Origin of the sequence: Stenotrophomonas sp. GD03958 (genome assembly GCF_029839005.1) — a bacterium.
Classification (GTDB): domain Bacteria; phylum Pseudomonadota; class Gammaproteobacteria; order Xanthomonadales; family Xanthomonadaceae; genus Stenotrophomonas; species Stenotrophomonas hibiscicola.
On sequence record NZ_JAOBZT010000026.1, the window covers coordinates 1 to 54,216 of the forward strand.

General features: G+C 66.9%; 44 protein-coding genes and 1 riboswitch. Of the genes, 28 read left to right on the plus strand and 16 right to left on the minus strand.

From position 1 onward, the window contains the following. Positions 1-147 precede the first annotated feature (147 nt). Both N5C25_RS09945 and tsaB read left to right on the plus strand, forming a co-directional pair. A complete protein-coding gene (locus tag N5C25_RS09945) occupies positions 148-2,196 on the plus strand; it encodes an ATP-dependent DNA helicase (protein ID WP_019660101.1) in 2,049 nt (682 codons plus the stop codon). 9 nt (positions 2,197-2,205) lie between these two features. Then, positions 2,206-2,919, plus strand: a complete 714-nt coding sequence (gene tsaB, locus N5C25_RS09950; protein ID WP_262212626.1) for a tRNA (adenosine(37)-N6)-threonylcarbamoyltransferase complex dimerization subunit type 1 TsaB — start codon at positions 2,206-2,208, stop codon at positions 2,917-2,919. A 493-nt stretch (positions 2,920-3,412) separates the two neighbouring features. Here tsaB and N5C25_RS09955 read toward each other — a convergent pair whose 3' ends face one another. Next, positions 3,413-4,297, minus strand: coding sequence for an energy transducer TonB (locus N5C25_RS09955; protein ID WP_058981798.1), 885 nt, complete (start codon positions 4,295-4,297; stop codon positions 3,413-3,415). Next, the gene (gshB, locus tag N5C25_RS09960) at positions 4,297-5,244 is read right to left on the minus strand and encodes a glutathione synthase (RefSeq protein WP_262212627.1); all 948 of its coding nucleotides are present in this window, start codon (positions 5,242-5,244) and stop codon (positions 4,297-4,299) included. Before gshB ends, N5C25_RS09955 begins: the two co-directional genes overlap by 1 nt. A gap of 240 nt (positions 5,245-5,484) precedes the next feature. Between gshB and pilG the strand changes: the two genes are divergently transcribed. The 7 genes from pilG (at position 5,485) to N5C25_RS09995 (ending at position 17,444) form a co-directional block, all read left to right on the plus strand. Continuing rightward, positions 5,485-5,886, plus strand: coding sequence for a twitching motility response regulator PilG (pilG, locus tag N5C25_RS09965; protein WP_005418455.1), 402 nt, complete (start codon positions 5,485-5,487; stop codon positions 5,884-5,886). 18 nt (positions 5,887-5,904) lie between these two features. Next, complete coding sequence (locus N5C25_RS09970; RefSeq protein WP_005410717.1) at positions 5,905-6,267, plus strand: response regulator; 363 nt, start codon at positions 5,905-5,907, stop codon at positions 6,265-6,267. Continuing rightward, positions 6,267-6,797 carry a chemotaxis protein CheW gene (locus N5C25_RS09975; RefSeq protein WP_019660097.1) on the plus strand — a complete coding sequence of 177 codons (531 nt, stop codon included), beginning with the start codon at positions 6,267-6,269 and terminating at the stop codon, positions 6,795-6,797. The genes N5C25_RS09970 and N5C25_RS09975 overlap by 1 nt, the downstream gene beginning before the upstream one ends. A gap of 41 nt (positions 6,798-6,838) precedes the next feature. After that, positions 6,839-8,875, plus strand: a complete 2,037-nt coding sequence (locus N5C25_RS09980) for a methyl-accepting chemotaxis protein (RefSeq protein ID WP_262212629.1) — start codon at positions 6,839-6,841, stop codon at positions 8,873-8,875. A gap of 100 nt (positions 8,876-8,975) precedes the next feature. Next, positions 8,976-15,656, plus strand: coding sequence for an Hpt domain-containing protein (locus tag N5C25_RS09985; RefSeq protein WP_262212630.1), 6,681 nt, complete (start codon positions 8,976-8,978; stop codon positions 15,654-15,656). After that, positions 15,643-16,983 carry a chemotaxis protein CheB gene (locus tag N5C25_RS09990; RefSeq protein WP_262212631.1) on the plus strand — a complete coding sequence of 447 codons (1,341 nt, stop codon included), beginning with the start codon at positions 15,643-15,645 and terminating at the stop codon, positions 16,981-16,983. The genes N5C25_RS09985 and N5C25_RS09990 overlap by 14 nt, the downstream gene beginning before the upstream one ends. Next, a complete protein-coding gene (locus N5C25_RS09995; RefSeq protein ID WP_058981793.1) occupies positions 16,980-17,444 on the plus strand; it encodes a chemotaxis protein CheW in 465 nt (154 codons plus the stop codon). The genes N5C25_RS09990 and N5C25_RS09995 overlap by 4 nt, the downstream gene beginning before the upstream one ends. A gap of 102 nt (positions 17,445-17,546) precedes the next feature. Here the strand turns inward: N5C25_RS09995 and N5C25_RS10000 are convergent, their stop codons facing one another. Together N5C25_RS10000 and bioA are read right to left on the minus strand one after the other, a co-directional pair. After that, positions 17,547-18,284, minus strand: a complete 738-nt coding sequence (locus N5C25_RS10000) for a 16S rRNA (uracil(1498)-N(3))-methyltransferase (protein WP_005414248.1) — start codon at positions 18,282-18,284, stop codon at positions 17,547-17,549. Continuing rightward, positions 18,275-19,666, minus strand: a complete 1,392-nt coding sequence (bioA, locus tag N5C25_RS10005; protein ID WP_279936889.1) for an adenosylmethionine--8-amino-7-oxononanoate transaminase — start codon at positions 19,664-19,666, stop codon at positions 18,275-18,277. The genes N5C25_RS10000 and bioA overlap by 10 nt, the downstream gene beginning before the upstream one ends. Before the next feature lie 77 nt (positions 19,667-19,743). Between bioA and nudE the strand changes: the two genes are divergently transcribed. The 10 genes from nudE (at position 19,744) to N5C25_RS10055 (ending at position 27,179) form a co-directional block, all read left to right on the plus strand. Continuing rightward, entirely contained in the window at positions 19,744-20,307 is a 564-nt protein-coding gene (gene nudE, locus N5C25_RS10010; protein ID WP_019660090.1) for an ADP compounds hydrolase NudE, read from the plus strand. Then, positions 20,304-21,107: a 3'(2'),5'-bisphosphate nucleotidase CysQ gene (gene cysQ, locus N5C25_RS10015; protein ID WP_058981787.1), complete on the plus strand. Its 804-nt coding sequence runs from the start codon at positions 20,304-20,306 to the stop codon at positions 21,105-21,107. Before nudE ends, cysQ begins: the two co-directional genes overlap by 4 nt. 13 nt (positions 21,108-21,120) lie before the next feature. Continuing rightward, a complete protein-coding gene (gene mazG, locus N5C25_RS10020) occupies positions 21,121-21,960 on the plus strand; it encodes a nucleoside triphosphate pyrophosphohydrolase (protein ID WP_021203305.1) in 840 nt (279 codons plus the stop codon). After that, positions 21,957-22,286 carry a YnfA family protein gene (locus N5C25_RS10025; RefSeq protein ID WP_010482716.1) on the plus strand — a complete coding sequence of 110 codons (330 nt, stop codon included), beginning with the start codon at positions 21,957-21,959 and terminating at the stop codon, positions 22,284-22,286. Before mazG ends, N5C25_RS10025 begins: the two co-directional genes overlap by 4 nt. A 125-nt stretch (positions 22,287-22,411) precedes the next feature. Beyond that, the gene (locus tag N5C25_RS10030) at positions 22,412-22,714 is read left to right on the plus strand and encodes a DUF962 domain-containing protein (RefSeq protein WP_134732454.1); all 303 of its coding nucleotides are present in this window, start codon (positions 22,412-22,414) and stop codon (positions 22,712-22,714) included. A 66-nt stretch (positions 22,715-22,780) separates the two neighbouring features. Next, on the plus strand, positions 22,781-23,740 hold the full coding sequence (locus tag N5C25_RS10035) for an SPFH domain-containing protein (protein WP_019660086.1): 960 nt from the start codon (positions 22,781-22,783) through the stop codon (positions 23,738-23,740). 1 nt (position 23,741) lies between these two features. Next, complete coding sequence (locus N5C25_RS10040; RefSeq protein WP_262212632.1) at positions 23,742-24,185, plus strand: NfeD family protein; 444 nt, start codon at positions 23,742-23,744, stop codon at positions 24,183-24,185. 122 nt (positions 24,186-24,307) lie between these two features. Continuing rightward, positions 24,308-25,420: a glycine cleavage system aminomethyltransferase GcvT gene (gcvT, locus tag N5C25_RS10045; protein ID WP_164145266.1), complete on the plus strand. Its 1,113-nt coding sequence runs from the start codon at positions 24,308-24,310 to the stop codon at positions 25,418-25,420. 94 nt (positions 25,421-25,514) lie between these two features. Beyond that, positions 25,515-25,910, plus strand: coding sequence for a glycine cleavage system protein GcvH (gene gcvH, locus N5C25_RS10050; RefSeq protein WP_019660083.1), 396 nt, complete (start codon positions 25,515-25,517; stop codon positions 25,908-25,910). Between the two features lie 774 nt (positions 25,911-26,684). Continuing rightward, positions 26,685-27,179 (plus strand): hypothetical protein, encoded by a 495-nt coding sequence (locus N5C25_RS10055; protein WP_049469766.1) that lies wholly within the window; start codon positions 26,685-26,687, stop codon positions 27,177-27,179. Between the two features lie 239 nt (positions 27,180-27,418). On the opposite strand, the gene N5C25_RS10060 is transcribed toward N5C25_RS10055, so the two are convergent. Then, positions 27,419-28,822, minus strand: coding sequence for a serine hydrolase domain-containing protein (locus tag N5C25_RS10060; RefSeq protein WP_019660081.1), 1,404 nt, complete (start codon positions 28,820-28,822; stop codon positions 27,419-27,421). 284 nt (positions 28,823-29,106) lie between these two features. Here N5C25_RS10060 and N5C25_RS10065 point away from each other — a divergent pair, with 284 nt between their 5' ends. Further along, entirely contained in the window at positions 29,107-30,435 is a 1,329-nt protein-coding gene (locus N5C25_RS10065) for an MFS transporter (RefSeq protein WP_251102485.1), read from the plus strand. A 30-nt stretch (positions 30,436-30,465) separates the two neighbouring features. Next, positions 30,466-30,816, plus strand: coding sequence for a DUF1304 domain-containing protein (locus tag N5C25_RS10070; protein ID WP_262212634.1), 351 nt, complete (start codon positions 30,466-30,468; stop codon positions 30,814-30,816). Between the two features lie 495 nt (positions 30,817-31,311). Here N5C25_RS10070 and N5C25_RS10075 read toward each other — a convergent pair whose 3' ends face one another. The 3 genes from N5C25_RS10075 to N5C25_RS10085 all read right to left on the minus strand — a co-directional run bounded on the left by N5C25_RS10075 (position 31,312) and on the right by N5C25_RS10085 (position 35,247). After that, positions 31,312-31,779, minus strand: coding sequence for a hotdog fold domain-containing protein (locus tag N5C25_RS10075; protein WP_188250384.1), 468 nt, complete (start codon positions 31,777-31,779; stop codon positions 31,312-31,314). A gap of 76 nt (positions 31,780-31,855) precedes the next feature. Further along, positions 31,856-34,333, minus strand: a complete 2,478-nt coding sequence (locus N5C25_RS10080) for an acyl-CoA dehydrogenase (protein ID WP_019660077.1) — start codon at positions 34,331-34,333, stop codon at positions 31,856-31,858. Further along, positions 34,330-35,247 carry an alpha/beta hydrolase gene (locus N5C25_RS10085; protein WP_021204705.1) on the minus strand — a complete coding sequence of 306 codons (918 nt, stop codon included), beginning with the start codon at positions 35,245-35,247 and terminating at the stop codon, positions 34,330-34,332. The genes N5C25_RS10080 and N5C25_RS10085 overlap by 4 nt, the downstream gene beginning before the upstream one ends. 140 nt (positions 35,248-35,387) lie before the next feature. Between N5C25_RS10085 and N5C25_RS10090 the strand changes: the two genes are divergently transcribed. Further along, positions 35,388-35,990 carry a TetR/AcrR family transcriptional regulator gene (locus N5C25_RS10090; protein ID WP_005418411.1) on the plus strand — a complete coding sequence of 201 codons (603 nt, stop codon included), beginning with the start codon at positions 35,388-35,390 and terminating at the stop codon, positions 35,988-35,990. A gap of 139 nt (positions 35,991-36,129) precedes the next feature. On the opposite strand, the gene N5C25_RS10095 is transcribed toward N5C25_RS10090, so the two are convergent. The 3 genes from N5C25_RS10095 to N5C25_RS10105 form a co-directional block, all read right to left on the minus strand. Continuing rightward, the gene (locus N5C25_RS10095) at positions 36,130-38,892 is read right to left on the minus strand and encodes a TonB-dependent receptor (protein WP_058981124.1); all 2,763 of its coding nucleotides are present in this window, start codon (positions 38,890-38,892) and stop codon (positions 36,130-36,132) included. A 385-nt stretch (positions 38,893-39,277) separates the two neighbouring features. Then, positions 39,278-40,126, minus strand: a complete 849-nt coding sequence (locus N5C25_RS10100) for a hypothetical protein (RefSeq protein ID WP_262212636.1) — start codon at positions 40,124-40,126, stop codon at positions 39,278-39,280. A 116-nt stretch (positions 40,127-40,242) separates the two neighbouring features. Further along, positions 40,243-41,136: an Hsp33 family molecular chaperone HslO gene (locus tag N5C25_RS10105; RefSeq protein WP_021204702.1), complete on the minus strand. Its 894-nt coding sequence runs from the start codon at positions 41,134-41,136 to the stop codon at positions 40,243-40,245. Between the two features lie 77 nt (positions 41,137-41,213). On the opposite strand from N5C25_RS10105, the gene mtgA reads away from it, so the two are divergent. Genes mtgA through N5C25_RS10120 form a run of 3 tightly spaced genes read left to right on the plus strand, consistent with a single transcriptional unit; the run spans position 41,214 to position 43,420 of the window. Continuing rightward, complete coding sequence (mtgA, locus tag N5C25_RS10110) at positions 41,214-41,963, plus strand: monofunctional biosynthetic peptidoglycan transglycosylase (RefSeq protein WP_058981128.1); 750 nt, start codon at positions 41,214-41,216, stop codon at positions 41,961-41,963. Between the two features lie 46 nt (positions 41,964-42,009). Next, a complete protein-coding gene (locus N5C25_RS10115; RefSeq protein WP_058981130.1) occupies positions 42,010-43,029 on the plus strand; it encodes a glycosyltransferase family 2 protein in 1,020 nt (339 codons plus the stop codon). Next, a complete protein-coding gene (locus N5C25_RS10120; protein WP_251102486.1) occupies positions 42,989-43,420 on the plus strand; it encodes a CBS domain-containing protein in 432 nt (143 codons plus the stop codon). Before N5C25_RS10115 ends, N5C25_RS10120 begins: the two co-directional genes overlap by 41 nt. 487 nt (positions 43,421-43,907) lie before the next feature. Here the strand turns inward: N5C25_RS10120 and N5C25_RS10125 are convergent, their stop codons facing one another. The 4 genes from N5C25_RS10125 to N5C25_RS10140 form a co-directional block, all read right to left on the minus strand. After that, positions 43,908-45,881 carry an AsmA family protein gene (locus tag N5C25_RS10125; protein ID WP_251102487.1) on the minus strand — a complete coding sequence of 658 codons (1,974 nt, stop codon included), beginning with the start codon at positions 45,879-45,881 and terminating at the stop codon, positions 43,908-43,910. Between the two features lie 83 nt (positions 45,882-45,964). Then, complete coding sequence (locus N5C25_RS10130) at positions 45,965-46,603, minus strand: hemolysin III family protein (RefSeq protein WP_019660068.1); 639 nt, start codon at positions 46,601-46,603, stop codon at positions 45,965-45,967. Between the two features lie 152 nt (positions 46,604-46,755). Then, entirely contained in the window at positions 46,756-48,360 is a 1,605-nt protein-coding gene (locus tag N5C25_RS10135) for a peptide chain release factor 3 (protein ID WP_019660067.1), read from the minus strand. 66 nt (positions 48,361-48,426) lie between these two features. Beyond that, positions 48,427-49,311 (minus strand): M23 family metallopeptidase, encoded by an 885-nt coding sequence (locus tag N5C25_RS10140; protein WP_279936890.1) that lies wholly within the window; start codon positions 49,309-49,311, stop codon positions 48,427-48,429. A 147-nt stretch (positions 49,312-49,458) separates the two neighbouring features. Further along, positions 49,459-49,577: riboswitch (SAM riboswitch) on the plus strand. 77 nt (positions 49,578-49,654) lie between these two features. Here N5C25_RS10140 and N5C25_RS10145 point away from each other — a divergent pair. Genes N5C25_RS10145 through N5C25_RS10155 form a run of 3 tightly spaced genes read left to right on the plus strand, consistent with a single transcriptional unit; the run spans position 49,655 to position 52,982 of the window. Next, positions 49,655-50,686, plus strand: coding sequence for a homoserine O-succinyltransferase (locus N5C25_RS10145; protein ID WP_019660065.1), 1,032 nt, complete (start codon positions 49,655-49,657; stop codon positions 50,684-50,686). Next, positions 50,683-51,918, plus strand: a complete 1,236-nt coding sequence (locus tag N5C25_RS10150; protein WP_279936891.1) for an O-succinylhomoserine (thiol)-lyase — start codon at positions 50,683-50,685, stop codon at positions 51,916-51,918. Before N5C25_RS10145 ends, N5C25_RS10150 begins: the two co-directional genes overlap by 4 nt. Continuing rightward, the gene (locus N5C25_RS10155) at positions 51,915-52,982 is read left to right on the plus strand and encodes a homoserine dehydrogenase (RefSeq protein ID WP_279936892.1); all 1,068 of its coding nucleotides are present in this window, start codon (positions 51,915-51,917) and stop codon (positions 52,980-52,982) included. Before N5C25_RS10150 ends, N5C25_RS10155 begins: the two co-directional genes overlap by 4 nt. A 107-nt stretch (positions 52,983-53,089) precedes the next feature. On the opposite strand, the gene N5C25_RS10160 is transcribed toward N5C25_RS10155, so the two are convergent. Further along, positions 53,090-54,085: an alpha/beta hydrolase gene (locus N5C25_RS10160; protein WP_279936893.1), complete on the minus strand. Its 996-nt coding sequence runs from the start codon at positions 54,083-54,085 to the stop codon at positions 53,090-53,092. Between the last annotated feature and the right edge of the window lie 131 nt (positions 54,086-54,216).

Below are 54,216 nucleotides of genomic sequence, written 5' to 3' on the forward strand. Positions count from 1 at the left end.
AGGACGGGTTCACGGCGTCCCCGCAAACCCGCAGTCCCCCGCCAACCCTCAGTACAACCCAGAGCCATGACAACGCTGTTGCCGTTGCTCTGGCTCTGGCTTGAAACGGGTGCCGGGCAGCGCCCGGCCGGGTATCCTTTCCCTCTGATGTCCGACCTTGTCCATGCCAGCCGCGAAGCCCTCAGCGACGGCGGCGCGCTCGCCTCGCATCTGGACGCCTTCGTCCCGCGCCCGGCCCAGCTGCGCCTGACCGAAGCCATCGCCGATGCGCTGCAGCAGCGTGACCTGCTGCTGGCCGAGGCCGGTACCGGCACCGGCAAGACGTTCGCCTACCTGGTGCCGGTGCTGCTGTCCGGGTTGCGCACCATCATCTCCACCGGCACCCGCGCGCTGCAGGACCAGCTCTACCACCGCGACCTGCCGCGTGTGCGCCAGGCACTCGGTGTCGGCCTGCGCAGTGCGCTGCTGAAGGGACGTTCGAATTACCTGTGCCGCTACCGCCTGCAGCAGGCGCGGGGCGAGCCGCGCTTCTCAAGCCCAGAACAGGCGGCGCAGTTCCAGCGCATCCTGGCCTGGTCGGGACGCTCGGAGTTCGGCGACATCGCCGAACTGGACGGTTTGGCCGATGATTCGCCGCTGCTGCCGATGGTCACCTCCACCGTCGATAACTGTCTGGGCACCGACTGCCCGTTCTGGGAAGACTGCTTCGTGGTGCGTGCGCGGCAACGTGCGCAGGCGGCAGACGTAGTGGTGGTCAACCATCACCTGCTGCTGGCCGACCTGGCATTGAAGCAGGATGGCTTCGGTGAGCTGCTGCCGGGGGCGCAGGCCTTCGTCATCGACGAAGCGCATCAGTTGCCTGAACTGGCCGCGCAGTTCTTCGGCGAAGGCTTCGGCATGCGCCCGTGGCAGGAGCTGGGCCGCGACTGCCTGGCCGAAGCGCGCGGCGTCGGGGGGGCGCAGTCGGCGCTGCAGGAACCGGTCGACCACTTGCAGCAGGCGCTGCTGGCGTTGCGTTCGGCGATGGAGGGGCTGCCGCCGCGCGGCACGCAGTGGCGTGCGCTGACGATGCCGCAGGTGCGTGATGGCTTCGATACGGTGATGGCTGGCCTGGTGACGCTGGAGCAGGCGCTGCAGCCGCTGCGCGAAGCCGCGGCGGGCCTGGATGCCTGCCATGCGCGGGCGCGCGAGGCGGTCTCGCGGCTCGGTCGCTGGCTGGGCGATGACGAACCTGCCCTCGACTTCGATACTGATCCTGCGGACACCGGCAATGCCACCGATGTGCTCTGGTATGAGCTCACCCCGCGTGGTTTCCGCTGCCAGCGCACGCCGATGGACGTGTCCGGTCCATTGCGCGAGCACCGTGAGCGCAGTCGCGCGGCATGGATCTTCACCTCGGCGACGCTGACCGTGGGCGGTGGTTTCGATCACATCGCCACCCGCCTCGGGCTGGACGACCCGCAGACGCTGGTCCAGCCGAGTCCGTTCAATTGGCCCGAGCAGGCGCTGTGTTACCTGCCTGAAGGCCTGCCCGATCCGGCCGCACGTGGTTTCGGAACCGCGCTGATCCAGACCCTGCGGCCGGTGCTGCAGGCCTCGCAGGGCAGGGCGTTCCTGCTGTTCGCTTCGCATCGCGCCCTGCGTGAGGCCGCCGAGGCACTGCGCGATGGGCCATGGCCGTTGTTCGTGCAGGGTGAGGCGCCGCGTGCGACGCTGCTGCAGCGCTTCCGTGAATCGGGCAATGGGGTGCTGCTGGGCTCGGCCAGTTTCCGCGAGGGCGTGGACGTGGTCGGCGAAGCGCTGAGCGTGGTGATGATCGACAAGCTGCCGTTCGCGGCACCGGACGACCCGGTCTACGAGGCACGCCTAGAGGCGATCCGCAGCCAGGGCGGCAATCCGTTCCGCGACGAACAGTTGCCGCAGGCGGTGATCGCCCTGAAGCAGGGCGTTGGCCGCCTGATCCGCAGCGAAAGCGACCGGGGCGTGCTGGTCCTGTGCGATCCGCGCCTGCTCAACCGTGGCTATGGCCGGGTCTTTCTTGAGTCGCTGCCGCCGTTCCGGCGCACCCGCAGCCTGGCCGATGTGCAGGCCTTCTTTACGCCACAATGGGCGCCCGTGGCCGATGATGCCGTTCCGACCGCCGCCGCCGCGGCGGGCCCGGAGCCGGCGCCCGGTGTCACGTTCCCCCTGTTCTGACCTGATCCGATGAAACTGCTCGCCTTTGAAACCGCCACCGAAGCCTGTTCCGTTGCCCTGCATGTCGATGGACAGGTACTGGAACGTTTCGAGATCGCCCCGCGCCGGCATGCCGAACTGAGCCTACCGTGGGCCGAGGCGCTGCTGGCCGAAGCCGGCATCAGCCGCCGCCAGCTGGACGGTATCGCGCTCAGCCGCGGTCCGGGTGCGTTCACCGGCGTGCGCCTGGCGATCGCCATCGCGCAGGGCATCGCACTGGCGCTGGATCGTCCGTTGCTGCCGGTCTCGACGCTGCAGGTGCTGGCGCTGCGGGCACCGGCGGAAGAAACGCAGATCCTGTCGGCGATCGACGCACGGATGGGAGAGTTGTACGTTGCGCGCTTCGGGCGTGTGGACGGCCTGCCGGTGGCACGCGATGCCGAACGCGTGTGCGCACCCGCTGCGGTAGCGCTGTCGGAAGGGCTGTCGGCCTACGGTGTCGGTACCGGGTTCGCCGCAGCCGAGGGTGCGCTGGTCGCGCAGCTCGGTACAGGTTTGCGCGGATTCGACGCCACGGCATTGCCGCGTGCGTCGGACGTGCTCGCACTGGCGGTGCCGGCGTTCGCCCGCGGCGAAGCCATTGCACCGGAGAAGGTCGAGCCGGCCTACCTGCGCGACAACGTGGCACTGACCCTGGTCGAGCAGCAGGCCGCGCGCGAGGCGAAGGCGAAGGCCAACGGCTGAGCCCCTCGTGGCGGAGTTGGTCGCGTAGATCAAAAGCCGTGGTTTGGCCGGGCGGGTGGGCTGCGCAGGGGGCGCTGCAAGTACGTCCCTGTAAGCTCGGTCGCCGCATCCATGCGGCTCACGCTCCTGCGCAGCCCACCCGCCCGGCCTCTGACAGTTTCCGTGCACGTCCGCCACAGAAGATCAAAAAAAGAAAAGTCAAAATCAAAAGCGGGTCGCTTCGCTTGCATCCACGCGTGGCGTGGATGTGTATCGACCAAGGTCGACACCTACCAAAGCAGTGGTGCGCCGCGATCTATCAGAGGCGGGGCGGTGTCGGGCGGCGGGGTATCCGCGGCATGGATGCCGCGGCTAAGCCTACACGGACGTACTTGCGGCGTCCCCGCCGCCCGACACCGCCTCGCCACGCTTCAGTACACCAACCGCCGCTGTTGCTGTTGCCGTTGCTCTAGCCTTTCAGCGGGTCCCGGGCCGCAGGCCCGGGCAACAAACCCTACCGGTCGTCGCGCAGTTCGCCGCCGGGCAGGAACACCCACGTGCGGGTGACCTGCAGGATGTCGATCTCATCCTCGGTCTTCGGCAACGGCGGGAACGGCTGCGCCAGCTTCACCACCCGCAGTGCCGCCTCATCCAGCAGTGGCGTTCCGCTCGACCGCAGGATCCGGCTGCTCTCCACGCTGCCATCGCGGCGCACGCCCACGCTGATCACCACCTGGCCGCCCAGCCGGCGCTGCCGGGCCTCGTCCGGGTAATTCAGGTTGCCCACGCGCTCGGCGCGGTCAACCCAGGCCCGCAGGTAATTGGCATAGGCATACTCGCGCGTGCTGGCCGACACGAACTTGCGGTTCGGGCGCTTGGCGTACTGCGCCGAGCGCAGATGCACTTCTGCGGCCAGTCGGGCCATTTCCACATCGCGCTGTTCGCGCGCACTCAGCGGGGCGTCCGGTTCGGGCTGATCCGGCGTGGGGCGGGACTGGGCCTGCGCGACCGCCTCTTCGCCATTGCGGCTGCTGACCACCCGTGCCTGTGGCGGCGGGACCGGCGCGGCCGATTGCTGCTGCTGTGGGACCGGGCTCAAACCGGGCTGCGCCTGCGGCACGATGCCGGCCTGGTTGTCGCGCGGACGCTGTGCGCGGTCGTGTTCGCCACCGCCATCCTGGTTGGCTGCGGCAAGAAAATCGGCCTGCTTCGGCGTCAGCACGGTGCGGGTCTGGCTGAAGATCACTTCCAGCGTGGGCACCAGCGGTGCATCGCCTTTCACGGCGAAGCCCACGCCCAGGATCAGCAGCGCGTGAACCAGCACCGACAGCGCGATGGTCGCCCCCAGCCGTTGCGCTTCGCGTGGTGGCGGGGGCAGGACGGCAGGTGCGGTTGCCATCAGCGCAGGCCGGCCTCAAGCGCGTCGAACAGGGTGCCGGCGATGTTCAGGCCGAACTGTGCGTCCAGTTCGCGTACACAGGTCGGGCTGGTCACGTTGACCTCGGTCAGGTAATCGCCGATCACGTCCAGGCCGACGAAGCGCATGCCGCGACGCTTCATCTCCGGGCCGACCTGGGCCGCGATCCAGCGGTCGCGCTCGCTCAGCGGACGGCCTTCGCCGCGGCCACCGGCAGCCAGGTTGCCCCGGAACTCGTCGCCCTGCGGGATGCGCGCCAGGCAGTAGTCGACCGGTTCGCCATCGACCAGCAGGATGCGCTTGTCGCCGGCCGTGATGTCGGGAATGAACTTCTGGGCCAGTGCCAGTTTGCGGCCGCCGTCGGTCAGGGTTTCCAGGATCACGTTCAGGTTCGGATCGCCCTGGCCGCTGCGGAAGATCGAGCGGCCGCCCATGCCGTCCAGCGGCTTCAGCACGGCCTGGCCATGCTCCAGCGCGAAGGCCTTCAAGGCCTTGGCGTCGCGGCTGACCAGGGTCGGCGGGCAGCACTGCGGGAACAGCAGCGCGGCCAGCTTCTCGTTGTAGTCGCGCAGCCCCTGCGGATTGTTGACCACGCAGGCACCGGCGGCCGCAGCCACGTCCAGCACCTGGGTGTCGTAGATGTACTCGGCGTCGACCGGCGGATCCTTGCGCATCAGCACAATCTGGCCGGGGCCGAGTTCGGTACGGCTGAATGCGCCCAGCTCATACCAGCCAGCCGGGTCGTCGCGCACCTGCAGCGGCGCGGTCTGGGCCACCGCTACGCCACCCTCCAGGGCCAGGCCGCCCGGGCGCACGTAGTGCAGGGCATGGCCGCGGCGCTGGGCTTCCAGCAGCATGGCAAAGGTGGTGTCCTTGGCGATCTTGATGTGGGCGATGGGATCCATCACCACGATGACGTTCAACGGCATGGGCGCACCTGTCAGGCAAGGCGTTGATGGTAGCGGCAACGCCGGTCGCGCGCCTCCCTGCCATACTGCAACGCAGCGTCCGCCCGGCGCTCGCGCACTCATTGCGAAACCCGTCACGTTCAGGAGGCTGCCATGCCCCGCGCCATGGGGCGGCCTTGAAGCGGGCGCGGAAAGTGCGATATAGATACGCTTTCGTAGCGGCCCCCGCCAGAGATCGGGCCGTGCGCTTGGGGATAGGCAATGACTGAAAACACGACTGCGGGCGGGGAACTCGCAGGACTCCGGGTGATGGTCATCGATGATTCGAAGACCATCCGCAGGACTGCGGAAACACTGCTCAAGCGGGAAGGCTGCGAGGTGGTCACCGCCACCGACGGCTTTGAAGCGCTTGCGAAGATCGCAGATCAGCAACCGCAGATCATCTTCGTCGACATCATGATGCCGCGCCTGGACGGGTACCAGACCTGTGCGCTGATCAAGGGCAACCAGCTGTTCAAGGCGACCCCGGTCATCATGCTCTCGTCCAAGGATGGCCTGTTCGACAAGGCGCGGGGACGCATCGTCGGCTCGGAGCAATACCTGACCAAGCCATTCACGCGTGAAGAACTGCTGGGTGCCATCCGCACATACGTCAACGCCTGACCAGGGGGGAAAGGCACAATGGCTCGTATCGTTCTGATCGAGGATTCACCGACCGACCGCGCGGTGTTCACCCAGTGGCTGCGCCGTGCCGGCCACGAGGTGCTGGAAGCGGACAACGCCGAGGATGGACTGCAGCTGGTCCGCGACCAGGTGCCGCAACTGGTGCTGATGGACGTGGTCCTGCCCGGCATGAGCGGCTTCCAGGCCACCCGCGCGATGGCCCGTGACGCAGCGATCAAGCACATCCCGGTGATCATCGTCAGCACCAAGGCGATGGAAACCGACAAGGCCTGGGGCCTGCGCCAGGGCGCGGCCGATTACATCGTCAAGCCGCCTCGCGAGGATGAACTGATCGCGCGGATCAACGAACTGGTGGCCTGATGCGCTCGCCTTTCGACATCCTCGAAGCCTATGAACGCCGCAGCCTGGCCCACGCGGTGCAGCTGCCCGAACGGCAGTTCGCCCAGGACCTCTGGCGTGGCGTGGGCTACCGCGTCGGCCAGCGCCGGCTGGTGTCCGATTTCCGCGAAGTGGTGGAGATCGTGCCGATGCCGCCGGTGACCCCGGTGCCATGCGCGCAGCCCTGGCTGCTCGGCGTGGGCAATCTGCGCGGCAACCTGTTCCCGGTGGTCGACCTGAAGTACTTCCTGGAAGGCGTGCGTACCGTGCAGCAGGAAGGCCAGCGCGTGCTGATCATGCGCCAGGCCGGTGGCGACGTCGCACTGACCATCGATGAACTGTTCGGCCAGCGCAGCTTCGAACTGGACCAGCAGATCGAGGCCGGCATGCTGGCCGAAGGGCGCTACGGCCATTTCGTCGATCGCGCCTTCCATGCCGACGGCCACGACTGGGGCGTATTCTCGCTTTCGCTGCTGTCGCGCACCCCTGAATTCCGGCAAGCCGCGGCCTGAGGCCGGGCATCGCCCCCTGCATTGAAGATCGAGGTTGAACGATGAGTACTGCTTCGGACGCCACCAAGACCGGCAAGCTGCGGCTGGGCGGCAGCAACCTCTGGCTGTTCCTGCTGCTGGCATCGATGATCCTGTTCGGCGTCAACACCGGCGTCGCTACCTGGCAGGGCAGTCGCCTGGCCGATGCCGGTTCCAAGGCGGCCGACCTGCAGGTGCTGTCGCAGCAGTTGGCCAACCAGGGCCGTGACGCGGTGGGCGGCAACGCGCAGGCGTTCACTGCCTTCAAGGCCACCCGCAACGCGATCGAACAGAATGTGTCGACCCTGCAGGGCCGCTATGGCAAGGAGCCGGGCGTGTCCGGCGCGATCGCCACGCTGGGCGAGACCTGGGCGCCGCTGGGCAAGCAGGCCGGGCAGCTGGTGGCCAGTGAACCGGCGGTGCTGGCCCTGGCCGGCAACGCCAACAACTTCACCGGCGCCGTGCCGGGGCTGCAGGCCCAGCTGAACGAGCTGGTGCGTGCGATGTCCGCTGCCGGCGCGCCCTCGTCGCAGGTGTACAGCGCACTGCAGCAGGTCGTGGTGGCCGGCTCCATGGCCCGCCGCGTAACCGAAATGCGCGCCGGTGGCAGCGGCGCTGCTACGGCCGGCGATGCGCTGGCGCGTGACATCACCGTGTTCTCGCAGGTGCTCGACGGCCTGCGCAATGGCAACGAGGAACTGGGCATCACCGCCGTGCGCGGTGCCGCTGCCGTGGCCGCGCTGGAACAGTCGCAGCAGAAGTGGGAAGCGATGAAGCAGGACGCTGACGCGATCCTGGCCAGCTCGCGCCAGCTGTTCGCGGCGCAGTCCGCCGCCACCGCGCTGGGCCAGGGTTCGGCCCACATGCTGGATGACAGCCGCAAGCTGTTCGACGCGTTCTCCTCGTTCGGCTCGGTGTCTGACACCCGCCTGTTCCCGAACTTCTGGATCGGTGTGGTCTCCGGTGCGCTGTCGCTGATCGCGATCATCGGCTTCGTTTCCACCAACGTGCGCACCCGCTCGCGCGAGCAGGAACTGCGCTACCAGACCCAGGTGGAATTCAACAGCCGCAACCAGCAGGCGATCATGCGGCTGCTGGACGAAATCTCCTCGCTGGGTGAGGGCGACCTGACGGTGAAGGCCTCGGTGACCGAGGACATGACCGGTGCCATCGCCGACGCGATCAACTACGCCGTCGACGAGCTGCGCCACCTGGTGACCACCATCAATGACACCTCGGCCAAGGTCGCGCTGTCCACCCAGGAGACCCAGGCCACCGCCATGCAGCTGGCAGAGGCGGCCGGCCACCAGGCCAACCAGATCACCTCGGCGTCGGACCGCATCGGCGAAATCGCGGCAAGCATCGAACAGGTGTCGCGCAACTCGGCCGAGTCGGCCGACGTGGCACAGCGCTCGGTGGTGATTGCCGCCGAAGGTGCCGGTGTGGTGCGCGAGACCATCCAGGGCATGGACCAGATCCGTGACCAGATCCAGGAAACCTCCAAGCGCATCAAGCGCCTGGGTGAGTCGTCGCAGGAAATCGGCTCGATCGTGGAACTGATCAACGACATTTCCGAACAGACCAACATCCTGGCGTTGAACGCAGCGGTCCAGGCGGCCTCGGCCGGTGAAGCGGGTCGCGGTTTCGCGGTCGTGGCCGACGAAGTGCAGCGCCTGGCAGAACGTACCTCCGGCGCGACCCGACGCATCGAGAACCTGGTGCAGGCCATTCAGGCCGACACCAACGAAGCGGTCACCTCGATGGAACAGACCACCGCCGAAGTGGTGTCCGGTGCACGCCTGGCCGAGGATGCCGGCACCGCGCTGACCGAGATCGAGCGCGTGTCCAATGCACTGAACACCCTCATCAAGAACATCTCCATCGCCGCCCAGCAGCAGTCGGCTGCGGCCTCGGACATCACCCGCACCATGGGCGTGATCCGGCAGATCACCGGCCAGACCTCGCAGGGTGCGGGGCAGACCGCCGAATCGATCGGCCACCTCGCGCAGCTGGCGGCGGACCTGCGCCGTTCGGTCGCCGACTTCAAGCTGCCGGCGTGACGCGGGCAGGGCGGCGAGCAAGGAACCAGTCGATGAAGCATTTCCATTTCCCACGCCAGAACTCGCGCGGCCACCGCGCGGCGGCGAACGGAGCGCGTCCATGAGCAGTCTGCGCGATGCGATGAGCCACGCAGCGCTGGGCTGGGTCAAGCCCGAGCTGGACGAGACCCTGCGCCAGGTGCGCAACGAGGTCGAGTACTACGCCGAAGACCCGAGCGATGCCAGCCGCATGCGCATCTGCGCCGGCTACCTGCACCAGGTGCAGGGCACCCTGCGCATGGTCGAGCTGTATGCACCGGCGATGGTGGCCGAGGAACTGGAACAACTGGCCAATGCCATCGGGGCCGACGGCGTGGCCGATCGGGATGAAGCCTGCGCGACCCTGATGCGTGGCAGCGTGCTGCTGCCCGATTATCTGGAGCGCCTGCAGAACGGGCATCGCGATATTCCGATCGTGCTGATGCCGCTGCTCAACGAGATCCGTGCCGCGCGTGGCGAAGAAGGCGTGCATGACAGCGTGCTGCTGGCATTCGCACCGGACAGCGTCACCGCCACCGAGGCCGAGCTGGACCATGCCCGCGGCAGCCTGAGCGGGCGCAACCGCGAGTTGCTGGACACGGTCGGCAGTGCGGTGAAGGAAGAACTGCTGCGCATCAAGGATGCGCTGGACCTGCACCTGCGCACCGGCGGTGCTCCGGAACAGCTGCAGACCCAGGCCAACGAGCTCGGCGCGGTGGCCGATACGCTGGGCATGATGGGCCTGGGCGTGGCCCGCAGCGTGGTCGTGCAGCAGCGTGACGCACTGCGTGGGGTGGTGGAAGGGCGCCAGCAGATCGATGAGAACCTGCTGCTGGATATCGCCGGGGCACTGCTCTACGTGGACGCCTCGCTGGACGACCAGGTCGCCCATCTGGGCGCTGGCGGCAGTGGCGAGGACGATCCGAGCGCGGTTGAGAACCGCCGCACGGTGGAGGTGCTGGCGCATGAAGCCATCGCCAACTTCGCCGCCGCCCGCGAGCATTTCGTCGCGTTCATCGAAACCAGCTGGAACCATGCCGAGCTGCAGGATGTGCCGCGCCTGCTGGGTGATGTATCCGGTGCGCTGCGCATGCTCGATCTGGGCACCGCCGCAGACTACCTGCGTGGCGTACAGCAGTACATCGAGGCCGAGCTGATCGGTCGCCAGCGCGTGCCCAGTGGCCGCCAGCTGGACACCCTGGCCGATGCCATGGCCAGCCTGGAGTACTACCTGGAAGCCCTGCGCGACCGCCGTCCGGGCCGCGAGGACATCCTCGACATCACCCGCAGCAGCCTTGAAGCGCTGCGCTATTGGCCGCTGCCGGACCGCAACGCGGTGGAACCGGTTGCCGCCGCGCCGGTTCCGTTCGCATCGCTGCTGGTGGACCGGGAGCCGGTCGCGCTGCAGGCCGAGCCTTTGCAGCCGGAGCGCATCGAGATTCAGGTTCAGCCAGCCGCGCCCGCCGCCGGCACTGTGCCGGTGCCCTTGCCGGACTTCACCTTTGATCCACCACCGGCCACGCCTGCACCGGAGGTGCTGGACAACCGCCTGATGTTCGGTGCGCTGGGGAACCTTGCATCCACACCGCTGTCGCTGCATGACGACCGCGAGGCGGCGCTGGTCTTCGCCGCCTCCAGCGCGCCTGCGCCCGAGGTGCCGCAGTGGGATCTCGCGCCGTTCCATCCGGACGCCGATCCGGCCGCGAGTGCCGAAGACGAACGCAGCCCGACCTTCGCCAGTTTCGATCCGGTCAGCTTCGAACGCGCCGAAACCGGAATGGAATCGGTGCCGCAATGGACGCTGTCGGAGGCGACACCACCGGTATCGGCTGATGTGGCAGTGGCGGATGTCGAGCACGACGTCGACGCGTCGGTACCCTTTGACACCACTGGCTTTGCAGCGCCGGTGTTCGACCCGGTGGCTGCCGAGCACGATGTGGTTGCTGCCCGTGACGACGTGGTGTTCCGTTTCGACGCCGATGCGCTGGATAACGCCGACGACGTGCTGTCGCTGCACGCCATGGAGACGCTGTCGCTGGACGACGACGCCGGACTGCATCCGTCGCTGGAGACCGTCGATGACGCCACGCCCCAGCCGTTGGACGAAAGCCCCGTGGTTGCCGAAGTCGACGCCGTTGCGGCGGATGTGCCGGAGCACGCGGCCGCGCCGATGGCCGAGGTGCTGACGCCGGCCTCCGATGCACCGGCACCGGCGGTGTCGGTGATTGATATCGACACCATCGCACCGATCGATTTCAGCGAAGCCGACGCACAGTTCTTTGCCGAGCTGAGCGCCGCGGCGGCCGACTTCAATCCGCAGGCCATGGCGGCTCCGCCCGCTGCGGACATCCCGGTCGTGGCTGGGACCGAGGCCGGCTTCGAGGCCGGCTTCGACGACGATGCCGAGAACATCGACGAGGACATCCGCGAGGTGTTCCTGGAAGAGTTCGACGACGAACTGGCCAACCTTGGCACGCTGCTGCCGGCATGGCGCACGCAGCTGGACAACATGGACCGGCTGCGGCCGATCCGCCGCATCTTCCACACCCTCAAGGGCAGTGGCCGACTGGTCGGCGCGCGCACCCTGGGGGAGTTCGCCTGGAAGATCGAGGGCATGCTCAACCGCGTGCTCGATGGCAGCCGGCCGGCCACGCCGGCCGTGCTGGCAATGGTCGACAATGCGCACGCCGCACTGCCGCAGTTGAATGCCGCGCTGCGCCATGGCCAGCGCATCAGCGTGGACCTGCAGGCAATGCAGGCCATCGCCGACCGGGTCGGCGCCGGCGAGGAGACCTTCTACGTGCCGTTGCCGGCTGCGGCCGCACCGGCGGCGACACTGGCCGAGTCCGAAGGCGAAGACGAAATCAGCCGCCTGCTGGACGCCGAGGCCGCTGCGTCGGCGCAGGCCGAAGACGCCGGGACCCCGGCCAACATCGACAGCGTGCTGCGCGAGATCCTCGAGGCCGAGGTCGAAGTCCACCAGGCGACCCTGCAGGAGTGGCTGCGCTCGGCACAGCAGGCACCGCAGCCGGTCAGCGACGCACTGCTGCGTGCGGTTCACACCATGAACGGCGCCTTCGCGATGACCGAAGTGCCGGAAATCACCGCCGTTACCGGCGGCGCCGAGTCCTACATCAAGCGGGCTCTGGCCGCCGATGTGGTACCTGGCGACGAGGGGGTCGCCGCGCTGGACGCAGCTGCGCAGGCGATCACCGCGACCATGGAGGCGCTGCAGGCCGAACACCCGCGCATTGCGCCGCAGGATGCGCTGGTGCAGCGGCTGCAGGCATTGGCTGGCGAGCTGCCGGAAGCGCGCTGGCCGCTGTTCGCGTCGGAAGACGAGGATGAAGAGGGCACCGAACCGGCGCCAGATGTCGAGCAGGCATCCGAAGCCGAAGCGCCGCTGGCCGGCCTGGACGCGCTGGACGAAACCAGCATGCCCGTTGCTTCCGATGCGGCTCCTGATCTCATTGCCGAGCCGCTTGCCGGAGATGCGCTGGAACCGGTTCCATCTGCGCCCGACCTCAGGACGCCGGACGTCGCCGCCGACAGCGGCCTGGAAGTCGGCGAGTTGACCGCCAGCGACGATCTTTCGCGTTACTTCGATGCCGGCTGGCCGACGGTGCAGGGAGAAGATGAACCCGCAGTGGCGCACACCGGCGCGATTGAATCGATCCAGCCGGTGGAGAGTGCGCCTGTTGTCGAAGGGGCCGACGCAGCTGCCGCGCCCACGATCGAGACCGTCGACGACGCTGATCTGACCATGGCCGACGATCTGTCGCCGTACCTCGACGCCAGTGCGCTGCCGGTCGACGACCGCGACGCGGAAGAGCTGCCGGTGTCTGCGGAAGTTGACGCGATCGACCTGAATACGTCCTTGTCCTTTGATTCGGGCAGCGGCGATGACAGCGTCATTGACGACGCTGCTGCATTGCCACTCGACAGCGAGCTGTCGAGCCTGCAGGATGAAATGGCTGTGCCGGGTTTCGCAGAACCGGTCACGCTGGCAGCCGCGCTCGAGGCCGGCCTGCACGTGATCGAGCAAGAGCGGACCCTGGACGACGACGGGCAATGGCCCGTGATCGGCCTCCAGGCCAGCGAACTCGCGCCGGGCGAGGCAGATGCCTTTGCCGAGGATGCGGACGTCGGCGGGGAGGCGGCGGTCGGTGAAGGAGAGAGCGCCGATCAGCCGTCCCCGGCGACGGTGATTGAGGCGTTCAGCGCAGAGGCACGCGTTGGCAGTGGTGCTCCGGTGCGGTTCTTCGAAATGGAAGAGGCGCCGGGCCAGGGCACGATCAACACCGGTGCCGGCGCGGAGATCGCAGCGGCCGACATCGAGCCCCCTGCGCCGGATGTTGAGCAGGCGCCTGTTGCGGCGGATGCCGAAGACGGTGCCGATGCCGATGCGCTTGACTTCAGCGTGTACGACCGCGAGCTGGTCGACATCTTTGTCGAGGAAGGCAGGGACCTGCTCGACCACTGTGATGGCCTGATCAGCGAGCTGCGTGATGCACCGCAGGATCGCGAGGTGCTGGCCGGCCTGCAGCGTGACCTGCACACCCTCAAGGGGGGCGCACGCATGGCCGGTATCAATGCCATCGGCGACCTCGGCCACAGCATCGAATCGCTGCTGGAAGCGGTGGCCGCTGGCCGTACCGAAATCGAGCGCCGCGACGTGCAGCTGCTGGAACGCGGCTTTGACCGCCTGCACCAGCTGCTCACCCGTACCGGCACTCACCGCGTGGTGGAGCCGGCGCTGGATCTGGTGGAGGCCTTCGAGGTTCGCACCACCAACGATATTGCCGCAGCCGCCACGGCCGCGCGTGCAGCCAGCGAGGCCGAGACCGTGCCGGCGCAGGCTGCGGCCACGCTGACGCCGCTTGTCGACGCGCCGCTGTCGGCACCGCTGCCGGCCGAGGGTACGGTCGATGAAGACCCCCTGGCACGTCCGCAGCAGGAACAGGTGCGCGTGCGCGCCGACCTGCTCGACCGCCTGGTCAACCATGCCGGTGAAGTGGCGATCTACCGCTCGCGGCTGGAACAGCAGCTGGGTGCCTTCCGCGGCGCGATGGGCGAACTGGAGCGCACCAATGCGCGACTGCGCGACCAGCTGCGCCGCCTCGACCTGGAAACCGAGGCGCAGATCGTCGCCCGCTACCAGCGCGAGCAGGACCAGGCCGACCAGAAGTTCGATCCGCTGGAACTGGATCGCTTCTCCACCCTGCAGCAGCTCAGCCGTGCGCTGAACGAGTCCGCCGCCGACCTTGGCGGCCTGCAGGGCGTGCTGGACGATCTGTCGCGCCAGTACGATTCGCTGCTGCAGCAGCAGTCGCGCGTCAGCTCCGAGCTGCAGGATGGCCTGATGCGCGCGCGCATGGTGCCGTTCGATGGCCTGGTGCCGCGCCTGCGCCGCGTGGTCCGCCAGGCCGGCATGGATACCGGCAAGCAGGTCCACCTGACCCTGGAAGGCACCCACGGCGAACTGGACCGCAACGTCCTCGACCGCATGGTCGCGCCGCTGGAACACATGCTGCGCAACTCCGTGGCCCATGGCCTGGAAGCGCCGGAACAGCGCCGCGCCGCCGGCAAGCCGGAGGAGGGCGAGATCGCCATCCGCCTGCACCGCGAAGGCTCGGAAATCGTCCTGGAAGTGGCCGATGACGGCGCCGGCCTGGACCGCGAAGCGATCCGCCGCCGCGCCATCGACCGCGGCCTGCTGGCTGCCGATGCCCAGCCGAACGAACAGGAACTGGACAACCTCATCTTCGCGTCAGGCTTCACCACCGCCGACCAGGTCAGCCAGCTGGCCGGCCGTGGCGTGGGCATGGACGTGGTGCGCAACGAAGTGCGCCAGCTGGGTGGCTCGGTCGATATCCAGTCAGTGCGTGGGCAGGGCGTGCGCTTCACCCTGCGCCTGCCGCAGACGCTGGCCGTCACCCAGGCGGTGTTCGTGCAGATCGGCGAAACCACCTTCGCAGTGCCGGTGGCCTCGGTCAGTGGTATCGGCCGCCTGTCGCGCGAGCGCTTCGAGGCTGCCGACAGCAGCTACCGCTACAGCGGCGAAGACTATCCGCTGTACGACCTTGGCAGCCTGGTCGGCCAGGCCCCGGCGCGTGCCGACGGCCAGGAGCAGGTGCCACTGCTGCTGGTCCGTGCCGGTGACCTGCGTGCCGCCGTCGCGATCGACCAGGTGCTGGGCAACCGCGAAATCGTGGTCAAGCCGGTCGGCCTGCAGATCGCGTCGGTGCCGGGGATCTACGGCGCCACCATCACCGGCGACGGCCGCGTGGTGGTGATCCTGGACGTGGCGCCGCTGGTGCGCCGTTTCCTGGCCAACCCGACGCTGCCGGTACTGGCCAATGCGCCGCGCCAGGAGCGCCAGGTGCCGCTGGTGATGGTGGTCGACGACTCGCTGACCATGCGCAAGGTCACCGGCCGCATCCTCGAACGCCACAACTTCGAGGTCAGCGTTGCGCGCGACGGCGTGGAAGCACTGGAGCGACTGGAAGAGCGAGTGCCGGACCTGATGCTGCTGGACATCGAGATGCCGCGCATGGATGGCTACGAGCTGGCTACCGCGATGCGTGCCGACCCGCGCTACAGGGACGTGCCGATCGTGATGATCACTTCGCGCAGCGGTGACAAGCACCGCCAGCGCGCCTTCGAGATCGGTGTCCAGCGTTATCTGGGCAAGCCGTACCAGGAACTGGACCTGATGCGTAACGTGTACGACCTGTTGGGGATCGCCCGTGTCCGTGAGTGAAACCCAGGCGGCTCCGGCCGTTGCCCTGCTGGCCCGTCCCGGCGCGGCGCGCGAGCGCCTGCGCGAGGCACTGTCGCATGCGGATGTGCAGCTGGTGCTGGAAGACGACCCGAACAGCCTTGAGCCGCAGCTGCTGCACGACGCCCGACCTCAGGTCGTGGTGATTGCGCTGGAGACCGCCATTGAGGACGCATTGGAGCGCCTGGAAACGGTGTTGTCCGCACCGGGCCTGACCCTGGTCTTCGACGAGGCCGAACTGGCCGCACGTCGTGATGGCTGGGAGGCCCAGCGCTGGGGCCGTCATCTGGCCGCGAAGCTGCATGGCCATCAGCAGGTGTTGCCGCCGGGGGCCGAAGAAGAACCCAGCCTGCAACTGGCGCCGGGCCATCCGGCACCGCCACCGGCACCGCAGGAAGAAGCGCTGCAGGCGCACCTGGACCAGGCATCGAGCTGGGCCGACGAGGTCCCCGCTGACAGCCTGTACTCGCCGCCTGCGCAGCTGCACGAACCGATTGCGCTGGAACAGGCGCTGGCGGCGCTGCAGCCGGTCGTGCCTGAGCCGCTGGACGCCCCCGAACCGCCATCGCTGGCGGCGATCGCGCCCGCAGCACCGCCCATTCCGCCGATCTCCTTCGACCACACCGCATGGTCGCTGGTCGATGACGTGGCCGACGTTCCGGCAGCCGCTTCGCAACACGCCGCGCCGGAGGCACCGCTGCCTTCCTTCGATACCGGCCATCTGAGCCTGGTCGATCTGGATGCTGGTGCGCCCGTGGGCGCACGCGCCGGATCGTTGCTGGTGCTGGCCGGCATCGGCGGCCCGGATGCACTGCGTCGCCTGCTGGGCGCGCTGCCTGCATCGCTGAGCGTTCCGGTGCTGGTGCATATGCGCTTGGACGGTGGCCGCTACGGAAACCTGGTCAAGCAGATGGCGCGCGTGTCGCCGCTGCCGGTGCAGCTGGCCGAAGTCGGCCAGCGTGCAACACCCGGTGAAGTGCACGTGCTGGCCGATGACATCGGCGTGCAGGCAGCCAGCGACGGCCTGCATTTCGTCAGCGACGCGCAAGGGATCTCGATTGCCGCGCTGCCGGCTGAGCACACCGCGCTGGTCCTGCTCAGCGGCGCCGACCTTGCGCTTGTGGGGCCGGCACTGGATCTGGCCGCCGCCGGTGCGTGGGTGGCCGGGCAGGTCGGCGAGGGCTGCTATGACCCTGCCGCGGCCACGGCAGTGGTCGCCGCTGGCATGGTGGCCGGTGAACCACAGGAACTGGCGCAGGCCATCGCCTCGCGCTGGGGCGTGGAAGACGATAACGGAGACGCACCATGAGCTATGCCAGCAATGACGAAATCCGAGGCGTCCTGATCCAGGCCGGCAACGAACGCGTGCTGCTGCCCAATGCCACCGTGGCCGAAATGATGTCGCGCGTGCCGGTGCAGCCGGTCTCCAACGCCCCGCGCTGGCTGGTCGGCGAGATCGGGTGGCATGGCTGGCAGGTGCCACTGGTGTCGTTCGCGCGGCTTTCCGGGCTGGGCGAGGAAGCGGTGGGCGGCCATAACAAGGTGGTGGTGCTGAAGGCCCTCAGCGGCAACGCACAGCGCCCGTATTACGCGCTGCTGACGCAGAACTTCCCGCAGCTGATCTCGGTGCCGCGCGACGGCCTGCTGGCCGACGCGTCCGAGGAAACCCTGCCGCAGATCGTGCACATGCGCGTGCTGCTGGGTGAGCAGAGCGCGCTGTTGCCGAACCTGGACGCACTGGAAGCCGCCCTGGATTCGCTGGCGGCCTGATCGGCAATCCGCCGGTCGGGTTCCCGGTAGTGCCGGCCGCTGGCCGGCAACCTCATGATCCCTTGGATGCCGGCCAGCGGCCGGCACTACCACCAATCAGCCTTATCCCAGATCGCCCAGCCGCGCCTGCAATGCGGCAATCGCGGCCAGCCCGGCGGTCTCGGTACGCAGGATGCGTGGCCCCAGCTGCAGGCCCTGGAATCCTGCCGCTGCCAACTGATCCCGGTCGCGCGGCGACCAGCCACCTTCCGGACCGATCGCGATCACGATGCCGCCCGTCGGCGCCGCGTCGAGCGTCGACAGGCGATGGGCACCGTGCGGGTCCAGGGTCAGCCGCAGCGTATCGGCCGGCAGCGTCGCCGCCGCCTGCGCCAATGACACCGGCGAGCCAACCTGCGGAATGCGCGCGCGCCCGGACTGGCCGCAGGCCGAGGTCACCACGTTGTTCCAGTGCGCTACGCGCTTCTCCGCGCGCGCGGCATCCAGCTTCACTTCGGTGCGCTCGGCATTCACCGGAACGATGGCGCTCACGCCCAGCTCGGTGGCCTTCTGCAGGATCAGGTCCATCTTCTCGCCTCGGGCAATGCCCTGCAGCAGGGTGATCGCCAGCGGCGATTCGTTGTCCACCGCCTGCACCGCATCGATGCGCACCTGCACCTCGCGCTTGCCGGCGGCAGTCAGCGTGGCGCTGTAGTCGTGGCCATCGCCGTTGAACAGCACGCAGGTATCACCCTCGCGCAGGCGCATCACCCGCACCAGATGGTTGGCCGTCTCTTCCGGCAGGGTCACGGTCTGGCCGCTGTGCAGCGCCAGGTCGATGGGGCAGCGGGTCACGCGCATGCAATCGCCTCGTCAATCGCCGCCAGCGTGGTATGTGCCAGCAGCTCCAGTTGTTCGTCGTCCACGCAGTAGGGTGGCATCCAGTACAGCACGTCGCCCAGCGGACGCAGCACCACGCCACGTGTCAGCGCGGCCTTGTAGGCATGCAGGCCCAGCCGCATGGCCGGGTCGAAGGGCGTGCGCTTGTTGCCGTCGCGCGACAGTTCGAAGGCCACCACCATGCCGGCCTGGCGCACGTCGGCCACGTGCGGATGGTCGCTGAACGGTGCGGCCAGCGTGCCCATCACCGAGGCGATGCCACGGTTGCGGGCGATCACATCGTCGTCGCGGAAGATGTCCAGCGTGGCCAATGCCGCCGCGCAGGCCAGCGGGTTGCCGGTATAGCTGTGCGAATGCAGGAAGGCGCGCTCGCGTGAGTCGTCGAGGAAGGCGTCGTACAGCGCCTGCGTGGCCAGCACGGTGGCCAGCGGCAGGAAGCCGCCGGTCAGGCCCTTGGACAGGCACATCAGGTCCGGCATCACCCCGGCCTGCTCGCAGGCGAACAGGGTGCCGGTGCGGCCGAAGCCGGTGGCGATCTCGTCGGCGATCATGAATGCGCCGTGCGCATCACACAGTTCGCGCACCCGCTGCAGGTACACCGGGTCATGCATGCGCATGCCGCCGGCGCACTGCAGGCGCGGTTCCAGGATCACCGCACAGATCTCGCCCGGGTGCTGGTCGAACAGCGTGGCAAGGCCATCGGCGGCCTGCCGTGCACGCTCAGCCGGGCTCTGGCCGGGCTCAGCCAGGAAAGCATCGGGCGAGGGCGCGAACAGCGCTTCGGCCAGCAGCGGCGCATAGACGCGGCGATACAGCGGGATGTCTCCCAGCGCCAGCGCGCCGAGGGTCTCGCCGTGGTAGCCGTTCTCCAATGCGATGAAACGCGTGCGCTGCGGTTCCCCTCGGTTCTGGAAATACTGGAAGGCCATCTTCAGCGCCACTTCCACGCCGGCGGACCCGTTGTCGGCGTAGAACACCTTGGCCAGTGGTTCGCGGCCAGGCTGGCGTGGGGCCAGTGCGAGCAGGCGTTCGGCCAGGCTGATGGCTGGCTCATGGCCGAAGCCGGCAAGCATCACCTGTTCCAGTTGCCTGGCCTGGGCGGCAATGGCACCACCGATGCGCGGTTCGGCATGGCCGAACAGGTTGGTCCACCAACTGCTGACGGCGTCCAGGTAGCGATTGCCGTCGTGGTCGATCAACCATGCGCCTTCACCACGGGCGATCGGCACCAGCGGCAGGGTATGCGGGTGCTCGCGCATCTGCGTGCACGGGTGCCAGAGCACCTGCAGATCGCGTTGCCGCCAGTGCTGGGCCAGCGGGGAGGGGGTTGGGTCTGCTAGCATTTCGGGCTCATGAACATGTTGCTGCCTGCACATTCTATCGGCACCGGCGCAGGCGCCGGCCGCCGCGGAGATTCCGCATGAACGATGACCGTGCCGGGCGTCGCTTGCCGATCATCCATCGGATCACCGATGAGGAGAACGGCCCCTTCCAGCGGCAGCATCTGGACCTGGAGTTCTCCAACGGCGAACGCCGCCGGTTCGAACGTCTGGTCAGCCGAGGTCATGGCGCAGTGGTGGTGGTGCCGATGCTCGACGACGAGACCGTACTGCTGGTACGTGAATACGCTGCCGGCATGCACCGCTATGAACTGGGGTTGGTCAAGGGGCGGATCGATGCCGGCGAGACCCCCGAGCAGGCCGCCGACCGCGAGCTGAAGGAAGAGGCCGGTTTCGGCGCGCGCCGGGTCGATGTGCTGCGCGCGATGACCCTGGCCCCGACCTACATGAGCCACCAGTCGTGGCTGGTGGTGGCACGCGACCTGTACCCGGAAAAGCTGGCCGGCGACGAGCCGGAAGAACTGGAAGTCATCCCGTGGAAGCTGGCCGAGCTGGACCAGCTGATGCTGCGCGAGGACTTTTCCGAGGGGCGCTCGCTGGCGGCACTGTTCATCGCCCGCCAGTGGCTGCAGGGACTGCGATGATCAAGCTGACCACGGACCTGCGCGAGACTGCCATCGCCATCGCCCAGGACGCCGGACGGGCCATCATGCAGGTCTATGCCGATGGCTTCGATGTGCGGATCAAGGACGACAGCAGCCCTGTCACCAGTGCCGACCTGGCGGCCAACCAGGTCATTGAACAGGGCCTGCAGCAGCTGACCCCGGACCTGCCGATCCTGTCCGAAGAATCGGCACAGGTGCCCTGGGAGCAGCGCCGCCACTGGGGCGCTTACTGGCTGGTCGATCCGCTCGACGGCACCCGTGAATTCGTCAAGCGCAACGGCGAGTTCAGTGTCAACATCGCGCTGATCTACCAGGGCGCACCGGCCTTCGGCGTGGTGCTGGCCCCGGTGACCGGCATCGTCTGGCATGCCATGCGCGGTGAGTTGGCCTATCGCCGGCAGGGCCTGCACGACACCGTGCTGCGCATCCGCACGCCGGCCACCCCACCGCTGCGGGTTGCTGCCAGCCGCTCGCACCGCTCACCGGAAACCGAGGCCCTGCTTGCAAGGATGGGCCGCATCGAGACCATCGCGCAGGGCTCGTCGCTGAAGTTCTGCCGGATCGCCGAAGGTGGCCTGGATGTCTATCCGCGGCTGGGCCCGACCTCCGAATGGGATACCGCTGCCGGCCAGTGCGTGCTGCACGCCGCCGGCGGCGCGGTGCTGTCGGCCGCGACCGGCAAGCCGTTCCGTTACAACCGCCGCGAAACCCTGTTGAACGGCGATTTCATTGCCCTTGGTGACACCAGCCTGCCATGGCGCGACTGGTTGTCCGACTGACCCTGGAGGCCGCATGAGCGCGCACGACACTCCCACCACCGGCAGCGCCGCCACCCATGAGCTGGAGCGCCTGCTGGCGATCATGGCGCGCCTGCGCGACCCGCAGGGCGGCTGCCCTTGGGACCTGGAGCAGAACTTCGCAACCATCGCGCCATACACCATCGAGGAAGCCTACGAGGTGGCCGATGCGATCGATCGCGGCGATCTCGATGATCTTTGCGATGAACTGGGCGATCTGCTGCTGCAGGTGGTGTTCCATGCGCGCATGGCCGAAGAGCAGGGCAGCTTCGCCTTCGCAGACGTGGCCCGCGCGATCAGCGACAAGATGCAGCGCCGCCACCCGCACGTGTTCGCCGAGGTGAGCGTCGACGATGCCCACGGCGTGACGCGCAACTGGGAGGCGATCAAGCGTGCCGAGCGTGCGGCCAAGGGCGAGCAGGACACCTCCGCACTGGCCGGCATCTCGCGCGGCTTGCCGGAGTGGCAACGTGCGGTGAAGCTGCAGTCGCGCGCGGCCAAGGTCGGTTTCGACTGGCCAGGTCCGCTGCCGGTGCTGGACAAGGCGGCCGAGGAACTGCAGGAGCTGCGCGAGGAGTTCGAGCGCGGCGATATCGCCGGCAACAAGGCGCGCCTGCAGGAAGAGCTGGGTGACCTGCTGTTCGTCTGCGCCAACCTGGCCCGCCATGCCGACATCGACCTGGGCGCGGCGCTGCGCGGGGCCAACCACAAGTTCGAACGTCGCTTCCGTGCGATGGAAGCGCAGGCCGACGCGCAGGGGGAAGCGCTGGCCGCGATGGACCTGGATGCGCAGGAAGCGCTGTGGCAGCAAGCCAAGGCAGCGGAGAAAGCGTGAAGACACTCGGCCTGTTCCTGCTGACCGCGCTGGCCGAGATCGTCGGCTGCTATCTGCCGTGGCTGTGGCTGCGCAAGGGCGGCAGCATCTGGCTGCTGCTGCCGGCGGCCGCCAGCCTGGCGCTGTTCGCCTGGCTGCTGACCCTGCATCCAACCGCCAGTGGGCGGGTCTATGCGGCCTACGGTGGGGTCTACATCGGCACTGCGCTGTTCTGGCTGTGGCTGGTCGATGGCATCCGCCCCAGCCGCTGGGACCTGTTCGGCGCCGCCCTGTGCCTGGCAGGCATGGCGGTGATCATGTTCGGTCCGCGCACCTCATCGGTGTAGGGCCGAGCCATGCTCGGCCGCTCTTCCTTCCCACTGCGCCGGCGCGCGCAAGCCGAGCATGGCTCGATGCTGCAAGGGCAGCGATGGTGCATGATGGTGGCGGCCCTGGTTCCCGGAGCACGCGCATGTCCCGCTTCGCCAGCTTCCGCGAGTTCTATCCGTTCTATCTCGGCGAGCACCGCCACCCGGTTTCGCGGCGGCTGCACTTCATCGGCAGCTGCGGCGTGCTGGTGCTGGTCATGGCAGCGGGCCTGCGCGGGCAGCCGATGCTGTTGCTCGCTGCGCTGGCCTGCGGCTATGGATTCGCCTGGGTCGGCCATTTCTTCTTCGAGAAGAACCGTCCGGCCACCTTCCAGCATCCGCTGTACTCGTTCATGGGCGACTGGGTGATGTTCGCCGACATCCTGCGCGGGCGCGTGCCCTGGTAGTTCCGCTGTGAATGTGGCCTTCACGCGCTATGCTGGGGCCTGGACGTCACAGATAAGGAAAGCGAGATGTTCCCGACCATGTTCTTTACCGTGGTACTGGCCTTCGTGGCCGTGGTCATCCTGTTCAAAGCGGTACGGATGGTGCCCCAGGGCTTCGAATGGACCGTCGAGCGCTTCGGGCGCTACACGCACACCATGACGCCGGGCCTGCATTTCCTGATCCCGATCGTGTACGGGGTGGGGCGCAAGGTGAACATGATGGAGCAGGTGCTGGATGTGCCCAGCCAGGAAGTGATCACCAAGGACAACGCCGCCGTGCGCGTGGACGGCGTGGTGTTCTTCCAGGTCCTGGACGCTGCCAAGGCCGCCTACGAGGTCGCGAATCTGGAAGTGGCAATGATCGCCCTGGTGCAGACCAACATCCGTACCGTGATCGGCTCTATGGACCTGGATGAATCGCTCAGCCAGCGCGAGGTGATCAATGCCCAGCTGCTGAGCGTGGTCGACCATGCCACCAATCCCTGGGGCGTGAAGGTCAACCGCATCGAGATCCGCGACATCCAGCCGCCGCGCGACCTGCTGGATGCGATGGCGCGGCAGATGAAGGCCGAGCGCGAGAAGCGCGCGCAGATCCTCGAGGCAGAGGGTTCGCGCCAGTCGGAGATCCTGCGCGCCGATGGCGAAAAGCAGGCTACCGTGCTGGAGGCTGAGGGCCGTCGCGAAGCCGCGTTCCGCGATGCGGAGGCCCGCGAGCGCCTGGCCGAGGCCGAAGCCAAGGCGACCCAGATGGTGTCGGCGGCGATTGCCGAAGGTGACGTGCAGGCGATCAACTACTTTGTCGCCCAGAAGTACGTCGAGGCGTTCAAGGAACTGGCCAGCTCGCCGAACCAGAAGCTGGTGCTGATGCCGATGGAGGCCAGCGGCGTGATCGGTTCGATCGCTGGCGTGGCCGAACTGGCCAAGCAGGCACTGGGCGACCAGACCACCAAGGCCGCAGGCAAGCGGCCACCGCCGATCGGAGGCTGACATGCGCTGGGAAGTCGTCGGTTGGGGCGCGTTGGCGCTGCTGCTGTTCGCGGCAGAGGCGTTGGCACCCGGGGCGTTCATGCTGTGGATCGGCATTGGCGCAGCGGCCGTGTTCGTCCTGGTTGCGGTGTTCAGCGGCATTCCGTTGCTGTGGCAGGTCGTTGCCTTCGTCGTGCTCAGCGTGGTCTCGATCCAGTGCTACCGGCGCTGGGGCAGGAAAAGGGCGCGGCCCAGCGATGCGCCGTTGCTCAACCGCCGTGCCGAGCAGCTGGTCGGTCGGGTGGTGCCCTTGCAGCAGGGCATCGTCAGCGGGCAGGGCCGGGTCAGCATCGATGACACGTCCTGGCCGGTGAGCGGCCCGGAGCTGCCGGCGGGTACGTGGGTACGGGTGCTGGCGGTACAGGGCAGCACGCTGCAGGTTGAGGCTGCGGGCCGCTCCTTGTAGAGCCGGGCCTCTTCGTGCGGGCGTCGCGTGGGCTCGGCTCCGGCGCTGCGCTGCGGCGCGACCTGTGGGTGACCGATCTGGGATAATGGGGGTTCTTGTTTCCTCTGCTGCCGGACCCGGTCATGACCCAGAAGACGCTGCTCAACGATACCCACCGCGCCCTTGGCGCCAAGATGGTCGATTTCGGGGGTTGGGACATGCCCATCCACTACGGCTCGCAGCTGGACGAGCACCACCTGGTGCGCCGTGAGTCCGGTGTGTTCGACGTCAGCCACATGACCGTGGTCGATCTGCGTGGTGAGCAGGTCAAGCCGTTCCTGCGCCGCCTGCTGGCCAACTCGATCGACAAGCTGAAGGTCACCGGCAAGGCACTGTACTCGTGCATGCTGAATCCCCGTGGCGGCGTCATCGACGACCTGATCGTCTACTACCTGGGCGACGACTTCTTCCGCATGGTGGTCAATGCCTCGACCCGCGAAAAGGATCTGGCCTGGCTGCGTGAGCAGGCCGCACCGTTCGGCGTGTCCGTCGAGCAGCGTCCGGACCTGGCCATCCTGGCCGTGCAGGGGCCGCAGGCGCGCGACATCGTCATCAGCCTGGCCCGCGAAGCCGACCGCGCCGCGCTGACCAAGCTGGGCCGCTTCGCCGCCCTGCAGGTGCAGTCCGACGATGGCGTCGAGCTGTTTGTCGCCCGCACCGGCTACACCGGCGAAGACGGCTTCGAAATCCTGCTGCCGCAGGATGCCGTGGTCGCGTTCTGGAACCGCCTGCTGGCGGCAGGCGTGAAGCCGGCAGGCCTCGGCGCGCGCGACACGCTGCGCCTGGAAGCCGGCATGAACCTGTACGGCCAGGACATGGACGAAGAGATCAGCCCATATGAGGCAGCATTGGCCTGGACCGTGTCGCTGGACGAAGGCCGCGACTTCATCGGCCGCGGCGCGCTGGAAGCGCAGAAGGCTGCCGGCACCGCGCGCCAGATGATCGGCCTGGTGATGGACGAAAAGGGCGTGCTGCGCCACGGCCAGGCAGTGACGACGGCCAGCGGCGAGGGCGAGATCCTGTCCGGCACCTTCTCGCCGACGCTGGCCAAGGGCATCGCCTTCGCCCGCGTGCCGGCCGGTGAACTCGGCCAGGTCACCGTCGACATCCGCGGCCGGCAGGTGCCGGTACGCGTGGTCAAGTTCCCGTTCGTGCGCGAAGGCCAGGCCCAGCCCGGCGTGCTCGCCGACGCCTGATCCGAACGTGCCGGTCGTCACTGACAGCAGTGGCGGCCGGTTGGTTACACTAGCCCCGTTTTTTCCACCCCCTGCATATCTCTGGAGCAGTCCCATGAGCGAGATCCCCGGCGACCTCAAGTTCCTCAAGTCCCATGAGTGGGCCCGTGTCGAAGGCAATGGCCGCGTCACCGTCGGTATTTCCGACCACGCCCAGGGCCTGCTGGGTGACCTGGTCTACGTCGAACTGCCCGAAGTCGGCGCCGAGGCCAAGGCCGGCGAACAGATCGCCGTTGTCGAGTCGGTGAAGGCCGCCTCGGACGTCTACAGCCCGATCAGCGGCAAGGTCGTCGAGGTCAACTCGGCCCTGTCCGACAAGCCGGAAACCATCAACGAAGATGCCTACGGCGAAGGCTGGATGTTCGTGGTCGAACTGGCCAACGCCGAAGAGGTCAACGATCTGCTGGATCCGGACGCGTACGCCGAAGTCCTGGAGAGCGACGACCACTGAGTCGCGCTTGCGGATTCTGAAACGGCCACCTTCGGGTGGCCGTTTTCGTTTTGGCGAGTGCGTCGGACTCATGACGGCCGGTTCGCTTGGCACCCTCGGCGTGGCATCAGCGGACTGACAATCAGTGCCGATCGGCGTGCGCAGTTTTGCGCAAATCCGCGTTTCCGCCCCGCGCCGACGTACTCGGATGTGAAAACTTTTTGCCCCCCGTTGCGGCGCCGTTGTGCTGGCGTTGGTGCCAGCGGCAGCCGGTGCTGGCGATGTGTGCACGCAGTGGCCACCGACGTGCATGCATCTGCGCAGAGTGCTTATTTCAAGTACTTTTTGTTCAACGCTTGCATGGTTGTTGCTGCAGGCAGCATGCGTGCGTGGCGCTTCGGCGGTCGTCGAGCGCGGAGCGTGGCGACCGTGCAGGCACCACCATGGATGGCGCGGATGTGAAAATTTTTCGCGGGGGTTGTTGACAGTAAAAAAAACCGTGATTAGGTTTCGCCTCAGCAGACCTTGCCTGCCCAACCGAGTGCGCAGAATCAATCGTCCGATGCGAAGCAGCCCCTTCAAGACCACCGCGACCCTGATGACGGTGGACATGGCACCGCTTCCCCCGGAGAAATGCAAGGCAACTCCCGTTCCGATGCCCGCTCCGCCGATCGAGGCTGGCATTGCCGCATCCGTAACGGCGCGCCTGACGCGCCGGCGGTCCCCGCACGCAGCATCCGCGGGTTTGATCCACCTGGGCGTTTCAACTCCCTATCACTGACGAGGAGCCATCCCATGGCAACCAAGAAAGCTGCGAAGAAAAAGCCCGCCGCCAAGAAAGCGGTGAAGAAGGTCGCGAAGAAGGCCGCTGCCAAGAAGGCAGTGAAGAAGGTCGCGAAGAAGGCGACTGCCAAGAAGGCGGTGAAGAAGGCTGCGAAGAAGGTCGCCAAGAAGGCCACTGCGAAGAAGGCAGTGAAGAAGGCGGCGAAGAAGGTCGCCAAGAAGTCCACTGCCAAGAAGGCCGCCAAGAAGGTAGCCAAGAAGGCCACCAAGAAGACTGCCAAGAAGGCAACGGCCCGCAAGCCGGCCAAGAAGGTCGCGAAGAAGGCAACTGCCAAGAAGGCCGTCAAGAAGACCGCCAAGAAGGCAGTGAAGAAGACCGCGAAGAAGGCCACCAAGAAGGCTGCCCCGAAGAAGGCAGCGAAGAAGGTTGCCAAGCGCAAGCCGGCCGCCCGCAAGAAGAAGGCCGCTCCGGTCGCTCTGCCGGCAACCCCGGCACCGCTGATCTAAGTACTTCCCGATAGCCGCATCCTGAAACCCCTTCCCTGGCTGCCCAGCGGGGAGGGGGTTTTTTTATGGGGCCATTGCCAGCACCGAGCCATGGCCGACTGCCTTTCTGACGTTTGACGCGCTGCATCTGTGGAGCAGGGGCCTGTCTTCCGAGCTGGCCGGGCATGGCCAGGTCCTACAAAACAACAAAAAGGGCGGCCCCCAGGCCCCCCTTGATGCTCACGGTCGAGCCCGCCGGATCAGCGCGGGGAAGCCACCGCGCGGTTGCTCGAGGCGCCCTTGCCCTTGCGCTTGTCCTGCTGCTGCGCAGGGCTGCTGCCCTCGGCCATCAGGTTGTCGCTGCCGAAGTCGGTGTCCACGTCCAGCCAGCGCTGCGCCGGCAGGCCGAGCGCGGAGTCGAGCACGGTCGGCAGCAGGCCGCTGGGCAGGCTGCTTTCGCCGTTCCACATGATGGCGATGCCCAGATCGCGTTCCGGCACCAGCGCGACCAGGCCGCGGTAACCCTGTACGGCACCGGCATGGAACACCACGTCGTGGCCGGCGTAGTCGAAGGTGCGCCAGCCCAGGGCATAGCCCGCCGAATGCAGGCGCTCACGGCGCCAGCCTGAACGCATCTCGCCGGGGGTGCTGATCAGGCTCGAATGCAGCGTGGCCAGCAGCGGTGCCGGCAGCACGTCGGGGCGGTGGCCAGTGTGGGCGAGCAGCCACTGCGCCATGTCGCTGGCACTGGCATTGACGCCGGCCGCCGGGGCGACCCGGTAGTAGGTCGGCTTCGGCGTCAGCGAGACCCAGCCGTTGCGGCTGCGCACGTGCGGACGCGCCCAGCGCGAGCTGGCCTGGATGCCGGCCAGGCCGAGGCTGGCATCGTTCATGCCCAGCGGCTTGAAGATACGGCGCTCGACCGACTGCTCGTAGAAGCTGCCGGAGGCCGCGTAGACGACATCGCCGATCAGGCTGAAGGCCACGTTCTGGTAGGCATAGCACTCGCCCGGCAGGCACTTCAGGCTGGTGTTGGCCAGTTTCTGGGTCAACGCGTAGTACTCGGCGTTGCCTTCGATGTCGCGGTCGTAGGCGTTGTACGGCAGGCCGACGCGATGGCTGAGCACGTCGGCCACGGTCAGGCGATCAGTGGCTTCCGGCGAGTTCAGGCGGAAACCCGGCACGTAGTCGGTGACCTTGCTGTCCCAGCGCAGCGTGCCGTCGTTGACCAGCAGGCCGGCCATGGTGCCGGCGAAGGCCTTGGACAGCGAGGCCAGGCGGAACACGGTGTGCGCATCAACTGGCAGCGGATTGTTGACGTCGGTGACGCCATAGCCGCGCGCGCTGAGGATACGGCCGCCCTGCACGATCGCCACCGCCATGCCCGGCACGCGTTCGCCATAGGTGAGCTGCTGCGCCATCGATTCGATGTTGGCGACGTTGAAGCCGGGCGCCGGGGCCTGCACGCGGGGCACCAGGCCGGTGCGGTAGGCCGCCGGCTGGGTGTGGGCGACGGTAGGACCCGCAGCAGTTTCGATGTTGGTCGGCATCGGCGGCAACGCCGGCGGGGTCTGCGCGGTGGTGGACAAGGCAACGGGCATCAACATGCCCAGCAAACCGGTGGCCGCCGATCGGATCGGACGACGCAGGCTGTTCTTTTTCATCGGTTGGACCCGTGCGCGACTGCTGATGGCGATTCTAGCGCCGCTTTTCCCCTGTGCACAAACAAAGCGAAGATGAATGCGCATCTCGTTGAAAAAGTTGGCATTTTGACGCTCTGGAAGTGTGTCCGAACGTGTCGTTCCTGCCTCTCATGCCACTACGTTGCGGCCATCGGTGCGCGCGTCACGCTGGCGATGTTGCAGTGCATTGGCTAACGTACGCGCTTCACCGCCCCGGAGCCTGCCATGCCGCTGTCCAACCGCCGTCTTCTGGCGAGGGACGCCGCGTGAGCGCGGTGAAGGGCAAGGGGCCGCTGCGTGGGCTGACGGCGGCACTACGTGAGTCGCCGGCGCTGTGGTGGTCGTTCCTGTACTTCTTCTGCCTGCTCAGCGGCTACTACGTGCTGCGCCCGGTGCGTGAGGCGATGGCTGCCTCGGCGGACCTGGAAACGGTGTTCCCGCCCGTGCTGATCACCTGGTTCGCCAGCCATGGCATCGCGTTGAAGGACTTCGTCCTGCAGTTCCTGTTCTCCTGCGTGTTCGTGATCATGCTGGTGCTGCAGCCGGTGTACGGCTGGCTGGTCAGCCGGTTCCCGCGGCGGGTGTTCCTGCCGGCGGTGTATGGGTTCTTCATCGTCACCCTGCTGGGGTTCTACGTACTGTTCGATAGCGGTGTGCCGGGCCGCGGCATGGCGTTCTTTTTCTGGATCACTGTCTTCAACCTGTTCGCGGTGGCGGTGTTCTGGAGCTTCATGGCCGATGTGTTTTCCAACGCGCAGGCACGTGCTTTCTACGGTTACATCGGCGCGGCTGGCACCGTCGGTGCCTTCCTCGGTCCGATCATCACCAGTGCGCTGGTGCAGCGCGTGGGTATCGCCAACCTGATGCTGGTCTCTGCGGGATTCCTGGCCGTCTGCCTGTTGTGCATCTGGCGGCTGCGGCACTGGGCGGTGCTGCGCGAACGCGAGCAGCAACTGGTGTCCGGCGAGAAGCCAATGGGCGGCAGCGTGCTGGATGGCTTGAAACTGATCGTGCGTGAACCTCTGCTGCGCTGGCTGGCGATCATGGTGGTGTTCGGTGTGGGCGTGGGCACCCTGCTGTACAACCAGCAGGCCAGCATCGTGCGTGAGGCATTCAACGATGCAGGCGCTGCTACGGCCTTCTTCTCGCGTATCGACCTGGCGGTGAACGCACTGGCGCTGCTGATGCAGCTCGCCCTGACCCGCTGGCTGCTGTCCCGGCATGGCATTGCGCCGGCGCTGCTGATTCCTGGTTTCGCGATCCTGATCGGCTTCTCGGTGCTGGCGGCCTCGCCGATGCCGCTGATGGTCGCGGTGGTGCAGGTGATGACCCGCGCCAGTGAATTCGCGCTGGCCAAGCCGGCGCGCGAAACCATCTACACCCGCGTGGACCGCCAGTGGCGCTATAAGGCCGGCGCAGCGATCGACACGGTGGTCTACCGGGGCGCGGACCTGAGCTTTGCGTGGCTGCACAAGGGGCTGTCCCTGTTCGGCTCGCACGTGGTGTTCATGGGTGGCGTGGTGGTGGCCGGCTTCATGACCCTGGCCGCGTTCGGCGTGCTGCGCGAAGAAAAGAAACTGCCGCGCGACCGCTGACGCGGCCCAATCTTCCCGAGGAGAGAAACGATGTCGCTGATCGCGCTGCTGCTGACCGTGCTGGTCGCGGTGCTGCACCTGTACTTCCTGGTGCTGGAGATGTTCCTGTGGACCCGCCCGCTGGGCCTGAAGACCTTCCGCAACACGCCGGAGAAGGCAGAGATCACGCGCGTGCTGGCGGCCAACCAGGGCCTGTACAACGGCTTCCTGGCGGCGGGCATCGTAGTGGGGCTGGTGATCGATCAGCCAGTGCTGGTGACGTTCTCGCTGGCCTGCGTGGTGGTGGCCGGGTGCTATGGCGCCTACAGCGTGAGCCGCCGCATTTTCATGATCCAGGCGGTGCCGGCGATTCTGGCGTTGGTGTTTCGCGCGCTGGTGTAGTTTCCAGCCAACGGCGCAGCCCCTCGTGGGTTGGCCGCGTAAAGCTCGTCATGGGGTTGGCCGGGCGGGTTGGGTTCGCGGGGGACGCCGCAAGTACGTCCCTGTAGGCTTGGCCGCGGCATCCATGCCGCGGACACCCCCGCGAACCCAACCCGCCCGGCCCCTGACAGTTTCAGGGCCCGGCCAGCCCACGGAGAAGAAAAAGAAGATCAAGAGCAACAGCGGGTCGCTGTGCTCGTGGGTTCTGTGCGCATGAAAAAAGCGGCCGGTGGCCGCTTTTGCTTTTGCTCTTCTTTTTTTCCTGCGTGGGTGGATGCCGCAGAGATCCGTCCGAGGCCGGAGGGGTGGGGCCGGGCGGGGTATCCGCGCCATGGATGGCGCGGCTAAGCCTACAGGGACGTACTTGCGGCGTCCCCGCCTGGCCCCGCCCCTCCGGCCCAACCGATAAACCGCATCCCGCGTCCACCCACGAGGGGCTGCGCCGTTCGCGGGAACCTACTTCGCCGGCGACATCCACATGTCGATGACCGCGCTGAACACTTCCGTCCCCGCCCGGTCGCGCACGCTGACCGTCACCGGCAGCGCATAGCCTTCGGCCGCGACGACAATCGGCTGTGCCGGCAGCGCCACCGCCTGCAGCGTGCCTCGTGCCTTGGCCAGGTACTGCACCTGCATCCCCTTCGGGATCCAGCGCATGCCCTTCGGCAGCGATGCATCGACCATCAACCCGGCGGTCAGTTCGGCCAGGTTGCACATCGCGATCGCATGCACCGTGCCGATGTGGTTGCGTACCCTGCGGCGGTCGGCCAGCGTCCCTTCGCAGCGGCCGTGTTCCAGGCGGGTGATGCACGGCGCGATGCTGGCGAAGTAGGGCGCCTTGAAACACACCGCGCGCGAGAAAAGCCAGTTGCCAGCAGGCCAGCGCTGCAGGCGTTGGTAAAGCGAGAGCAGGGGCGTGGACATGAGGGGTATTCCGGTCGGCGGATAACGCGACGGCGGGCCGAGGCCCGCCGTCGAAGGCAACACGTGTCGCGGGCGATCAGGCCGCCTGCGAATGCGGGTCCTTGTGCTGGCGGTCGTAGTAGCTGGCCGCGCGCAGTTCGTGGGTGTCGAAGTCGTCCACGGTGATGGTGTCCAGGGTGAGCGTGCGCAGCTCTTCCAGCAGGCTGCGCTCGTCCTGGGTGATCACGCCCTCGGCCACGGCTTCGTCCAGCTGCGCCTTGAAGTCCAGCGCCTCGATACCCTTGCTCTTCAGCGCCTTGAGGAACTTGCGCTCCACCGGCTCGGCCATGATCGCCTTGCTCAGGTAACTGTTGATGCGGCCACCCGGGTTGTTCTCGCACGGGGTCAGGAACACGCCATTGGCGAGACGGTCGCGGGCTTCGTTCGGCGCCATCAGCAGGGCGGCGACACGGCGGCTCAGGCGATCGCCCGGCGCCTCGGCACGACGGCCCAGCGGGAAGATCAGTGCCCACATCAGCCAGCCGATCGGACGGATCGGGAAGTTGCGCAGTGCGGCCGACAGCGATTCTTCGATCTTGTGCACGCTGTCATGGAAGGCCCAGGCCAGCAGCGGCTGGTCGGCCTGCGGTGCGCCTTCGTCGTGGTAGCGCTTGAGCATGGCGCTGGTCATGTAGACGTGGCTCAGCACGTCGCCCAGGCGGCCGGACAGCGATTCCTTGAACTTCAGCTTGCCGCCGAGGGTCATCATCGAGATGTCGGCCATCAGGGCCAGGTTGGCCGAGTAACGGTCCAGCTTGCGGAAGTAGCGGCGGGTGTAGGCGTCACCCGGAGCGGCGCCGAAGCGCGCGCCGGTCAGGCCGAACCAGAACGAACGCACGGCGTTGGAGATGCCGTAGCGGATGTGGCCAAACAGGCTGCGGTCGAACTCCTGCAGGCCGGCACGGGTGTCCGGATCCTGCGCCGCCTTCATCTCCTTCAGCACCCATGGGTGGCAGAGGATCGCACCCTGGCCGAAGATCAGCAGGCTGCGGGTCATGATGTTGGCGCCTTCCACGGTGATCGCGATCGGCGCGGCCTGCCAGCTGCGGCCGGCGAAGTTGCGCGGCCCCAGGATGATGCCCTTGCCGCCGATCACGTCCATCATGTCCGAGATCACTTCGCGGCTCATGGTGGTGCAGTGATACTTGGCGATGGCCGACGGCACCGACGGCACGTCACCGCGGTCGACCGCCGCGGCGGTGGCCTGCGACAGTGCGCTGATCTTGTAGGCCTTGCCACCGATGCGGGCCAGCGCCTCCTCGACGCCTTCGAAGCGGCCGACCGACAGGCCGAACTGCTTGCGGATGCGTGCATAGGCGCCGGTGACGGCCGCACCGGCCTTGGCACCACCGCTGGCGGTGGACGGCAGGGTGATCGAGCGGCCTACGGCCAGGCACTCGTTGAGCATGTTCCAGCCCTTGCCGGCCATGGCCGCGCCACCGATCAGCTGGGTCAGCGGGATGAACACATCCTTGCCCCGGATCGGACCGTTCTGGAAGGTCGAGTTCAGCGGGAAGTGGCGACGACCGATCTCCACGCCGGCTGTGTCGCGCGGCAGCAGGCCCAGGGTGATGCCGATATCGCGGGTATCGCCGATCAGGCCATCGGGATCGTACATGCGGAAGGCCAGGCCGATCAGCGAGGCGACCGGTGCCAGGGTGATGTAGCGCTTGTCGAAGGTCAGCTTGACGCCGAGCACCTGCTCGCCGTTCCACTCGCCCTTGCAGACGATGCCGTAATCGGGAATCGACGTGGCGTCGGAACCGGCGAACGGACCGGTCAGGCCGAAGCAGGGCACTTCACGGCCATCGGCCAAGCGCGGCAGGTACTGGTCCTTCTGTTCCTGGGTGCCGTAATGCACCAGCAGTTCACCCGGGCCCAGCGAGTTGGGTACGCCGACGGTGGAGCTGACCACCGAGGACACCGAGGCCAGCTTCTGGATCACCTTGTGGTGGGCCAGCGCGGAGAAGCCCAGGCCGCCATATTCCTTCGGGATGATCATGCCGAAGAACTTGTTCTTCTTGATGAAGGCCCACAGCTCCGGCGGCAGGTCGGCATGGACGTGGGTGATTTCCCAGTCGTTGACCATCGCGCACAACTCTTCGACGGGGCCATCAAGGAAGGCCTGTTCTTCGGCAGTCAGCTGCGGCTTGGGGTAGTTGAGCAGGATGTTCCAGTCCGGATCACCGGTGAACAGTTCGCCCTCGAATCCGACCGAACCGGTTTCCAGCGCGATGCGCTCGGTCTGCGACAGCGGCGGCAGCACCTTGCGGAACACCTTCATCATCGGGCCGGTCAGCAGCGGCTTGCGGATGAACGGCAGCAGCAGCGGCACGGCGATGACGGCCAACACGGCGGCCGCCACGATCGTAGCGGTCTGGTTGACGTAGGGGATGAACCAGCAGGCGACCAGCAGGGCCACGCTGATCAGCGTCCAGGTAACCAGCCGCATGCGGTGGTAGGCGACGAACGCGCCTGCCAGCAGCAGGGCGAGGAAGGGAAGAACGATGCTCATGAGCGTGCTCCGGTGACGTGCTCGTTTGTGGCGGACGAAGCCGCAGCATCCGCTGCGGGCAACACGTCCAGATAGTCCAACACAGTAGCGGTAAAGGCGTCGTTGTCATCGCCTGCGACCATATGCGTGGCCTGCGGCAGCTGTACATGGCGCGCGTGCGGCGCCAACGCCAGGAATTCGGCCACGGTCTGCGGCGTGACCAGATCGCTGCGGCCGCCGCTGACCAGCAGCAGCGGGCACTTCACCTGGCGCGCGGCCTCGGCCAGTGCGTCCTGGTGCTGCTCGCTGTCGCGGGCCAGTTCGGCCACCAGGCGCGGGTCCCAATGCCAGCGCCAGCGGCCGTGTCCGTCTTCGCGTAGCAAGGCACGCAGCGACTGCTCGGATTTGCGCGGGCGGTGAGGCATGTAGGCCGAGATCACATCGGCGGCCTGGGCCAGCGAGGCAAAGCCGTCGGGATGGGCGGTCATGAAGGCGAGGATGCGTTCGACGCCGGCGATATCCCAGCGCGGCGTGATGTCGACCAGTACCATCGCCGAGAACAGGCCGGGCCAGCGCGACTCAGCCAGCAGGCCGAACAGCCCGCCCATCGACGCTGCAACGAGCACCGGCGCACGCGGCTGTTCACCGGCCAGCACGATCAGGTCATCAGCGAACTGTTCGCCGTGATAGGGCAGGTCGGTGGCATTCCAGTCCGAATCGCCATGGCCGCGCGCGTCGTAAGCGAGCGTCTGCAGGCCGGCCGCAGACAGGGCGCGTGCGGTGGCGTTCCAGGCGTGGCGGGTCTGGCCGAAGCCGTGCGCGAACAGCACGCGACCACGACGACCGTGCTCGCTGGCCGTGGCCGCGAGGCGGGCGCCATGGGCGGCCTCCAGGCGCAGGTCATGGAACGCAGCGGGAGTAGGGGACATAACCATACTTGCTAGTATGGATCGCTTGCGGGGGAAGTCAATACTGCATCGTATGGTGCGTTGCGGTAGGGTCCAGGGGGGGGCTTTGACGGTTTCGCCTGCAACGGCGTACTGCAACGAACCCCGGCGTATGGTTAAATCAGTCCATGAATCAACCTGACGCTTCCGCCGGCGAACCGCGCGCCGGCCGCAACAGCCGCCTGAGTGCCGAAGACTGGGCCCAGGCGGCCCTCGACCTGATTGCTGAACAAGGCGTAGGCGCCGTTGCGGTGGAACCGCTGGCGCGGCGACTCGGCGTGACCAAGGGCAGTTTCTACTGGCATTTCCCTTCGCGCGATGCATTGCTGCAGGCGGCGCTGGAGCGCTGGGAACTGTTCGAACAGGAACAGGTGTTCGGCAGCCTGGAAGACGTACCGGATCCGCGCGTGCGCCTGCGCCAGCTGTTCCAGATGGTGGCGCATGAAGTGCAGCCGCACATCATCTACAGCGAGCTGCTGAAGGCGCTGGACCATCCGATGGTGCGGCCGGTGATCGACCGGGTTTCGCAGCGTCGCCTCGACTATCTGGTTGCCTCGTTCCGCCAGGCAGGGCTCAGCTCGACCGATGCACGCCATCGCGCACGCCTGGCCTACGCCGCCTATGTCGGCTTCCTGCAGTTGTCGTTGCAGCTGCAGCAGCCGAAGCAGGCGCGCGAGGATTTCGAAGCCTATGTGGAGCACCTGATCGAGACGCTGATTCCGAACGGTTGAGCGTTGTTGCTTCGTTGAGTGCAGAAGGCCGCGGCAATTGCCGCGGCCTTTTTCGTTGGGTGCTGCCGCAGCCTGGAATGCACAAAAAAACAACGGCCCCTTGCGGGGCCGTTGCTGCATCAGCCGATCAGTGGATCGATCAGAACTTCTGCTTGTACTGCATGTACATGTAGCGGCCCGGCAGGTCGTACTGCGGGTCGAACATGTTGTACGAGGTCGAGTACGAGACCGGCGGATCCTTGTCCCACACGTTGTTCAGGCCGACCATGATGGTGCCCTTCCACGGCGTGTTGTAACGGAACTGGATGTCGTGGTAGGTGGTCGCGCCCATGTGGTTCTCGCGGTTCTCGGGATCCGAGCAGTAGTTGCGCAGCGAACCACCCAGCAGGCAGGACTCGGTCATCCCCGACTTGTAACGCAGGCCGTAGTTGACGCCGAAATCACCATAGGACCAGTCGACGTACAGGTTGGAACGGATGCGCCAGTACGGATCCTGATCGAGGTAACGTCCCTGGCGACCTTCGACCTGCGAGTCTTCGGTGGCCTTGGTTTCCCACTTGCTCAGGTAGGTGCTGTCGAGGGTAATGGTGAACTGGCCGATCGAGGTTTCCGGCAGGCGATACAGGATGCCCAGATCCCAGCCTTCCACCTTGTACGACGCCAGGTTCTGCAGCGGCATGTCGACGTTGGTGATGGTGTAGCGCTCGGCGGCAGTGCCGTAGGTCGGGTCACGGGTGATCAGGCCGCAGTAGGCTGCCTGCTCAGCCGGCGAGCCGCCGTAGCAGTAGTTCATGATGTCCTGGATTGCCGGACGGGTGATGGCATCATCGATCTTGATCTGCCACCAGTCCAGGGTGACGTTCAGGCCGGTCACGAAGCTCGGGCTCCACACCAGACCCAGCGTCTTGCTGGTCGAGGTTTCCGGCTTCAGGTTCGGGTTGGACTTCCAGGTGAACGGCTCGGCGGTCTGGGCGGCACCGGACTGCGGCACGCCATCATCGTCGCGGGTATTGGGCTGCACGAAGCCAGCCGGAACACCCTGGGCAATACACTGCGCCAGCACTGCACCGGTCGGGCCATTGGCGGCCGCGCACGGATCGGCGTAGGTTTCGAACGAATCGCCATCACCTGCGAACAGGTTGCTGATGCTCGGCGCGCGGAAGCCTTCCGAGTAGTTGCCGCGGATCATCAGGTCGTCGATCGGCTTCCAGCGGAAGCCGAACTTGTTGTTGGTAGTGTTGCCGAAGTTGCTGTACTTCGAGTAGCGGGTTGCCGCGCTGAAGTCCAGCAGCTTGGCGCCCGGCAGATCGGCCAGGACAGGGATCGACAGTTCCAGGAAGAACTCGTCCAGATCATAGCTGCCCTTGGTCGGCTTGGCGCCGTTGCCGGTGCTCAGGCCCGCAGCAATGAAGGCGTCCGGATCGAACTGGCCGGATTCCTTGCGGTACTCGTAGCCTGCGGCGAACGCCAGGGCACCTGCCGGCAGCTGGGCGATTTCACCGGAGATGTTGGCGTAGTAGCCCTTGGACACCAGGTTGGAAGAGTCGTGGGCGGTGAACGAGGTGTAGTCGATGGCACCCTGGCTGATCGAGCCTTCCGGGCCCAGCGCATTGACCGGCACGCAACCCTGGATGATGTCGCCACCCGGAGCGGTAACGCACACCGGCACGCCACCACGAAGCTCGGACGGACCATAGGCGTTGCGAAGGTTGGCCAGGTTGAACAGGCCATAGGTCAGGTCGTTCTGGTCAGTCTTGTCGTAGCGGTAGCCGACGTCCCAGTCAAAGTTGCGATCGGCGAACTCGAAGAAGCCTTCGAAGCCACCGTAGAAGTGCCAGTTCTTGACGTTCTGGTTGAACGAACGGCCGCCACTCTCGTTGAAGCGACGGTTGACGCCGGTCAGGTCCTCACCGGTCGGGTTGTACATGCTGTCCTTGCTCAGGCGCATGCCGGTGACGGGCATGGCGGCCAGCAGCTGTTCGGACTTGCGCTCGTTGTACATCGCCTCGGTGCGGAAGGTGACGTTGTCGGTGATGTTGTACGAGCCCGATGCGAACAGCGAGGTGCGCTCCTGCGGGGTCAGCAGGTAGTTGTCCGGTGCGGTGTTGTAGCCGTGGACGTTGGCATTGAACGGCGTTTCCACGCCGTTGATCAGGACATAGCGCTCGTCATTGCGCAGGTAGGAACCCGGCATGCCGGTGCTGCTCTGGCCGTCGAAGAACGGAGGGCCGCCGGCGGAGATCTTGCGATCACCAGCCATGACCTTGTCTTCCTTCACGTAGGAGACACCCAGCATCAGCGACGCGCGATCGGTGGTGGTACCGATGGTGAAGTCGGCTGCTTCGCGTTCGCCGTCACCAGCGCTGTACTGGCCCTTGTAGAAGTTGGCTTCCGCGCCATCGAAGTTCTGCTTGGTGATGATGTTCACCACGCCGGCGATCGCGTCCGAACCGTAGATGGTCGACGCGCCGTCCTTGAGGACGTCGATACGCTCGATCATCGCGGTCGGGATGGTGTTCAGGTCGACGCTGCCATCCAGACCGGTGGTCCAGCGACGGCCATTGACCAGCACCAGGGTACGCGCAGAACCCAGGTTGCGCAGGCTGATGCCGGCCGAGCCATCACCGCCGTTGTTGAACGTACGGTTCAGCGCGGCGCCGTTGGCGGCGACGCGCTGCAGGATGTCGGCGACCGAGGTCACGCCCTGCTTTTCGATGTCGGCGCGGGTCAGGCTCAGGACCGGCTGCGAGGTTTCGATGTCGGTGCTCTTGATGCGCGAACCGGTGACCGAGATGCGGTCAAGGTTGGTCGCTTCCTGAGCCTGGGCGGTGGCTGTGGACGCCACACCGGCAACGAGCGCGACCAGAACGGCGTCGCGCAGCTTGTTGGACTGGAAATTCATTGGCTCTCTCTCTCCAAGAAATCTTGGCTGGGTTAATGCCCGGCGGGGGAGCGAAAAGCGCTCCCAAATCGCGAGGGCTGAACCGATAGTAGCGGGCGTTGGCCAAGAATTAAAGCTGCGTTAATCAAGCCTGTGATTTTGGTAAAAATGAAATTTCACACTGGAAATCAAAGGGTTGAAGTGCACGTGCGCTGACGATGTCTCGTTTGTTAGCGCAAAGTGACGAAAAAAGTTCTCGTTGATGTGTATCGCAGTGTGTCGGCATGCGTTGCGCGGTATCCAGTACGCCGAAAAGCGCGCTGCGTGTATCACGAGCGCGCGCATGCAACGGGCGCCTTTCGGCGGCCGGAAGAAGTCATTGCAGTGAAGACCCACGTGGGCCGGGTCAAAGATCCTGTTCGTAACGCACGTACGGCACGGTGCCGTCGTCATTGCTTTCATTGCGCGGGGAGAACGGATTCTTGCCCCGGCTGATCACGTTCTCGGCGCCAACGGTCAGCTGGCCGGACCACGGGGTGCGCCAGGTCAGGCCGATGCCCAGGCCTTCCCACTTGCCAGGCTTGCCCGGCACGTCGATCACGCGGCCGATGATGCTGCCGGTGAAATTGCCGTACCCGGCGCCGATGCTCAGGCTTTTGCTGTCCCAGCGGTCGGCGATGGACGGCGCTGCGTCGGCCAACGGTACCAGCCGCGCCTTGGCGTAGGTACCGGCAATCGAGACAAAACCCTCGCGGCCGATGTTCTTCTGCGCGAACACGGTCAGATCGTTCTGCTCGGCGCGCAGCGAGGGTGTCTTGTTCGGGCCGGACAGCCACGCCGGCAAGTTTTCACGGCCCGTGCCCGCGGTGATGCCGAGGCGGCCGCTGCCGCGGTTCAGCGCGGCAGTCCCGGTGAAGCGGCGGCTGTTGAGGTCGTCATCGTCACCCAGGCTGGCCAGCATGCAGTGACTGGCCAGGCCGCTCATGCTGGTCCCGCTGCTGCTGTTGCAGAGCAGGCCCAGCGAATCGCCGGAGGACAGGCCGAAGGCCGCATCCAGCGAGTTGCGGCCGAAGTGCCAGCGGGCGCCGGCAGCCTGTTCACCGGTGGGCTCCAGGTACAGCAATGCCTCGACCTTGCCGCTGCCCTTGTTCCATACCGGCAGCACGGTCCGGGTGTCCTTGCTCTGTGCGTGCGCGCCCGTGATCGCGCCAAGGGCGATCAGCAGGGCCAGCGGTAGACGCAGGAAGGTACGCATCGGACCAGTTCAGACAAGGGCGGACAACGGAAGTTCCCGTAGAGACGGGAACTTGATCGTAGGGTGTTTATGAATTCTTAACAAGCCTTGATCCCCCCAGATGCAAGACAAGCTGTTCACTGAAGCCGTTCGGGCGCCGGTACAGTCCCCTCGGCACCGTGGAACAGTATGCCGAACTCCGTCAAAGGAAAGTGATACTCCCGCCCGCAGAATTCGCAACGGACCTCGACGGCGCCGGTGTCCGCGGCCGCGGCACGTGCCTCGTCCTCGCCCAGCGACTGCAGCATCGATGCGACCCGCTCGCGGGAACAGGAGCAGGCGAAGGACAGCGGCTTGTCGCCCATCAGTTCCGGCTTCTCCTCGTGGAACAGGCGGTGCAGCAGCTGCTCGGCCGGGGTGGCCAGCAGTTCGGCCTTGCCCAGGGTCTCGAACAGGGCGCTGGCACGCGCCCAGCCGTCCTCGTCACCCTCATCGCCTGGCAGCTTCTGCAGCAGCAGGCCGGCGGCGCCATTGCGGTCGGCGGCCAGCAGCAGGCGCGTCGGCAGCTGCTCGGACTGGCGGAAGTAGTCCTCGAAGGCCTCGTCCAGCTCCGGTGCGGTCAGTGCGACCAGGCTCTGGTAGCGCTGCGGCTCGCGCGGGTCCAGGCCCGGGTTTTCGATGGTGATCGCGAGAAGGGCGTCATCACCCAGGCTGGACAGGTCGCGCGGCGCATCGGCCCCCTCGCTGAGCTGGGCGATGCCGCGCAGGGTACCGGCGGCGGTGCATTCGGCGAACAGGGTGCGCAAGGCGGTGCTGCTACGCAGCTGGATCGACAGGCGCCCATCGATCTTGGTATGGCCAGTGAACAGCGCCGAGGCAACACAGGCCTCGCCGAGCAGTTCGGCAGCGGTGTCCGGGTACGCGGCGTGGGACAGGATTTCCTGCCAGGTGGCCTGCAGGCGCACGTGGACGCCACGGACGCCAGCGTCGGGCAGCAGGAAGCGGATCAGGGAATCGGGGTTGGCGGTCATCGGCTCACATCGCGCGTAAACGGGGGCGGTTGCCGGATAATGCGCCGACAACCAGATAGAAGAAGGATGCACCAGTAATGGGGGCAGGGGGAGAGCAGCACAAGGTGGAGGCGGCCGCGGACCTCCCGCGCCGCAGGCGCTGGCGCTGGAAACGGCTGCTGTGGCTGCCGGTGTTGCTGGCGGCCTTCAGCTGCCTGCAGGTGCTGGTGCTGCGGTTCATCGACCCGCCGGTATCCACGGTCATGCTGTGGCGCTATGGCGAGGCTTTGGGAGAGGCTGACTGGTCGTATCGACTGCATTACCAGTGGCGCGACCTGGACCAGATGGCGCCGAGCCTGCCGATCTCGCTGGTGGCGGCCGAAGACCAGCGCTTCCCCGTCCACAATGGCTTCGACCTGCAGGCCATCGAGAAGGCCCGCGACCACAACGCCAAGGGCGGGCGCCTGCGGGGGGCCAGCACGATCAGCCAGCAGGTAGCCAAGAACCTGTTCCTCTGGCAGGGCCGCAGCTGGATCCGCAAGGGCCTGGAAGTCTGGTACACGATGCTGATCGAAGCACTGTGGCCGAAGGAACGCATCCTTGAGATGTACGCCAACATTGCCGAGTTCGGCGATGGTGTATATGGCGCGCAGGCAGCGGCACAGACATTCTGGGGCAAGGATGCGGCGCGGTTGAGCCCGGCCGAGAGCGCGCGGCTGGCGGCGGTGTTGCCGGCGCCGCGGCGCTACAACGCGGCAAAGCCAGGGCCGTACGTGCAGCGGCGTGCGGCCTGGATCCAGCGCCAGGCACGGCAGCTGGGTGGGGCCGCGTACCTTTCGGAAGAGTGAGCGCGCGCTGCCTGATCTGCGGGCGGCGGCAACGTACAATCCGGGCATGACCCGCGAACGGCTTACTTTCGTCATCGCCGCCTACAACGAGGCCCTGGCATTGCCGTTGCTGCATCCGCGGTTGTGCGCGGTGCTCGACGGCATGCCCGAACTCGACGGCCACATCCTCTATGTGGACGACGGCAGCCACGACGACACCTGGGAGGTGATCGCCGGGCTGGCCCAGGGCGATGCGCGTATTTCGGCGCTGCGGCTTTCGCGCAACTTTGGCAAGGAGGCAGCGCTGACCGCCGGGCTGGACCTGGTGCGCGAAGGCGCGGCGATGATCCTCGACGCAGACGGCCAGGATCCGCCGGAACTGGTGCCGCAGTTCGTCGCGCGCTGGCGTGAGGGCCATGACAACGTGTATGGCACGCGCATGGCCCGCGACGGCGAGGCCTGGATCAAGCGCGCCACGGCGGCGATGTTCTACCGGGTGATCGGTCGTCTGTCACGCACGCCGATCCCGGCCGATACCGGTGATTTCCGCCTGCTGTCGCCGCGTGCGCTGAGCGCGCTGCGCGAGATGCGTGAGCGCCACCGCTTCATGAAGGGGCTCTTCAGTTGGGTGGGTTTCAAGCGGATCGCGGTCCCCTATCACCGCCATGCGCGCGTGGCCGGCACCAGCAAGTTCAGCCTGTGGCGGCTGTGGAACTTCGCGCTGGAGGGCATTACCGGCTTCTCCACCGTGCCGTTGCGGGCGGCGACCTACCTGGGGCTGGCAACGGCGGCGGTGGCCTTCGTATTCGGTGTGTGGGTGATCATCAAGGCGGCGCTGTATGGCGACCGGGTGGCGGGCTGGCCGACGATGATGGCGGTGATCCTTTTCCTGGGCGGGGTGCAGCTGATCGCGCTGGGCCTGATCGGTGAGTACCTGGGGCGGCTGTACGAAGAGTCCAAGCAGCGGCCGTTGTACCTGGTTGACACGTGGCTAGCATCCGCCGTGGCAGACTCTGCCCTGCAACCCACCCTTGGAGGGCAGGCAGATGACCACGGTACGGCAACTGTTGGACGGCAAGTCTCCTGAAGTGCATGCGGTCGCGCCGGAGGCGGCGGTGATCGATGCGATCCGGCTGATGGCGGAAAAGGGTATTGGTGCGGTGCTGGTGATGGATGGGCCGCAGCTGGTCGGCATTCTTTCCGAGCGCGATTACGCGCGCAAGATCGTGCTGCGTGATCGTTCCTCACGTGATACGGCGGTGGCCGAGATCATGACCGCACAGGTGGTGACGGTCTCGCCGGGCGAGCAGGTGGAGCACTGCCTGCAGCTGGTGACCGACTACCGCATCCGCCACCTGCCGGTGGTGGAAGGCGCGCAGGTGCTGGGGGTGATCTCGATCGGCGACCTGGTGAAGTCGGTGATTGATGCGCAGCGGCGCGAGCTGGACCAGCTGCAGCAGTACATCGTCGCCGGGTGAGGGTGTCGCTGGCGGGCCTGCGGCCCGCCGGCCCGCTTTTTGAAGCCAGAGCCAGAGCTGAGAGCAGCGCCTTCCTGTCCTGCGGGGAGGCGGAGGGCATGGGCGTGCAGGACACGCCGTGAACCCATCCATGGGGGCTCGATGGCGCCATCCATGGCGCCAACGGTCCTGCACGCCCATGCCCTCCGCCTCTGGACACATTTCTGCGAGCGCGGTGCGTACATGCGCGGTGCCTCGCCTTTTGTAGGTGCCAACCTTGGTTGGCAACAGCTTTTGACTTTGCTTTTTTCTTTTGACTTTGAATTTCCGCTCTCGTTCCGCGCGCGCAGGAAACTGTCGGGAGGGGGACGGGTGACGCAGGCAGGACCGTTGGCGCCATGGATGGCGCCATCGAGCCTACAGGGACGTACTTGCGGCGTGTCCTGCCTGCGTCACCCGTCCCCCTCAAGCCGCGATCAATGCAGGCGCCGCGAACAACGCTGTAAACCTACTTCGCATACTGCCCACCGCAGTCGGCATCCTTCCCCGGCCCCAGTTCGATCGTCGCCAGCAACGCCGCCGGCGGCGCGATGCTGCCCAGCGCCAGGGCCACGGCGCCACGAATACCCAACGCCTTGAAGTCGGGCCGGAATGACGGGTCCTTGAAGGTGCCACTGATGTGCAGCGGAGAACGAAGTACCAGAATGCTCCTGTCCTTCGGGCGTGGCTTCAGCAGCAGGTCCAGGGTCTCGTCGCGCAGGCTCACCGTGCCTTCGCCGATGAGGATCGTGTCGGTGGTGTCCACCGCCATCGCCTGGCTGGTCATCAGGCCGTCGCGCACGCCGAAGTCGGCGAAGGCGCAGCGCAGGGGGATCTGCTTGTCGCCGGTCACCAGGAATTTCAGCGATTCGGTGATGTCCAGCCCCGCCAGTTCCATTACCAGGTTGCCGACATGGCCGCGGCCCATCGCCAGGCCGACCTTGCCACTGCTGCTGCCGAGCATTGCGGCGACCGAGTTGCCGTGGCCGCTCAGGTCCACCTCGCCGCCGATGCCACCCTTGGCCTGTTCAGCCAGCTTGGCGTCGGGGAACAACTGGCCCAGCTGCACGCCGCGCACGCTGGCCTTCAGCGCGGTGCTGATCTGCGGACGGCGCGCGTCCATGCGGATCGTGCTGCGGATGTCGCCGCCGGCGACGCCGAAGTTCAGCGGGTCCAACCGCAGCACGCCGTCATCCAGCAACAGGTGCGCATCCATGTCGTCCAGCGGCAACGAAGGGGCGTTGATGCGGTGGGCCTTCCAGCGCACGTCGGCATCCATGGCGCGCAGCTTGCCCAGGTTGTAGGGCGTGTCGGGCAGCACCCGTGCACGGGCGGCAATCCGTGCGGCCTCGGCCTTCTGCTCTGCGTTGGCCGTTTCGCCGCCGCCGGTTTTTGGCGGGGCGCCGACGAAGCCGGCAAGGTCATCAAAGTCCAGGCGCCTGGATTGCAGCGTGGCGGTCAGCCGTGGACGATCGCGTCCCACCTCGAACTGCAGGTTGCCCCCCAGGTCGCTGTCGCCGACCTTGCCAGTGAAGCTGTCGTAACGCCAGACGTCGTGGTCGCGTTTGAGGCGTCCGTTCAACGCATAGGGCGGTGAGGGCGGGATGGCGATGCCGAGCAGAGGATAGAGATCGGCCAGGTCCTGGCCGCTGAGCGCGAACTGCAGGTCGAACACGCGCAGCTGGAAGGGGTTGGTCAGCGTGCCACTGGCGACTGCGTGAGTGGCGCCGGCCCGGCCATCGAGATGGATGCGGAACGGGTGGTCGCTGTCGGTCAGTTCCAGGGGGGATTCAGTGCCGCCGCGCAGCGTGAACGGATTGCCCTGCCAGCGGCCTTTACCCTGCACCAGCAGCGGTGGCGCAGCGTCGGCCTGCTTCGGTTGGCCGCTGCGCACGTCCACGAGGATGTCGGTGCGGCCCAGCGGGTCGAGGAACTGCAGGCGACCGTCGTCGATGCGCAGCCGCTTGAGTTGGGGGCTTGCCCCGCCGGTGCTGCCGCCGAGGAAATCCCAGTTGCCCGGGTCTCCCTTGCGCGGTGCGGTTTCCAGCAGCACATCCGGCCGGGTCAGGCGTACTTCGGGCAGCTGCACGCTGCCGCGCAGCAGGGGCCACACCCGCACATCGATCTCGACGCGGTCCGCCGTGGCCATGGCGGGCTGTTTTGCCCAGCTGGCATTGGCGAAGGTGATCGCATCGGCGCGGATCGTGCTGGTGCGACCGAGGTCGACATCGAGGTTCCCGATGTGCAGTGCGCGGCCGGTGCGTGCCTGCACCGCACGCTCCACGGGCCCCTTGAACCAGTTCCAGTCCCACAACGCGAACAGCACCAGTATTGCCGCCAGCATGAAGACCAGGATCGTCAGCCAGCGCCGGCCACGTGGGCCGGGACGGCGGAGGCGCCAGCGGTGCGTGCGCTTTGCAGCAGGGGAGGCGGCAGCATTCACGCTGCCATGGTTGCCCCCTCTTCGTGGACAGGGCGCGAAGCGTCCATGTGCATGGCGTGCACGCGCTGCGTTCGAGCGGTCGTTTACAACACCTGCATGGTGACCGCGACAAAGTGGCAGACACTGCCGCCGATCACGAACAGGTGCCAGATCGCATGCGAGTAGGGGATCGATTCACGGTGGTAGAAATAGGTGCCCAGCGTGTACGACAGGCCGCCGGCAAACAGCCAGGCGAGGGTGCCACCGTCGATCGAGGCCCACATCGGCTTGATCGCCACGATCACCAGCCAGCCCATGGCGATGTAGATCACCGTGGAGAGCACCTTGAAGCGGCCGGTGTAGAACAGCTTGAACACCACACCCGCCAGCGCCAGCGCCCAGATCGCAGTGAACAGGCCCCAGCCCCACGGACCGCGCAGGCCGATCAGGGTGAACGGGGTATAGGTGCCCGCGATCAGCACGTAGATTGCGCAGTGGTCGAACACCTTCAGCCGGCCCTTGGCGACCGGATGCTGGATGGCGTGATACAGGGTGGAGGCGGTGTACAGAAGCAGCAGCGCGATACCGAATACGATCGCGCTGGCCAGCTGCCAGCCGTCGCCGTAGATCGCAGCCAGGGTGATCAACACCGCACTGGCGGCCAGGGCGAATACCGCGCCCAGGCCATGGGTCAGGGCGCTGGCGATTTCTTCACGGATCGAAGCAATGGACGTCGTGGACATGGGCATGGGCGTTGTTCGCGGGGAGGGGACCCGCGTCCCCCTATCATCGCCGCGATGGCCGCCATGTGCACGCCCGTCACCGTATGGGGGATGAATCCGCGCCTATCCACGCATGGCGTGGATCTACCAGGCGCGGATCCGCCTCCGTGGCATCAGCCCACCGAAACGGTATGCGCCGCTTCGCGGGTGGCCGAGAAGCGCACGTCCGGCGAGCGTTCCTGCGCCAGCTGCAGGTTGACCCGGGTCGGCGCCAGGTAGACCAGGTGCCCGGCCGCATCCAGGGCCAGGTTCAGCGCGTTCTTCTCGCGGAATTCTTCCAGCTTCTTCTCGTTGCTGCAGTGGACCCAGCGCGCGGTGGTCACACTGACCGGCTCGAAGGTGGCTTCCACGCCGTACTCGTCCTTCAGGCGGTAGGCGGCCACGTCGAACTGCAGCACACCCACCGCACCCAGGATCAGGTCGTTGCTGGTGAGGGGGCGGAAGAACTGGGTTGCGCCTTCCTCGGACAGCTGGGCCAGGCCCTTCTGCAGCTGCTTGAGCTTGAGCGGATCGCGCAGGCGTGCGCGACGGAACAGTTCCGGGGCGAAGTTGGGAATGCCGGTGAAGGTGACCGCTTCGCCTTCGGTGAAGGTATCGCCGATGGAGATGGTGCCGTGGTTGTGGATGCCGATCACATCGCCCGGCCACGCCTCGGCCGCGATCTCGCGATCGCTGGCCATGAAGGTCAACGCGTTGGCCAGCTTCATTTCCTTGCCGGTGCGCACGTGGAAGGTCTTCATGCCGGCGCTGAAACGGCCCGAGCAGACCCGCATGAAGGCCACGCGGTCACGGTGCTGCGGGTCCATGTTGGCCTGGATCTTGAACACAAAGCCGGTCAGCTTGTTCTCTTCCGGTGCGATCTGGCGGCCGGTGGTGGAGCGCGCCTGCGGCGATGGCGCGTGCTCGACGAAGAAGTCCAGCAGCGGCTGCACGCCGAAGTTGTTCACGCCCGAGCCGAAGAACACCGGGGTCTGCTTGCCGGCGCGGTAGGCGTCCAGGTCGAACGGGTGGCTGGCGCCCTGCACCAGTTCCAGTTCGTCGCGCAGGTCGGCCAGCATCTGTGCACCGATCTTCTCGGCCAGGCCGGGGGCGTCGATGGACGGGAAGATGGTGGAGTCCTGGCGGGTGAAGTTGCGGCCCGGCTCATACAGGTGCACTTCGCCGGTCAGCAGGTGCACCACGCCCTTCAGGCGCTGGCCCATGCCGATGGGCCAGGTGACCGGGGCGCACTGGATGCCCAGCACGGTTTCCACTTCATCCAGCAGCTCGATCGGGTCCTTGCCCTCGCGGTCGAGCTTGTTGATGAAGGTCATGATCGGGGTGTCGCGCAGTCGGCAGACTTCCATCAGCTTGATGGTGCGCTCTTCCACGCCCTTGGCCACGTCGATCACCATCAGCGCCGAGTCCACCGCAGTCAGCACGCGGTAGGTGTCCTCGCCGAAGTCGGCGTGGCCGGGGGTGTCGAGCAGGTTGACGATCTTGCCTTCGTACGGGAACTGCATCACCGAGGAGGTGACCGAGATGCCGCGCTCCTTTTCCAGTGCCATCCAGTCGGAGGTGGCGTGGCGGGCGGCCTTGCGGCCCTTGACCGAACCGGCCATCTGGATCGCGCCTCCGAACAGCAGCAGCTTTTCGGTCAGCGTGGTCTTGCCGGCGTCAGGGTGGGAAATGATGGCGAAGGTGCGGCGACGCGACGCTTCGTTGGCGACTTCGGACATGGCAGTGGCGCCCGCCCGGGGCGCTATTCAAAGAGATAAGCGCCCGATTATACCGGCCGGGGCCGGTCAGCGCCCGGTACCGCCGTCTGCTTCGCCCTGGCGGGCGAACTGCAGCTGTCCCTGCTCGGCGAAGATGCGCACCGGCACCGAGCGCAGGCCCATGCCGCGGTTGACCTGCACCACGAAGTGCAGGTGCGGCGCAGTGCTGTAGCCGCTGTTGCCGGACAGGCCGATCGGTTGCCCGGCTCCCACCGCCTGGCCGCGGCGCACGCGCATGCCGCCGTCCTGGAGGTGGCCGTACAGGGCCATGCTGCCGTCGCTGTGCAGCACGCGGATGAAATTGGCACGGGCACCATCGCGCTCGCGGTTCTGGCCATTGCCACGGAAGCCATCCTGGATCTGCATCACCGTGCCCTCGCGCGCGGCCAGCACCAGGGTGCCCTCCGGCAGTGCGAAGTCGACCGCGTCGCGGTTCTCCTCGTCGTCATGGCTGAATCGCCCCTGTGGCGCCTGGTCCACACGCAGGCGGGCCGCATCGAACGGCAGGCGATAGGCGACATCTTCGGCCTGTGCGGCCGGGTTGCCCGGCACCGACTGCAGTCGCAGATCCAGCATGCGGCCCTCGATCGGGGCGGGCAGGTGGCCGACCACCAGGCTGCTGTCGCCCTGGATGAGCGACTCGACCGGGAGGCCTTCGACCGGGTGTCGGGGGGCGGCGCGCAGCTGGATCTGCAGCGGCCCTGCCAGCCCGTTGTCGATCCGCGCCTGCCATTGCGTACCGACCGGCTGCAGGCGCAACTGGGCCATGGGGGCGGCGCCCTCGGCACTGCCTGCGCGGGTGGCACGGGCGGAAGGGGGAGCCAGTCCCCAGCCCTGGCGCCAGTCGCCGGCGTGTGCGGTCGCGCTCGCCAGCAGAGGCAACAGCAGGCAGGACAGGGGCAGGCGCGGCATCGGCGTTTCCAGCGAGAGGACCGCCGGGACTGTACCCGATCCTGAACGGGGCGACCGGGACGGCCCTCGCAGAGTGACCCTGAAAATATCTATCGCTTTATCCGCATGAAGGGATTGACAGTGCCGGAAAGGGCTGGCATCGTGACTCCACCATCGAGACCGGCAGAGGGACAGGCCCTTTGAAGCCGGGGCAGCCCGCAGGCGCACAAGCGTCTGCGTAGGTGCCAAATCCTGCGGGGACCGTGGCGTCCACCGAAAGATGGTTCGAACCATGCACCGCACGTGCATCTCGAACGCGGGCCCCGCGAAGGCTCGATGGCCGATTCCCCAACCGGATCCCGCCATGAGCTTCGCCGCCAGCACCGCCATTCGCCCCGAACCCTTTGTCCCCGTCAGCGTGCCGGTCGCAGACCGCGTGCATGCCGAGCGCGGCGAGTTCGCCGCAGTGTTGTCGATGCGTCACGCAGGTCCCAGTCCGGTGCGCCTGCGCTATGAATGGGTCGGCCCGGCCAATGCGCCGGTGGTGGTACTGGCCGGTGGCATTTCCGCCCATCGCCACGTGGCGTCCAATGCACAGTTCAGCGAGAAGGGCTGGGCCGAAGGCCTGGTTGGCAGCGGGCGCGCGCTGGATCCGCAGCTGCTGCGCGTGCTGGCCGTCGATTTCGTCGGTGCCGACGGTGCGCTGGACGTGCCGATCGATACCGCCGATCAGGCCGACGCATTGGCGCTGGTGCTGGATCATCTCGGCATTCGCGCGCTGAAAGCCTTCGTCGGATATTCGTATGGCGCGCTGGTCGGCCAGCAGTTCGCGATTCGGCATCGTGCCCGCGTGCGCCAGTTGGTGCTGGCCAGCGGTGCGCATCGTCCGCACCCTTATGCCGCCGCCTGGCGCGCATTGCAGCGTCGCGCGGTCGCGCTGGGCCAGCTGCAGTGCGGCGAAGACCACGGCCTGGCCCTGGCGCGGCAGTTTGCCATGCTCAGCTACCGTACCCCGGAAGAATTCGGCGAGCGCTTCGATGCCGCACCGGAAGTGATCAATGGCCGCGTGCGCGTGGCTGCCGAAGACTATCTCGACGCGGCCGGCGCGCAGTACGTCGCGCGCACGCCGGTGACCGCTTACCTGCGCCTGTCCGAATCGATCGATCTGCACCGCGTCGACCCGGCCGCGATCCTGCCGCCGACCGTGGTGGTGGCCGTGGAGGGCGACCGCCTGGTGCCGCTGGCCGACCTGGTCGGCCTGGTCGAAGGGCTGGGCCCACGCGGCAGCCTGCGTGTTCTGCGCTCGCCCTATGGCCACGACGCCTTCCTCAAAGAAACCGATCGCATTGACGCGATCCTCGCCACCGCCTTCCGTACTTCTGGAGAGTCCGCATGAGCCTGCACGCCAACGAGCCGTCCTGTAGCCGCACCACTGCCGCTGTCCGTGCCGGCATCGATCGGGACACTGCGCATGGCGCGGTCACGCCGCCGATCGTGCTGTCGTCGAACTTCAGCTTTGAAGGTTTCGGCAACAAGCGCCAGTACGACTACACGCGCAGTGGCAACCCGACCCGCGACCTGTTGGGCGAGGCGCTGGCGGAACTGGAGGGCGGCGCCGGTGGCGTCATCACGGCGACCGGCATGGGCGCGATCAACCTGGTGCTGAACGCACTGCTGCAGCCGGGCGATACCCTGGTGGTGCCGCACGATGCGTACGGCGGCAGCTGGCGCCTGTTCAATGCGCTGGCCAGGAAGCGCCACTTTGAACTGGTCACCGCCGACCTGACCGATCCGCGTGCACTGGCGCAGGCGTTGGCCACCCAGCCGAAGCTGGTGCTGGTGGAAACGCCGTCCAACCCGCTGCTGCGCATCACCGACCTGCGCTTCGTCATCGATGCCGCGCACAAGGCCGGCGCACTCGTGGTGGTCGACAACACGTTCCTGTCGCCAGCGCTGCAGCAACCGCTGTCGTTCGGTGCGGACCTGGTGCTGCACTCCACCACGAAGTACATCAACGGCCACAGCGATGTGGTGGGCGGGGCAGTGGTCGCGCGTGATCCGGCACTGCACGAGCAGCTGGTGTGGTGGGGCAACGCGCTCGGCCTGACGGGTTCACCGTTCGATGCCTTCCTGACCCTGCGCGGCCTGCGCACGCTGGATGCGCGCCTGCGCGTGCACCAGGAAAACACGGCGTCGATCGTTGCCCTGCTGGACCAGCATCCGGCGGTCGGCCGCGTCTATTACCCGGGGCTGGCCGATCACCCAGGCCACAGCATCGCCACGCGCCAGCAGAGTGGTTTCGGTGCGATGCTCTCGTTCGAACTGGCCGACTGCGGAGGCGACGATCCGCATGCCGCAGTGCGTGCATTCGTCGATGGCCTGCGCTGTTTCACGCTGGCCGAATCACTGGGCGGCGTCGAAAGCCTGATCGCGCATCCGGCCACCATGACCCACGCCGCGATGAGCGCCGAAGCGCGAGCCGCTGCCGGCATCAGCGAAGGCCTGCTGCGCCTGTCGGTCGGCATCGAGGCCGAGCGTGACCTGTTGGCCGATCTCGGCGCCGCTCTGCAGCGTGCCGAAGCGGTGATTGATGCGGCTGCGCGCCGCAAACAGGCGGTGGATGCATGAGCGCGCTCGCCGCAGAGATTCCTGCTCTGGGCGTGGGACGACTGGCGCTGCTTGGCACCGGCACGGTCGGCTCGGCCTTCGTACAGCGCTACCAGGCGTTGCAGGCACGTGGGCTGGAACTGCCCAGCGTGCAGTGGCTGGCCAATTCACGCACTGCGTTGGAGATCGATCGTGACCTGGCGGTGCCGCTGGAACTGGCACGGCGTGCACCGCGCGATGGCCAGAGTTCGCCACCGTGGGCGAGTGCCGAAGGACTGGAGCGTGGCGACGTGGTGGTCGACGCCACCGGCAGCGAAGACGTAGCCGCGCGCCACGTACAGTGGCTGGCGCGCGGCGTGCACGTGGTCACCGCCAACAAGCTGGGGCGTGGTGCGCAGCTGGCACGCGCGCAGGCCATTGCCGAGCGTTGCGCAGACACGGGTGCGCGCTACGGCGACAGCGCTACCGTCGGCGCCGGCCTGCCGCTGTTGAGCAGCCTGCGTGCGCTGCTGGCCGGTGGTGATCACATCCATGCCATCGAGGGCGTGCTGTCCGGTTCGCTGGCGTGGCTGTTCCATCGCTATGACGGCAGGTCGCCGTTCTCGGCGGCGGTGCGCGAGGCGCTGGCGGCCGGCTACACCGAGCCGGATCCGCGACTTGACCTGTCCGGCGAGGACGTGCGGCGCAAGCTGCTGATCCTGGCCCGCAGCAGCGGGCTGGCGCTGGATGCGTCGCAGGTAGAGGTGGATTCACTGGTGCCTGAAGCGCTGGCAGCGCTGCCGCTGGAGGATGCGGTGGCGGCGCTCGAGCAGCTGGATGCGCCGTTGCAGGCGCGCTGGCAGCAGGCGCGCGACAATGGTCGTGTGCTGCGTTTCGTTGGCCGCGTTGATGCCGAGGGTGCACAGGTGGGCCTGCGTGAGCTTCCGGCCGACCATCCCTTGGCGCAGGGCGCGGGCACCGACAACCGCGTCGCCATCCATAGTGATCGCTATCGCCTGCAGCCGCTGTTGATCCAGGGGCCGGGCGCGGGTGCGGAAGTGACTGCGGCCGCGCTGCTGGATGATGTGTTGCGGATCGTCGGCTGATCGCACCGCTCCTGTAGCCGAGCCCACGCCCCACTGCTCCTGGCAGAATCCCCATCTTGCCGCATGAGCCGAGCGTGGGCTCGGCTCTACAGGGGCACGCTTGCCGGTCAGCGCGACTTCAACGCCTTCAACAGCGCGCTGTTGAAATGCTTCGGGTCCTGCACCTGTGGCGAATGGCCCAGTTCGGCGAACTCGATCAGCGTCGCGCCCGGAATCGCCGCGGCTGCCGCTCTGCCGAGTGCCGGATAGTTGCCCAGCGTCGCCTTCACCGTCGGCGGCGCCAGGTCACGGCCGATCGCGGTACGGTCCTTCTGGCCGATGAACAACGTGGTGGGTACCTGCAGGTTCTTCAGCTCGTACACCACCGGCTGGTTGAACACCATGTCCGAGGCCAGGGCCTGGCTCCATGCAACGGCCTGCTTGCCCGGCCCTTCATACATGCCTGACTGCATCCGCGCCCACGGCTCGTAGGCCGGCTTCCATTTGCCGTCGTAGTACACGTCCAGCTGGTAGCGGCGGATGCTGTCATAGCTGATGTTCATTTCGCCGGCGTACCACGCGTCCACGCTGCGCCACGGCACGCCCAGCGCCTTCCAGTCCTCCAGCCCGATCGGGTTGACCAGCGACAGGCTGCGCAGGTCCTGCGGGTACATCAGCGCGTAGCGCACTGCCAGCATGCCACCCATCGAATGACCGACCAGGTGCACCGGCACATCACCCAGCTGCAGTTGCTGCAGCAACGCATGGGTGTTGGCGGCCAGCTGCGCGAAGCTGTACTGGTAGCGCTCGGGCTTGCTGGATTTGCAGAAACCCACCTGGTCCGGGGCGATCACCCGGTAGCCGGCGGCAACCAGGGGCTTGATCGATTCCTTCCAGGTGGCCGCGCAGAAATTCTTGCCATGCAGCAGCACCACCACGCCGATGGGCGCCTTCTTCGGGGCTATGTCGATGTAGGCCATTTCCAGCGGCTGTCGCTGCGATTCCAGCGCGAAGGTCTTCACCGGATAGCCGTAGTCGAAGCCCTCCAGGTGCGGCCCATAGCTGGGCGCGGCGAGGGCGGACAGCGGAAGGCAGGCAAGCAGGGCGGTAGCGATCACGCGCATGGGGCAGTCCTCGCCAGGGGGAACCCCGAGCCTAACCGCAACGCAGTGATGGTGTCGTCCGACCGGCCAGGGACAACGGGGTAGAGTCGACTGGGTAGAGTCGACTGTTAGTCGACTACCTTCCCCACAAC

Excerpts from the sequence above, each read along its gene's own strand:
- N5C25_RS09945 (WP_019660101.1), top strand. The coding sequence starts at position 148 with ATGTCCGACCTTGTCCATGCCAGCCGCGAAGCCCTCAGCGACGGCGGC.
- tsaB (WP_262212626.1), top strand. The coding sequence starts at position 2,206 with ATGAAACTGCTCGCCTTTGAAACCGCCACCGAAGCCTGTTCCGTTGCC.
- N5C25_RS09955 (WP_058981798.1), bottom strand. The coding sequence starts at position 4,297 with ATGGCAACCGCACCTGCCGTCCTGCCCCCGCCACCACGCGAAGCGCAA.
- gshB (WP_262212627.1), bottom strand. The coding sequence starts at position 5,244 with ATGCCGTTGAACGTCATCGTGGTGATGGATCCCATCGCCCACATCAAG.
- pilG (WP_005418455.1), top strand. The coding sequence starts at position 5,485 with ATGACTGAAAACACGACTGCGGGCGGGGAACTCGCAGGACTCCGGGTG.
- N5C25_RS09970 (WP_005410717.1), top strand. The coding sequence starts at position 5,905 with ATGGCTCGTATCGTTCTGATCGAGGATTCACCGACCGACCGCGCGGTG.
- N5C25_RS09975 (WP_019660097.1), top strand. The coding sequence starts at position 6,267 with ATGCGCTCGCCTTTCGACATCCTCGAAGCCTATGAACGCCGCAGCCTG.
- N5C25_RS09980 (WP_262212629.1), top strand. The coding sequence starts at position 6,839 with ATGAGTACTGCTTCGGACGCCACCAAGACCGGCAAGCTGCGGCTGGGC.
- N5C25_RS09985 (WP_262212630.1), top strand. The coding sequence starts at position 8,976 with ATGAGCAGTCTGCGCGATGCGATGAGCCACGCAGCGCTGGGCTGGGTC.
- N5C25_RS09995 (WP_058981793.1), top strand. The coding sequence starts at position 16,980 with ATGAGCTATGCCAGCAATGACGAAATCCGAGGCGTCCTGATCCAGGCC.
- N5C25_RS10000 (WP_005414248.1), bottom strand. The coding sequence starts at position 18,284 with ATGCGCGTGACCCGCTGCCCCATCGACCTGGCGCTGCACAGCGGCCAG.
- bioA (WP_279936889.1), bottom strand. The coding sequence starts at position 19,666 with ATGCTAGCAGACCCAACCCCCTCCCCGCTGGCCCAGCACTGGCGGCAA.
- nudE (WP_019660090.1), top strand. The coding sequence starts at position 19,744 with ATGAACGATGACCGTGCCGGGCGTCGCTTGCCGATCATCCATCGGATC.
- cysQ (WP_058981787.1), top strand. The coding sequence starts at position 20,304 with ATGATCAAGCTGACCACGGACCTGCGCGAGACTGCCATCGCCATCGCC.
- mazG (WP_021203305.1), top strand. The coding sequence starts at position 21,121 with ATGAGCGCGCACGACACTCCCACCACCGGCAGCGCCGCCACCCATGAG.
- N5C25_RS10030 (WP_134732454.1), top strand. The coding sequence starts at position 22,412 with ATGTCCCGCTTCGCCAGCTTCCGCGAGTTCTATCCGTTCTATCTCGGC.
- N5C25_RS10035 (WP_019660086.1), top strand. The coding sequence starts at position 22,781 with ATGTTCCCGACCATGTTCTTTACCGTGGTACTGGCCTTCGTGGCCGTG.
- N5C25_RS10040 (WP_262212632.1), top strand. The coding sequence starts at position 23,742 with ATGCGCTGGGAAGTCGTCGGTTGGGGCGCGTTGGCGCTGCTGCTGTTC.
- gcvT (WP_164145266.1), top strand. The coding sequence starts at position 24,308 with ATGACCCAGAAGACGCTGCTCAACGATACCCACCGCGCCCTTGGCGCC.
- gcvH (WP_019660083.1), top strand. The coding sequence starts at position 25,515 with ATGAGCGAGATCCCCGGCGACCTCAAGTTCCTCAAGTCCCATGAGTGG.
- N5C25_RS10055 (WP_049469766.1), top strand. The coding sequence starts at position 26,685 with ATGGCAACCAAGAAAGCTGCGAAGAAAAAGCCCGCCGCCAAGAAAGCG.
- N5C25_RS10060 (WP_019660081.1), bottom strand. The coding sequence starts at position 28,822 with ATGAAAAAGAACAGCCTGCGTCGTCCGATCCGATCGGCGGCCACCGGT.
- N5C25_RS10070 (WP_262212634.1), top strand. The coding sequence starts at position 30,466 with ATGTCGCTGATCGCGCTGCTGCTGACCGTGCTGGTCGCGGTGCTGCAC.
- N5C25_RS10075 (WP_188250384.1), bottom strand. The coding sequence starts at position 31,779 with ATGTCCACGCCCCTGCTCTCGCTTTACCAACGCCTGCAGCGCTGGCCT.
- N5C25_RS10080 (WP_019660077.1), bottom strand. The coding sequence starts at position 34,333 with ATGAGCATCGTTCTTCCCTTCCTCGCCCTGCTGCTGGCAGGCGCGTTC.
- N5C25_RS10085 (WP_021204705.1), bottom strand. The coding sequence starts at position 35,247 with ATGGTTATGTCCCCTACTCCCGCTGCGTTCCATGACCTGCGCCTGGAG.
- N5C25_RS10090 (WP_005418411.1), top strand. The coding sequence starts at position 35,388 with ATGAATCAACCTGACGCTTCCGCCGGCGAACCGCGCGCCGGCCGCAAC.
- N5C25_RS10095 (WP_058981124.1), bottom strand. The coding sequence starts at position 38,892 with ATGAATTTCCAGTCCAACAAGCTGCGCGACGCCGTTCTGGTCGCGCTC.
- N5C25_RS10100 (WP_262212636.1), bottom strand. The coding sequence starts at position 40,126 with ATGCGTACCTTCCTGCGTCTACCGCTGGCCCTGCTGATCGCCCTTGGC.
- N5C25_RS10105 (WP_021204702.1), bottom strand. The coding sequence starts at position 41,136 with ATGACCGCCAACCCCGATTCCCTGATCCGCTTCCTGCTGCCCGACGCT.
- mtgA (WP_058981128.1), top strand. The coding sequence starts at position 41,214 with ATGGGGGCAGGGGGAGAGCAGCACAAGGTGGAGGCGGCCGCGGACCTC.
- N5C25_RS10115 (WP_058981130.1), top strand. The coding sequence starts at position 42,010 with ATGACCCGCGAACGGCTTACTTTCGTCATCGCCGCCTACAACGAGGCC.
- N5C25_RS10120 (WP_251102486.1), top strand. The coding sequence starts at position 42,989 with ATGACCACGGTACGGCAACTGTTGGACGGCAAGTCTCCTGAAGTGCAT.
- N5C25_RS10130 (WP_019660068.1), bottom strand. The coding sequence starts at position 46,603 with ATGTCCACGACGTCCATTGCTTCGATCCGTGAAGAAATCGCCAGCGCC.
- N5C25_RS10135 (WP_019660067.1), bottom strand. The coding sequence starts at position 48,360 with ATGTCCGAAGTCGCCAACGAAGCGTCGCGTCGCCGCACCTTCGCCATC.
- N5C25_RS10140 (WP_279936890.1), bottom strand. The coding sequence starts at position 49,311 with ATGCCGCGCCTGCCCCTGTCCTGCCTGCTGTTGCCTCTGCTGGCGAGC.
- N5C25_RS10145 (WP_019660065.1), top strand. The coding sequence starts at position 49,655 with ATGAGCTTCGCCGCCAGCACCGCCATTCGCCCCGAACCCTTTGTCCCC.
- N5C25_RS10150 (WP_279936891.1), top strand. The coding sequence starts at position 50,683 with ATGAGCCTGCACGCCAACGAGCCGTCCTGTAGCCGCACCACTGCCGCT.
- N5C25_RS10155 (WP_279936892.1), top strand. The coding sequence starts at position 51,915 with ATGAGCGCGCTCGCCGCAGAGATTCCTGCTCTGGGCGTGGGACGACTG.
- N5C25_RS10160 (WP_279936893.1), bottom strand. The coding sequence starts at position 54,085 with ATGCGCGTGATCGCTACCGCCCTGCTTGCCTGCCTTCCGCTGTCCGCC.